The organism is Solibacillus sp. GQ1 (assembly GCF_059758555.1).
Map to the genome: position 1 here is coordinate 1 of NZ_JCAXEX010000008.1, position 53,949 is coordinate 53,949.

The window sequence follows — 53,949 nt, forward strand, 5'->3', positions numbered from 1 at the left end:
TGCGTTGTCGTTGTGACAACTTTTATATCTTACCATTTATGTGATATGAATGTCAACAACTTTTTTTCAAAAAGTTTTTAACCCATATTTCACTGTAAATTCAGTAACTCTTAAACTTTACCACTCTAAAGTCGAAAAGTAAAGAACTTTGTAATTTGTTGCGTCACGTTTTAGCGACAAGAAATAATATACCACCCCTATAACTATATTGCAATAGTTATTTTAAAAAATATTATACTTTTTATCAAAATCTATATAGCTTCACTTAATTCCCTTTCAATACATATAGAAAAGTACGCCTAATAGCTTCCTCATCTCCTTATATCCTTCTATAGTACTCTAACCACCAACACACTCTTATTGTTCACCAGAACAAATAAGTACACTTTTCTTTCTATAATAAAGAAAAGAGCCCTGCGAATAACGCAGGGCTCTAAATAAACTTATTTCGTTGTATGGCGCATTGTCGGGAATAATAAAACATCACGAATTGATGGTGAGTTCGTTAGCAACATTACTAAACGGTCGATACCGATACCTAAACCACCAGTTGGCGGCATACCGTATTCTAGTGCTTCGATGAAATCATTATCCATTTCATGTGCTTCGTCATTTCCAGCTTCTTTCTCAGCCATTTGAGCTTCAAAACGCTCACGTTGATCGATTGGATCATTTAATTCTGTGAAGGCATTTGCATGCTCACGTCGAACGATAAATAGCTCAAAACGGTCTGTGAAGCGTGGGTCTTCAGGGTTTTTCTTCGCTAATGGGGAAATTTCCACTGGGTGACCTGTTACGAAAGTAGGTTGTACTAATGTTTCTTCTACTTTTTGCTCAAAGAATTCATTGATGATGTGACCTACTTCATGTGCATCTTTAATTTCCACACCGTGTTCAGCAGCATGTTTGCGTGCTTCTTCTACAGTCATCGGTACCCAGAAGTCTACACCAGTTGCTTCTTTAACTGCATCTACCATATGCACGCGTTTCCAGCCAACACCTAATTCAATTGTATCTTCACCATATTGTACAGATGTTGTACCAAGAACGTCTTGAGCTACATGTGCAATAAGGTTTTCTGTTAAATCCATAATATCGTTATAGTCTGCATACGCTTCGTATAATTCAATCATTGTGAATTCCGGATTGTGACGAGTTGAAATACCTTCGTTACGGAATACACGGCCGATTTCATACACTTTTTCCAAGCCGCCAACAATTAAACGTTTTAAATGCAGCTCGATAGCGATACGCATATATAATTCCATATCCAATGCATTGTGGTGTGTAATGAACGGACGAGCCGCCGCACCACCTGCAATTGTATGCAACATTGGTGTTTCAACTTCCAAATAACCATTGTTATCTAAATAGTTGCGGATTGCACGGATAATTTTTGAACGTTGGATGAATGTTGTTTTTGATTCATCGTTTGTCATTAAGTCTACATAACGTTGACGGTAACGTTGTTCTACGTCTGTCAGGCCGTGGAATTTATCAGGTAACGGACGTAACGCTTTTGTCAGGAAAGTGAACTCTGTCGCTTTAACAGATAACTCTCCAACTTGCGTACGGAATACGTTTCCTTTTACCCCTACGATATCCCCAAGATCTGCTTTGTTGAATAATTCATATGCTTCTTCACCGATTGCATCTTTACGTACATAAATTTGGATTTGGCCAGCTAAGTCCTGGATATGCGCAAAACCAGCTTTACCTTTACCGCGCTTCGTCATAATACGTCCAGCGATTACAACTTCACGTGGATTTTCTTCTAATTGCTCTTTATCAAATTGCTCATTTTCTGCAATAATTTCGTTCGATAAATGTGTGCGTTCAAAACGGCTGCCGAATGGGTCCATACCGTTTTCGCGAATATCTGTCATCTTCTGGCGTCTCACCAAAAGTTGGTCGTTTAATTCTTCGATATTTGACACGTATTTCACTCCTTAATGTTTTTGCGCTCCAAAACGGCACAATAGTCCATAATGTTTCCATTGTACAGTATTTCTTTGGGTGATTCACCTGTTTCGAATTAATTTTAAATATCAGACAATTCCGTTAAGTGATTTCCCTTTACATAACAAAAAGGCATCATCAGCTGATGCCTTTCATTACTGTTTATACAATAACCGCTTCTTCTTCGTATTCATCTGCCACACTATTTAAAAGAATACGTAAATCTTGCTCAGTCTCTGTTAAATTAATGGCATTACGGATTTTCCCGTTTCCGCGAATTCCTTTTAAATACCATGATGCATGTTTACGCATTTCTCTTACCGCCACTTTTTCACCTTTAAGTGCTTTTAAACGTTCAAAATGAAGTAAACAAACGTCCATCTTTTCACGAATAGAAGGCTCTGGAATTTGAATACCTGATTCCAAGTATTTCACCGTTTGATAGATCATCCATGGATTTCCTAAAGCAGCACGACCAATCATAACCGCGTCTGCATTCGTATGTTCCAGAATGCGCTTTGCATCTTCCGGTGTTTCCACGTCCCCATTCGCGATAAACGGGATGCTAATATTTTTTTTCACTTCAGCTAAGACATCCCAGTTTGCCTTACCTTCATACATTTGCACACGTGTTCGACCATGCATTGCAATCGCGGCTGCACCTGCACGTTCTGCTGCTTGAGCATTTTCTACAGCGAATACACGCTCTTCATCCCATCCGATACGCATTTTTACCGAAACCGGCTTATCGACTGCATCGACAACAGCTGAAACCATTTCGTAAATTTTGTTCGGATCAAGAAGCCATTTTGCGCCAGCTTCACATTTAATAATTTTGTTTACAGGACAACCCATGTTGATATCGATAATGTCGGCTGTTGTATGTTTGTCTACAAATTTTGCCGCCTCTACTAAATTTTCTTTGTCTCCTCCGAAAATTTGCAGTGTCATCGGATTTTCTCGCTCATCGATATAAAGCATGTCCAATGTTTTTTTGTTGCGGGTATTCAACGCTTTATCACTGATCATTTCCGCATAGACTAACCCTGCACCAAATTCTTTTACCGTTAATCGGAAAGCCGAGTTGCAGATTCCAGCCATCGGAGCAAGAACGACACGGTTATCCATAATAATATCGCCTATTTGGAAAGGCTTTTGGTCGATGTTTGACACCTTTTTGTTCCCTCCACCAGGTTATTCACCTTTTAATTCGATTATATCTATTTGTAATACATCTGCAATTGTTTGAAGCTGTTCTTCAGAGGGTTGTTTCTCGCCTCGTTCAATCCGCCCTAAAATTGTTACAGATATACCAATATGTTTTGCAAATTCGGTTTGCTGAATTCGTTTCAGTTTTCGAAAGGCACGAATTCTGCGACCGTATTGATTTTCTTCCACAGATTGACGCCTTCTTTCTCTATATCAAGTGCATGTAACGATTTTTGCACGCCTACAAGCATATCATAATTTTGCGTCATAATCTCTTCTAACGGCACAAGAACGAATGCACGCTCATACATACGAGGATGTGGAATCGTTAAGGCTTCTGTTTCATATTGTTTTTGACCGTACAGCAAAATGTCCAAATCGATTATTCGCGGTCCCCAGCGGAATTCACGAACACGGCCAAGATCATTTTCGATTTTTTGACATTGCGCTAGAAGATTATGGGCATCAAGCTCCGTCTCAAGAGCAACGGCAATATTTAAAAAATCAGCCTGATCTGTAAAACCGACTGCTGCCGTTTCATAAATTGAAGAAATCGCTGTTACAGTTATCGCTTCATGTGCGATGAGCAGCTTTACCGCGTCTTGCAAGTTTTGCTCACGCTCACCAATATTCGTACCAATCGATAAATAGGCTGTCGTCATACGAATTGCCCTCTTGTAATTTCGACCGCGACTTCTTTGTAATGTCCCGGTATTGGAGGATCAGGCTTAATAATTTCGACGCGGCACCCAAAAATCTGACCTTCATATTGCGTTAAAATACTTGAAGCAACTTTTTCCGCAACTGCTTCAATCAATTTAAACGGCTTCCCTTCAATCACTTCTTTACAGATATCATAAACGCCAACATAACTTACCGTATGATCCAGCTCATCCGTCTCACCTGCACGTTTCATGTCCACAGCAAGCGATACATTAGCCCGAAAGCGTTGCCCTAATACGTTCTCTTCCGGTAATACACCGTGATAACCAAAAAACTGCATTTCTTTTAAATGAATGTAATCCATTGCAAACTCCTTAATGTCTCGGTGCCAATTCACCTTGTACTTCAAATTTCCCTACAAGCGCATCCATCATTCTTACTGTACGCGCCACTTCTTTAACATCATGAACACGCATCATATGGCAGCCCATTTGGACACCAAATGCACAAGTAGCGGCTGTCCCTTCCACTCGTTCCTCTACAGGTAATTCTAAAATTGACCCAATCATACGCTTGCGCGATGTCGCAAGCAATACCGGATATCCTAATGCAACAAGTTCATCAAGGCGTTGCATCGTTTCAATGCTTTCACTTAAGCTTTTCACAAAACCGATGCCCGGATCAAGGAAAATATGCTCGTCTCTTACTCCGGCTGCTTTTGCAATCGCAATACTTTCCTGCATATCGGCCATATATTCAGCAAAGTAGTTATCGTACTGATCTGACAGACGGTTATGCATTAATATAATCGGTACATCGAGTTCTGCCGCGACACTTGCCATTTCCGGATCCGCCTTTGCGCCCCAAATGTCATTAATAATATGTGCACCCGCTTCAATTGCGGCACGCGCAACATTTGATTTATACGTATCAATTGAAATAATCGCAGGTACTTCTTTTAAAAGCGCTCGAATTACCGGTACGACACGTGCAATTTCCTCCTCATCGGAAATTCGTATATAACCAGGGCGTGTTGATTCCCCGCCGACATCGATAATTTTCGCTCCATCTGCCACCATTTTTTTCGCCTGGGCAACGGCTTTTTCTATCGAATTGAACTTGCCGCCATCCGAAAATGAGTCCGGTGTTACATTTAAAATGCCCATCACGAATGTTTCTTTGCGGAAATCCAGCTCAATCCCATTTAATGTGAGTACTTTATAGTTTTCTAACATGACGGTCTCCTAAACGCGTATTGATTTTTTGTAAATATATTTGATGCAGCTTTTTATAAAGTCTGCCTTCACTGCCGGCAAACTGTACCTTCCCAATACGGGAAATCGGTACAAGCTCCTGTACAGCCGTTGTAATAAAACATTCATCCGCCTGTTCCAATTCCCATGCCATAAAGCGGCCTTCTCGGACCGGGATTTGAAGTTCGTCAGCGAGTTGAATGACTATTTTTCGGGTAATGCCCGGTAAAATACCTAAATTAGTAGAAGGCGTATACAGTATACCATCTTTTATCCAAAAGACATTTGACGTAATACCTTCTGCTACAACACCGTCCTGATCCGTAAAGAAACCTTCTTGTGTCGCTAAACTCGGCAATTCTAACCGCGCTCGAACATTATTGCCGTAATGATGGCTTTTATAGCGGATCTGCTGTTCAGGAGAATTACGTGCTGTTTTCAGCCAGACCGCCTCTTTTTCTGTACCGCGCACCATTTTCGGCAGTTCTTTACGAAACAGAATAACGGTTGGTTCGTTATATTCTGACGGAGCAAGTCCAATCGAATGCACACCAGCCGATACATTTAAACGAAAATACCCTTCTTTGCCATCCTGTGCATTGAGCTTTTCAATGACCTCTTCTATGTTCTGTAGCGTATACGGAAAATGAATACGGTACTCTTTTAACGCTTCCAGCAGGCGGCTGAAATGTTCATGCAAATAGACAGCCTTGCCCTCATATGTCCGAAACGTTTCAAAAAAACCGAGACCATATAAAAAACCGTGATCAAACGGGGAAATTTTCAAGTCCTGTTCATCGATATACTGGCCATTCATCCAACAAAGCATCGCCCATCCCTCCTAACAATACGTCTCAATAAATGTTCGTAACAGTTGCTTGCCGTCTTCAGTCATAATCGATTCAGGATGATATTGAACTCCTTCAATCGGATACTGTTTATGACGCAGACCCATAATTTCGCCTTCCTCTGTCCAAGCCGTTACTTCCAGACAGTCCGGTAATGTTGTAGGTTCTACGATCAGCGAGTGATAACGCGTTGCTAAAAACGGGTTCGCATTCTTATTATGCAGACCAACCCCATTATGAAGAACAGGTGAAGTTTTCCCGTGCATCAATCTCTCTGCACGGACTACATCGCCGCCAAACACTTGTGCAATTGCCTGATGACCTAAGCACACACCTAGAATCGGAAGCTTCCCTGTGAAATGTTCGATAATCCGAAGACTTTCCCCCGCATCGTTTGGTGTACAAGGCCCTGGTGAAATAACAAGCATCATCGGTCGGAGCTTTTCGATTTCTTCTACCGTAATTTCGTCATTGCGCTTTACGACCAGTTCATGACCGAATTCACCGAAGTATTGCACTAAGTTGTATGTAAACGAATCATAATTATCAATCATTAAAATCATTTGCTCACCTCTTCTGCCATTGCTTTTGCCTGCCACATTGCTTTCGCTTTATTCATTGATTCAATATACTCGTTTTCCGGAATCGAATCGATGACTATTCCGGCGCCCGCCTGAATGTATGCAATGCTATCTTGAATATACGCTGTACGGATAACGATATTTAATTCCAAATCGCCTGTATAGCCAATCCAGCCGATCGATCCTGTATAAAGACCACGGCGTACCGGCTCAAGCTCTTCAATAATTTCCATCGTACGGATTTTCGGTGCCCCTGTAATCGTTCCACCCGGGAACATCGCCCGAATCACATCCGCATTTGTTTTTCCATGCGCAATTTCTCCTCGAACATTCGAAACAATATGCATTACATGTGAGTAATGCTCAATCACCATGAACTCATTTACTTCTACCGTCCCGTATTTGCTCACCCGTCCTAAATCATTGCGTTCCAAATCAACTAGCATGACATGTTCTGCACGCTCTTTTTCATGTTCAATGAGTTCATTGGCCAACGCTAAATCCTGCTCCTCTGATGCTCCGCGCGGACGTGTCCCAGCAATCGGTCTTGTTGAAAGCTCATTTCCTTTACGTTTCACAAGCAATTCCGGAGAGCCACTAACAACGGCAAAATCTTCACTTTCAATATAAGCCATATACGGCGAAGGATTAAACGAACGAACTGCCTCATACATCGTAATCGGTGCAGCCGAAAGCTTTTTCGCCTGACGCACAGACAAGTTCACTTGGAACACATCACCTTGTCCAATATAGTGCTGAATTTTATGTATAGCAGCTTCAAATGCATCTCCACTGAAGGAGACTTGCAATTCCGCTTCATCCTGCTGCATATTTTTTGCTGTTTCCTGATTAAAATGACGCTTTTCCAATCCGGCTACCGCATGCTGTTGCCAATCCGTTTGCCATGAAAGTAAATCAACTTCACTAGTAGCAAATTTCATCAATGTCACTTCACCTGTTTGTACATTATGTACTGCCCAATGATCAAATAAATAAAAATAAAGATCCGGTACTTGCAAGTCATCTTCCGCCTCATTTGGAAGGAATTCTATCGTGCGCGCATAATCATATGAAATAAAACCAATTGCCCCACCTTGGAAATCAGGTAGTTTCGGATTCGCTTCAAGCTTGTACTTGGCGATCACTTTTTCCAGCTCCGCGAGTGCTTCACCTGTTTTCAGCTCTGTTTCTCCATTTTTCCAAGTTAGTTCAAGACCTTGTGCCACTGACTTTGCCTTTGCAATTGGCTGCCATGCGGCGATTGAATAATGCCCTCCACGACCGCTTTCCATAAACGTCCGCTGTTTTTCCGTTGCCGTCTGTTCTTGGAAACTATAATAAAATTCATCTTTTGTCATGTAAAAAGTATGTGTTTCTAGTTGTTGCATCAATTTACACCTGCTTTACCTTTTTCTTAATTAAACTCGATAACGCTGTAAAAATCCATTTTTAACTTAGCAGTTTCTAAGAAAAAAGCCATTCTACGAGAGTTGTTCTCGCAAAATGGCTTTTATAATTTCTTAGATAAATTTTAATTAGTCTTCAAATTGGTATAAAGGTGTTGATAAGTAGCGCTCACCGTTTGAGGGAATAATCGCTAATACGTTTTTGCCTTTACCTAAACGTTTTGCAGTTTCGATTGCTGCGTAAATCGCTGCACCTGAAGAAATACCAGCTAAAATACCTTCTTCGCGCGCTACTTTACGTGCATATTCGAATGCTGTTTCGTTTTCAACCGGTAATACAGAATCATATACTTCTGTGTTTAATACGTCCGGAATGAAACCTGCACCAATACCTTGAATTTTATGTGGGCCAGGGTTACCACCTGAAAGAATTGGAGAATCTTTAGGCTCAACAGCGATGATTTCGATTTCAGGGAATTTATTTTTCAATACTTCACCTGCACCAGTAATTGTACCGCCAGTACCTACACCTGCAACAAATGCATCTAATTTTAAGCCTTCTTGCTCGAATGCTTCCGCAATTTCAGGACCTGTTGTTAAACGGTGAATTTCTGCGTTTGCTTCGTTTTTGAATTGTTGTGGCAAGAAGTATCCTTCTGATTTAGATAATTCTTCTGCTTTTGCAATTGCACCTTTCATACCTTCTGGACCTGGTGTTAATACTAAGTCAGCACCATAAGCACGTAAAAGGTTGCGACGCTCTAATGACATTGTTTCAGGCATTACTAAAACTGCTTTATAGCCTTTAGCTGCTGCAATCATTGCTAAACCGATACCTGTGTTACCAGAAGTCGGTTCAATGATTGTGCCGCCTGGCTTTAATGTGCCATCTTTTTCTGCCGCTTCAACCATAGCTAAAGCTAAACGGTCTTTAACTGAAGAACCTGGGTTAAAGTATTCAAGTTTTACGTAAACTGTACCTTCATTTTCACTTGTTGCATTGTTTAATTTTACGATTGGTGTGCGACCTACTAAGTCCGCCACTGAATTTGCTAATTTACTCATTTTATCCATTCCTCTCCAAATCCCTACCAATTCAATAGGTTTTACTTAATTTGTATCTTATCAATTTTTAATACTACTTGTCAATTAATTGAAACGAAATTTTTGGAAAATTTCTGACTATTTAGGTTTACTTAATAAAAAGGCAGGGACAGCAAAATTGATTTCCATTCCAGGGGACGCTTTCCGCGGGCGTGGCCCCTCCATTCCAATCAATTTTATAAAGTAGCAGTTTCTCAATAAAAGTTTCTCTTTCACTAAAAACTTCAACTTCTGTCCTTGCCTGTCTAAAATCCTGCGTTAATTTTTGGATTCTCCGTAAATCCATGTGGCATTAAATTCTGCCCAGAAAGCTTCCGGTGTAATGGAAGGTGGCAGCTGTTCTAAAGCAAGCTGACGTTTTACATGGCCTTCTACTTCATCAAAGCTGAATGACTGCCCTTCCATGTTCTCTGTAACCTTGACGATCGCATAGCGCCCATCGCTTAATACAAATGGTTTGGAAGTTTCATCTTCCTTCAGTTTTTCCACTTCTGGTAAAATTGCAGGATCGACTGCCGATTGACTTGATGAAATAAAGCCAATATCGCCGCCTAAACTAGCCGAAGCTGTATCCAATGAATGTTCACGTGCCAGAACCGCAAAATCAGAGCCGTCCTTCAGCTCTTTTTCCACTCGTTCCGCGTCCTCTTTTGAGTTCACGATAATCATACTTGTTCGGTGTGTAGTTGGAATATTATAAATCGACTTATTGTCTTCATAATATTTTTTAGCCTCATCCTCTTCTACAACAATATCATTTGTTAATACTTTATCGAGGATGAGTTGAGCACGCATTTTTTGACGCAGTTGCTCCGGAGATAAGCTATGTAGAGTTGTATCATTTGAATCTTGTGCCGAGCGTAATAAGGCGATTTCTAAATCAATCTCTTCTTCTTTTACATCGAGTTTATATTTTTTCGCCGCTTTTTCCATAACAGCTTCATTTACTAAACTCTGCAATGTTTCTTTTCCATATCGGTTTTCCATTTCAGCAAGCCATTGTTGGCGTGTAATTGGATCTCCCTCGACGGCAGCAATGTTTTCGCCGCCGCCATCTTCTTTTTCTGACGTTTTTTCATCAGATGGGAGTAACCATAGCACAAACCAAAATAGATTTCCGATTAACAATAGTAACAATAACATCAACGTAGGTTTTGTTTTTAAGCGTCGTTGTGTGTACGGTAAATTATTTTGTGTTGGTTGTGGTGTTTGGTGTAAATTACGATTGGATTTCATTCACAAAGCCTTCAAGTTCACTTTTATCGAAGTGGTACTTTTCTAAACAGAAGTGACATTGTGCTTCTGCTTGACCATCTTCGTCAATCATTTCCTGAATCTCACCGACACCTAAACTGATAATTGCCGCACCAAAACGCTCTTTTGAACATTGACATTGGAACTGTACAGGCATTGATGAAAGAATTTGAACGTTTCCTTCTCCTAATACCGCCTCTAAAATTTGCTCTGGTGAATATCCCTTTTCAATCATTTTTGATACAGGCTCAATTGATGATAAACGTTTTTCAATTGCTTCGATCGTTTCTTCATCACAGCCAGGCATTAATTGAATGATAAAGCCACCTGCAGCTAAAATTGTATTATCCGGATTTACTAATACACCTAAGCCTACTGAAGAAGGTACCTGTTCAGATGAAGCGAAGTAGTATGTGAAGTCTTCAGCGATTTCTCCTGAGACAATCGGTGTTTGGCCTGAGAACATATCACGTAAACCTAAATCTTTAACAACTGTAAGTGCTCCCTGAGAACCGACACCTGCACGTACATCCAGTTTCCCCTGTTCATTTAATTCAAAGTGAACATGTGGGTTTGTAACGAAGCCACGCACATCTCCTTTGGCATCTGCATCGATAACCATTGGACCGATTGGACCGTTCCCTTCGATTTTTACCGTAATTTTGTCGTCCCCTTTTAACATCGCACCCATCATTACAGATGCTGTCATTGAACGGCCAAGCGCAGCAGATACTACAGGCCATGTATTATGGCGGCGTTGTGCTTCTCCTACAGTTTCAGTTGTATTTGTTGCAAATGCACGAACTTGTCCGTCATATGCAATTCCTCTTACTAAGTAGTCTTTCATGTTGAAATTCCTCTTTTCTATTGATTTCTTTTATAAATCGTCGCAAGTCCCTTGAGTGTCAAAAACGGATCGACAACATCAATCATCTGGGTTTCATTAGCGATTAATTTAGCCAGCCCGCCAGTTGCAATTACGAGGGGCTCTTCTTTACTTTGAGCTTTCATACGACTGACGATGCCTTCTACTTGTCCTAAAAAACCGTAAAAAACACCCGCCTGCATAGCAGCTACCGTATTCTTTGCCACAACTTGCGATGTATGGGCAATTTCTATGCGAGGTAATTTGGCAGCACGCGTATAGAGCGCCTCTGTTGATATAGCAATACCAGGTGCAATGGCTCCCCCTAAATAATCGCCTCGCTCATTAATAAAGCAATACGTAATCGCTGTACCAAAATCGATAATAATTAGTGGCCTGCCGCTATATTGCTGTAATGCGGCAACCGCATTCACGATACGGTCTGACCCAACTTCACGCGGGTTTTCATACTTTATATTCAAGCCTGTTTTTACACCAGGCCCTACAATTAAAGGCTGGATACTGAAATATTTTTTACACATTAATTCAAGTGCAAACATGATAGGTGGCACAACTGAGGATATAATAATCCCTTTTACTTGTTCAAATGAAATGCCTTCATGAGCAAAAAACGCCTTAAATTGCATCGCATATTCATCTTCAGTTTTTCGTATGTTTGTTTCTGTCCGCCAATGATGGATAAGTTTATCCTGATGATAAATTCCTAAAATGATATTGGAGTTACCTGCATTCATTACTAAATTCACAAGTGGCACCTACTTTTCCTGTACTGAAAAAAATCATACCATATTTGGCCATCTACTATACAGTATTCAGTATTTTTAGCCGGCAATCCTTCCCTTTCAACAACATCCGTTGATTTGCCAAGCGGACAGACGCTTTCCGCTAGAGTTTGCGTCCTCTATTTTAATCAACTTCTGTTATGTCAAAAGGAAATATATTAAGAAGAAAAAAACTGACTATCTCCTTTTCCCAGGAAATAGTCAGTTTCATTGTATTATTTTGGACGGTCTTCATCGATGCCTTGCGGGCGATCATCTGAAACGTCTTTCGGTAAATCTTCAACTGTTGGTGATTTCTTTTCACCTTGAACTTCTTTGTTGATCGAAACATTACCAGCAGTTTCAATTGTTGGTGTTGCTTCTTTTTGTTCTTTTGGAAGCTCAGATTCTACTACCGCCTCTTCAGGAGGTAATATACCGTGGTCGCGTAAATGTTCGATTTGCTGTGCATTTAACGTTTCTTTATCAATTAACGTATTTGCGATTAAATCTAGTAAATCACGACGCTCTGTTAAAATACGTTTCGTACGGGCATATTGCTCATCAACGATACGCTGAACTTCTTTATCAATTTCATATGCTACTGTATCAGAATAGTTTTGATCTGAACCGAAGTCACGACCTAAGAATGGGTTACCGCCTTGGTTTGAACCGTATTGAACAGCACCAAGACTATTGCTCATTCCGTATTCTGTTACCATTGCACGTGCAATGCTCGTTACTTTCTGGAAGTCATTATGTGCACCTGTTGATACTTCGCCAAGCACGATTTCCTCCGCAACACGTCCGCCAAGCAATCCGGCAATACGGTCAAGTAACTCTTGCTTCGTTGTGAAGAAACGCTCTTCTTTCGGTAACATGATGGCATAACCACCAGCTTGACCACGAGGGACAATCGTTACTTTATGAACAGTATCTGCTTCATCCAATTCAAGACCGACCACTACGTGACCAGCTTCATGGAATGCAACAAGCTTTTTCTCTTTTGGAGAGTATACACGGCTTGCTTTTGCAGGACCGGCAATTACGCGGTCAGAAGCTTCATCAATATCAGCCATGTTTATTGATTTTTTGTTTTTACGAGCTGCTACTAGTGCTGCTTCGTTTAACAAGTTTTCTAAATCTGCACCTGAGAATCCTGGTGTACGTTGTGCAACAGCTGCCAAATCAACTGTATCTGATAATGGCTTATTGCGTGCATGTACTTTAAGGATTGCTTCACGGCCTTTTACGTCTGGGTGACCAACTGTAATTTGACGGTCAAAACGACCAGGACGTAATAATGCTTTATCTAGAATATCCGGGCGGTTTGTTGCAGCGATGATAATAATACCTTCGTTTGCACCGAAACCATCCATTTCAACTAGTAATTGGTTTAATGTTTGCTCACGCTCATCGTGTCCACCACCAAGACCTGCACCACGTTGACGACCTACTGCATCAATCTCATCGATGAAAATGATACATGGGGCATTTTTCTTAGCGTTTTCAAATAAGTCACGAACACGAGATGCACCGACACCGACGAACATCTCTACGAAATCAGAACCTGAAATCGAGAAGAATGGTACGCCCGCTTCACCGGCAACAGCACGTGCAAGTAATGTTTTACCTGTACCTGGAGGACCTACTAATAGAATCCCTTTAGGAATACGTGCACCGATATCAGTGAATTTACGGTGATCTTTTAAGAAATCTACTACTTCAACTAGTTCTTGTTTCTCTTCGTCGGCACCTGCCACGTCATTGAAACGAACTTTTTTCTTCGTGTCATCAAATAGCTTAGCTTTTGACTTCCCGAAGTTCATCACCTTATTACCGCCACCTTGCGATTGGCTTAGTAAGAAGAAGAATAAAATAATAATGATGACAAATGGAATGATGCTCGTAAGGAATGTTACGAACCCACTTGTTTGTGGTTGTTCTAAAATTTCCACTCCTGGATATTCACCGTTTGCAACTTGTTCTTCAACTTGCAAAATACGGTCTACAGAAGTTTGGTCATTTTGTAAAACGTTCACTGTGAAAGTTTCGCCTTCTTCAGCGCCTCTCATCTGACCTACAATCTTATACACGCCTCTTTCAGGCTGTATGTCCATAGAAGCAATCTCATTGCTCTCTAAAGCCTCAAAAAACGCATAGTAATCAAGGTTTTCAGTTGTCTTTTTTCCACCATTAAATGTTCCAAAAATCCCGATAATCACGAGAAATATTAGTAAATAAAATATGGTGTATCGAAATATTCGATTCATCCCCAGCCTCCTCACAACGTTACAGAAAAACTATAAGTAAAATCTTAACATACGTTGAAATTTTCATACAATAAAAAGCACCGCACATTTTAAACGTTAAAACGAATTATGACAAAATGCGCTCATTTACTACTTATGTCCTGGATGCTTGCCTTAAAATTGAAGGTTTGTACAATCTAAAAAATATTAGAATGAGTATACTTCACGTTTTAAAATTCCAATGTAAGGTAAGTTACGATATTTCTCTGCATAATCTAGACCGTAGCCTACAACAAAACCGTCCGGAACTTCGAAGCCAACAACATCTGCATTCAATTCCACTTTACGACCAGATGGCTTATCCAGTAACGTTACGATTTTAATCGATTTTGCTTTACGGTATTTAAATAAATCCACTAAATAGCTTAAAGTTAAACCACTGTCGATAATGTCTTCAATAATAATGACATCGCGACCTTCAACACTTGTATTTAAGTCTTTAAGAATTTTTACTTCTCCAGATGAAACAGTTGCATTCCCATATGAAGTAACATCCATAAAGTCCAGCTCGACATAAGAATCGAAACGTTTCATCAGATCCGTCATAAATGGCATTGCACCTTTTAGCACCCCGACAGCTAATGGGAACATGTCTTTGTATTCCTCTGTCAATTGAGCGCCAAGCTCTTTAATACGTTCCTGGATTTGTTCTTCTGTAATCATAATTTTTTCGATGTCATTTTGAATCATGAGTAGATTCCTCCTTTTATTGTTCAAACTTTCTAAAGACGTTCATTGCTATCGACAAGAAGCACCATTTCATGCAATGCCGACTTTACATTAGAAAATTTATTGTTAACGCGTACAGCTACTATCGCTAAAAGGTCATCATTAGCATCGACTAACAATGGCCAGCTAGCTCTTTTTGTTAAAGGAATCTTGTCATCAATAAAAATGCGAGATACTTTTTTCTGATGCGGCATACCTTGTAGCAAAATACGATCCCCTTGTTTGGGAGCCCTTACGAATAAGGGAAACGATACAGTTGATGCGGTGAAAAAGTGATGCGGATACTTTTGCAGTAAGTCCTCATCACATCGTGCAAGTTCCCCAATATATATGCGCATCGTTCCAAGCACACACCACTCATTCAAAGCGATTTGTTGATTTGATGTCGGCAAGTCCTGCTGCTTATATTCAAATACAACTTCATCGTATTGTTGACGCGCAATAAAATTCTCCGGTAAATCAAGTGTACGACTTCCATCCGACGTTGAGAATAACGTCAAAATCGTCGTACAAAGTGCGTAGCTTTGAATCGTATTTGAATCGTTATAAAGATAACTTAATAGTATTAAAATGAGCCTTCTTTGTAAAGCAAGTGGCTCTTTTTGCAGTTCCGAAACCTTCACTTTATAACAATTTTTGTCGACTTTCTGAAAAAGCTTCGAAAAACGCTCTTCTGCAAGCTCCATTAAATACGAATCATCATCTAAAAGCTGCTGTGCAATGTGGACTGCGTGCCGGGAAACAAGGGGGTTTTCTTCCTTCAAGACTGGGACGACATTGTGACGGAAACGATTGCGGGTATAGTTATTCTTTGCATTGCTTGGATCTTCACGGTATAAATGACCTTTACTATGTAAATATTCCCCAATTTCGTCTTTTGTAACCATCAAAAAAGGACGAATTACGGTAAATTGTTGAAATTTACGTGACGGTAAAATACCTTTCAATCCGTTTAGTGAACTCGCTTTCGTCAATGCCATTAACATTGATTCGAGCTGATCGTCCGCATGATGTGCCGTTACTAATTTTGAAAACTTATGTGTATGCATGACGGTTTCAAAGAAATGATAGCGTTCCTTCCGGCAAATCGCCTGAATGTTTCCGCCTTCTTTTTTGTGGATTTCCGCAATGGGTATCGCACAGCTATAGAAAGGTATCGCCCAGTCATTACATGCTTGCTCAACAAATTGGAGGTCTTGAGCAGATTGTTCGCCGCGCAGCATATGGTCAACATGCGCCACGGCGAGCTCAATTTGAAAATAGTTTCGGAAATGATAAAAAAAAGAAAGAAGCGCCATTGAATCAACGCCTCCTGAACAAGCAATTAATAGTTTTTCTCCACTTTTAATAAGCTGCTGCTCTTTTATATACGCTAATACTTGATGTTCTAAAGTGTGCATTTACTCACCTCATATTACATTTCAATGTGTGATTGCTGGTCTGAATACTTGCCACGGTTTTATTACATGCTGCAAACGGAATAGCATTACGGTGCAATCGTCTGCAATCGGGTATCTTTGTTTGAATTGCGTCATTACATCGAATAGTACAACCTGGATGGAAGCGCCATTTTCCAGCCCTTGACGAATCAGCCTGATAAATAATTGCTCCTGTGCATCCCATTGCGCAGATGGTGAAAATAATCCATCAGAAATCATTAAAATAACATCCTCTGACAATAATTGCGTCATTTCCGTATCAATTGCGAAATTAGGTAGAAAACCAATAGGGGCACTTGTACTTTCTATTTTGAATAGATCATTCCCTCTTAACACATATGTCGTCATGCCTCCCGCTTTCCAACACCATAAATGGCCGAACTGTAAATCGACAAGTGCAAAATCCATTGTTGCATACATGTCCGAATCGTTTTTCAGCGACATTACATAATGCATTGTGTGCATCGCTGTTTCAGGATCCATGTTATACGTAAGGCAATCCTGCATCATTTGAATTAAGCGTTCACTTTCACGATTTGCTCGCACATTCGTCCCCATTCCATCCGACAGCATAATCGCCATAAGTCCCGGATGAATCGGAAACACACGGTAAGAGTCACCGGAAATTGCATGATTTGCGTGGGAATACGTATATATATCATACTCCAACTGATAACGAATTGCTGAAGTAAACTTAATTTGACGGTAAAAAATAGGCGAGTGCTGCTCGTAAATCTGTTCACCTTTCAATGGTTCATGCAAAAATTCAAACAGTTGCTGCTCTAGTTGGTGGATAACGACATGTGCATCACGATGATCTGCGACATAACAAACGAACTCTCGATTCCCTATTTCATTTTTTATCCACTGAATATGCAAACAGTTAATATCATGTTCTTTTAAAAATTGCTGCATCTCCCCATCCATTTCCGATGTGCCGATTTCTAATCGCTGGCTGTTTAACAGCTTTTCAAAGTGACTGCTTAAATCCCGAAGCTGTAAGGCAATCATTTTTTTGCCATGATAGAACTGTCTCTCCATATGCTCTTTGTGTAAAGCAGACTCTAGTTCTTCCAGCAATTTAGAAGATTTAATGCATTTCCCTTTCAGCTGCTCTTCTACCCGAATCCAGCTAACCGGTTTCGTACTTCTTTTTGCTAATCTCCACGAATCAATAATTCCTTCCATCTCCCCGTTTCTCCCCCAGCACTCTTCATATTTGAAACAGCTGGAGCAAATTAGAAACGGTTCTGCAGTTGTCTTACTTTTGGTCTTATTTTGTGTGAAATGATCAAACACAAGCTCCTTCATAAAAGATACAAATTGCTGAAACTGCTTAAGCTGCACTTCCACCACTTCATTACGGTTCACTTGAATGATGCTGACTGTTGTTTGTTTATAGTACATTTTACAATACTCAAGTATATTTTTCGGCAAAAGCAGAAAAATGATGGCCCCTGTAAGCATCGATATAAAATAAACACTATCAATCGGTAATGTCGCATCATAAAAGAAGAAAAAGATACTTGGCAGAAAACTAAAGAGCGCAACGACATAACGTCCCTGATTTTGTACAAAAGCTGCGACCAGCCCCGTACAAGCATATAAAATCATCATACCTGTGAAAGATAAGTTTGCTAAGCCGATAAAAAAGCCAAGAGATAATGAAAAGATGACCGTAGCTCCAACCGTAGAGGCATAGGCTACAAGGCAAATGAGGAAGTGAAGAACGATCAGCGCCATTGAAAAGTAAAAAAGCGCTAAGTTTTCCATGCCGATCAACATACCGGCCAAAACGACAATAATTGCCGTTATTTTTTCTCTTGTCCACTCGATATTTCCATTTTCTTTACTCGGCAATGTCAAAATACGCATAAAAAACAAAATCGATACCGCAAAAAAGCATTCATATACGATATAAAATAATGTCATGACGGATGGCATACCGCTATGAAGCATCATCTGCCATGCTAGTTGAATAGCAATAATTGTACTGGCTAGTAAAAAGTAAGGGGATATTTTTATAAACTTAAACCGGACGAGACATTCCATGAAGAAAAGCTGCACTAAAACAACAGCTGCTTGTCCAAAGCCAAGAAAGAGCGTTCCTAGTATTCCCCCTAGTAAAGCACTCTTCTGAAATGAGACAAATCTCGTTCGAATAACAAGCCAAAAAGGTAAAAATAACGGAGTAACAGCTTCAAAGAAAACTGCCTGTGCAAAACAGAAAGCTGCAAACGCTATAACACTCGCTATTATCATTCTCGATTTTTCTTTATATAAGAATAAGCTTATGTTTAGTGTTTGAAACTCATTTTGATTATTTAATGTCACCATTTTTACTATCACCTTTTCTTTTTAACGCTATTATATAAAGCTGAAAAAGTGAAATTTGTCTGTTTGTAGGATTGGCGTCAAAAAATTGTTCGACGGTTTTTTTACGGTAATATGCGCGTTTTTACGCGTTTTTTAGTAGAAATTACAAAAAATAATACAAAGTAACTTTATGCGTATTATGATAGTGGAAATTACAAAAAAATAGTGTTGACACTAAATAGACTGCAATGTATTATTAGTTTTGTTGTTAATTTTGGCGGTGTAGCTCAGTTGGCTAGAGCACTCGGTTCATACCCGAAAGGTCGTGGGTTCGACTCCCTCTGCCGCCACCATTTATAGGCCCGTTGGTCAAGTGGTTAAGACACCGCCCTTTCACGGCGGTAACACGGGTTCGAATCCCGTACGGGTCATCTCAAAAGCTGTTTAGGAACTTAGTATTCCTAGGCGGCTTTTATTTTTGTCTCTATTCGTATTCTGTAATTTCGTGACACACACTCTCCCTTATACATTATACTTATTAAATAAGAGGAGGCGTTTTCTTTGGTGCAAAACTTTACATATTTAGCTTTTCTTTGCGGTATTAGCATGCTTCTAGTCGTTGGAGGCGTCATATTGACAAACTTGCCGCTCCCATTACAAATAATTATGATTGCAATCGGTTTAATTGGAGGCATTTTTTGCTTTGTTACCCTTATCCGTGTGCTCATCAAGCATAACTCTGAAAAAGAATGATCTAATTACGGACCCCTATATCTTCTTTACGAAAAAAAGCGATGGATTGTAAGTTTTGCACTTACAATCCATCGCTTTATCTATTTGACACTTTTTCTACGTTCAAACAGCCAGCAAAATTATCCTCTGCGAGCTCCACGGCCACCGCGCTTAGACTCAGTTGCACGCTTTAATGTAGTTAAACGCTCATCGCTATCTTTTAAGAAACGCGCCATCTTCTGTTCAAAGTTCTCTTTTGGTTGACGATCATTACGATCGTTAGAACGGTTGTTTTCGCGACGAGGACGCTGTGGACGCTCTGGTCGCTCAGCTTGAGGCTTTGCTTTACGAATTGAAAGACCAATCTTTCCATCCGCTTCAACATTCATCACTTTAACTTCGACTTCATCGCCTACTTTAAGATGCTCGTTAATATCTTTTACGTAGTTATCTGCCACTTCACTAATGTGAACTAAACCTGTTTTCCCATCTGGAAGCTCAACGAATGCACCGAAATTTGTGATTCCTGTTACTTTACCTTGTACTTTGCTGCCTACTTCAATTGACATAAAAAAAATGCTCCTCCTTAAATTTTAAGAGACTCTTCGATTGAAAAGCCATTTATCAATTATAATGAAACTTTTGTTCAATAGCTTCTTCTCTAATTATAGCTAACATAAAAAGAGTGTCAACAAGACACTCTACCTAAAGGCAATTAATACCAGAAATTTTATCACGAAATTACAATACTGACTGGTTTTTTATTAAATTTCAAAGTCACATTTTTCTTTATATAACGCGTTTTACAATATTATTTGTCATCTTCAGGCTTGTCTTTATTTTCTTTGTCCGATTTATTCGGTATTGTGAAAATAATTTCGCCTTCTTCAGAAAGGAAAAATTCTTTTCTTGCCAGCTTCGCAATATACTCATCATCTTCCAGCTTCGCAATCTGCAAATTCAATAGCTCTTGTCTGTGAAGCGCTTCTTCCAATCGTTCTTCAACCGCGGCTTTCGCTTCTTGTTTCGCGGCGAGGCGATCACTTTGGACCATGTTCGCTTTTACTAATACGGCTATTACTACAGTTGCTAAAATGAAAAATACTGCTAATCTTCTGCGACGACGTACAGCAATTTTTGCTTTAATTTGAGCTTTTGCTTGCGGATTTGAGCGGACATAATCGTTATTCAACGACTGGACATTATGGTTATGTAGCTCTTCTTGCACATTTCTTCTTCCCATTTCCGTCTCCTCCCTCACAATCAATAGTTGTTATCATTATACGAGTTCACTGCTGTGTTTTAAAGTTTTTTAACAAATATTTCTTGAAAAACTTAATAAAGGGACGGCAAATAAATAATACAATCCCTATTACTAGTTTTATAATATTTTTAACCAGTTTAAATACTACATGTCCAATAAAAATAACCGGCTTCACAAATAAATTTATACATACTCTTCCAACAAAGCGGATAAATTTTTGGAACAGCAATTCATAAGTTGCAATTCCGGCGATTTGGGCAAGTGGATCAACTACCCGCCATTGCCCTCCTTTTACTATAAATAACAAATAAAACGTAGTAACCCCTAGTATTAACCAGACTATCCATTCTAAAATCCAGGTAATACGTCGAATATTTTTTAGAGGGATACGATTTACATTAATGCGGATACAATCGATTATTGCACCTACAGCAACTCCGCTTATAAACATGACAAGAATGCTTATAAGCTGCGCACTCATCATCATCCAAACAATTTATGAAGGAAACTTTTCGATAAGCCACTCTCGCTTTCATCGTATTGGAATTGCTTCACTTCCCCTTCTAACGTCAGTAATCCCTTGTCCACATCTAAATGAACAATACGCAGTTCCTCACCACGAATCAATAAATGCCCTTGTGATGTATTCACATAAAATTCTTCCTGATCAAATCGTTCGATACTTTTAACAGATGTCATGTCCATCCGTTTACGATTACGTACCGTTACTAAGTGATCTCCTGACGAAATGGTATAACGTGCGCTTTCTTGATGAATAGTCAATGCAAGTCCCCCTTTGAGCTTATAGTTGTACACTATATGCACCAACGGAAAGAAGCATGACTCAAAAAGTTGGTCATGCCCTATTCTTATTCTTCATCATCAATAAATTCAGGTTCAACTTTCTCTAAACGCTCTTCTTTTATTATCGTGAACATTTTTAATGCATCTTCTTTTTTCACATTTTCGCGGATTTCTTCGACACGTGCCGTTACAATTTTTTGACCGAAACGAATTGCCAGCTCATCGCCTACTTTTACGGTACTGCTTGCCTTTGCTACTTTATCATTGATCGTAATACGGCCTTGCACCGCTACTTCCTTTGCTAATGTTCGACGTTTAATTAAACGTGATACTTTTAAAAATTTATCTAAGCGCATCCCATTACTCCCCTTTTTCCAGTTGTTTTGCTTCATTCCAAAATGCATCCAGCTGCTCTAATGTAAAATCACTGAACTTCTTGCCGCTCTTAGCTACACTTTGCTCAACGAAATGAAAGCGACGTGCAAATTTTTCGTTGGCATGTAGCATCGCTTCTTCAGGTGAAATTTTATAAAAGCGTGCGATGTTCACAAGTGTGAATAATACATCCCCGAATTCATCAGTACGGCTTATATCGTTACCTTGCGTTATTTCTTCGCGGAATTCTTGCCATTCTTCCGTAAACTTCTCCCATGCATCGTCAGCATTTGGCCAATCAAAACCAACTGTCGCCGCTTTTTTCTGATAGTTGTACGATGTTTGAAGTGATGAGTACGGACTATATTCGTTCTTTAATAATTGTTCGTCATCTACATGGCCTTTTTCCTGCTTTTTAATTTCTTCCCAATTGGCTACTACAGTTTCCGCATCTTCTGCAGTCACATTCCCAAAAACATGCGGGTGACGGCGAATCATTTTTTCGCTGATCGATGCAAGCACTTCTTCCAATGTGAAATACCCGTTATCTTCCCCTATTTGAGCATGTAAAAACACTTGTAAAAGGACATCGCCGAGCTCTTCAACCATAGCAAAGTCATCTTCGGCATCGACCGCTGCTAAAAACTCATGTGCTTCTTCCAATAAGTATTTTTTCAATGATTCATGCGTTTGCTTCTGATCCCAAGGACAGCCGTCAGGGCCACGCAACGTTGCAATGATTTGACGGAATGTTGTCCAGTCCCGTAAGGCCTCCTCATCAGATTGAACAGGCGGCACATATACCGTCGTTAAATTATTGATCTCTGCTGCCTGATCAAGCTCATAAAGCGGCACAGTACGCAATGACTCCTGTATAGACCCCGCTGCTGTAACAATTGTTACCGGGTAGTCATCACGATATTTTTCCATTAATGTGAGCTTTACTTCTGACGCACTGAACGAATCATACACTTGGGCAATCAAAATGTGCTGGCGCATGTTCATATCATGGATAGACATGCTCGTCCCGTCCAATAGCTGAAACCCTTCAATCGGATCAATTTTTAAAGCGCCGAAAATCGGGTCTAAAAAGCTTTGCCCTCCCTCGATTACAAGCTTGATCTGCCCGTTGCGGTCCGCTTCAATTAAGTGCTGGATGGTCTGTTCTGCTACGAGCGGATGTCCCGGAACAGCATACGTTATGTCCTCTTTTGCTACAGCCTCAATAAGACGCATTGCAATTTCTTCATAAACGGGACCGAACGAGCCATGTTTAATATACACATCATCAAAGCTCGTGAACTCGATTCCTTCCAGTTTTAAGTCCTGGATGACAGGATGGTCCTCTGTTCGGATATATATTTTTTTGGCTGCTTTAATTTTTTTATAAACACCCATTTGCATTTGTTCAAAATCGGCTGCTCCTAAGCCAATAACAGTTAATTGATTCAAGTTATACACCTACTTCTTTCGATTTAACAATAGTTGATATGCAGCCATTCTCCTGCCGAGCGGGATTAAAAACCAATCCTTTTCAGTTAATACACGCATTTTTGCGACTGCTGTAATAAAAGTCCCTGCGCCAAGCATGACAAGCACACCGCTGTAAATAAGTGCATCAAAGCGACTAAACAAGCCGGTAAACAAGCTGTTTAAGCTGTATACAGCACCTTGTACGACGACGATCATGATAAGGCAGGCAATGGCCAGTTTTCTATAAAACGAACGATTCGCCAGGCGGATCGCCGTCAGTTTTTTTAAATAAATTATAAGTGCAGCAGCTGTAAAAATCAGACCGATATTACTCGCTATTGCCGCGCCCAACACATCATAATGAGGGATTAAAATAATGTTCCCTATACATTTTAATACGATTCCGAATCCTAAAAAAACGGCAGGCCCCTTTAATTTGCTATAGCCCTGTAAAATCGCTGTAAACGTTAAAATAATCGATAACGGAATAATTTGAAACGAATAAAGTTTCAACACATTTGAATAGGCATCCGTCTTAAACAGCATTTGATTCACATAAGGCATAACAAGTATCAATCCGAGTGCCGCAGCAACTCCGAATATGAGGGAGCTCCGGAAAGTTAATTGGATAAACGGCTTTGCACCGCGACCATTAGGCTGATTTGCCTTTAATGCAACAAGCGGCACAATGGCCAGCGATAAAGATGTAGCAATAACGATTCCAAGCTGCACAAGCGGTTGCCCGCGGTCATAAATCCCCTTCACTTCCATCGCTTCTACTGTAGGCATTCCCGATTGGACAAGCATTTTATATATCGTAAAGGAATCTACAAGCTGGAAGCATAATAATAGCAGCGCACTCATACTGATCGCGATACTATATAATGTGACCTCTTTTAAAATCGGCCAAATTTTTACACGAACTATTTCCCCTGAAGGCTGATACTGCCGTTTCAAAAAGTAGAGCAGCAGAACAATACCTGCTATTTCCCCGACAACTGTACCGAGCATCGCCATTTTCCCTGCTGCGTAAACAGATTGTGTATACTGCAGCAACACAATTGTTCCGACTAATATAATTGATACCCGAATCATTTGTTCGAACACTTGAGCATAGGCAACGGGCTGCATTTTACTTTCCGATTGGAAGTTGCCCTTTAAAACAGCAAGCAGTGGCATACATAACGTAATAAATGAGCCAACTTGCAATAATCCTGCCAGCTGAGGATCTTCCATCAAATTAGCTAAAGGCTGCGCACCAAAAAATAACAGACAGAAGAAGATAATGGCCAATGCTGTTAAATAGTAAAAAATAATGCGCGATACAGATCGTCTTTCTTCGTATGTACCACCACGCCCTTCAATATCAGCGAGCATTTTGGAAATGGCAACAGCAAATCCGCTTGATGTCCATACGACAAAAAATGAGATAAACGGGTACACTTGCTGATACACATAAAACCCTTGGTCACCTACTAAGTTTTGATAAGGAACCCGGTAGATGGCGCTTAATATTTTTACTAATAGCGCCGCTACTGTCAGAAGAAGAGCGCCCTTCATATAATTTTTCATACCATAACTTTGCGAAGTCATTCTATTTCCTTCCTCTATTTCATACAATGTACTAATTATATCATGAAAACCATTTGCTAATTTTACGCGAGGAATTAAAAAAACGCCCATTAATATGGACGTTTTGAAGTGATTTTAGTTTTCCATTTGCTTTGCTAAAAAGTTGGCTGCTGTTTCAGCAGTTTTTTGTTCGACTTCACCGATAAAATGGGCCCGTGATATTAAATAAATAGCACCAATCGGATCTCCATTCGAAACTATCGGTACGATGCAATACGATTTCACTTGTTCATACTGTCCTGCTACAAGTTCAATCGACATCTCCAGCTTCTCACTTACAGGTGACCTGTTTTTGATAATATCTTCTGCAAATACTGTTAAACGTCTCGCCACATAATCTTTTTTCGAAACGCCTGCAACGGCTATTACTTCATCTCGGTCACTTATTAATGTCGGGGTACCTAATGTTTCAAATAATGATTCCGCATATTGTTGTGCGAATTCGCCTAAGTCATTAATTGGCGAATACTTCTTTAAAATCACTTCTCCTTCGCGGTCCGTATAAATTTCAAGGGGATCCCCTTCACGGATGCGAAGTGTTCTTCTGATTTCTTTTGGGATAACAACACGACCTAAATCATCGATGCGGCGAACTATTCCTGTTGCTTTCATCGTTCATGTTCCCTCACTTTCCATCAATTCACAGCATGATGCTCCTAGTATGGAAAGAAATACATGAAACTATGCATTGTTCGAAAAGGATAAAATAATATTTCGTATATGCTGATTCAAATATGATGAAGTACCTATTTTTTAAAATCTGTTATAGGAAATTACAACGTTTTCTTTCATTTTATGTTTTGTTTTTATGAAAAAGGCAATAGACAAAATAAAACAATCTTTTTGGAGGTGCAGTAATGGTAAGAGTCGATCGTATTACGTCAACACCGGATGCATATCGCCAGCATCAATATTATGCAGGCACACATTTAGCCTATTACCCGGATTTATCGAAGGAACGGTCTACAGCTGTTTCAAAATTTGAAAACGGCATTTTTAAACGTTACTTAGAAAAGCCTAATGGCCAGCGTGATTTAGTTTCTGCTTCCACGACAAGAGAAAAACAGTTATTAGAAATACGCGAAGAACACCGTAACCGCGAAGAATTGCTTCAACGCTTAAATTATTCGAACGGAGTACATTATAGTGTGCAACAAACTTTCTTATAATTCATTCTCTGTATCCAAACGAAAAGAGAGGAAATGTTAAAAGCAGCAAACTTTTAATATTCCCTCTCTTTTTTTATGAATTTTTTTTTGCAGACGCAATAATTTGCATCATTTTTTCTACTACATCAAATGGCAGGTGTTTCCCGCACTTATTGTAATCTACTGTAATTACTAGCTGTGTTCCTTCCATTCCAAAACCGACCGCACGACCAAACTCCATTGATTGCTCAACGATTTGCGCACCGTTTGTATTGGCTGTTCCTTCTTCTGAAAGAATAATAGATACAACCTGCTGCTTTTCTTTTATTGAAAGCACATCTGCCTCTTTCGCCCAAACTTTCATACGGGCCACGCGCATCAGACGCTCTGTTTCAACCGGTAAATCTCCAAAACGGTCTTGCAGTTCATCGATAATTTCCAAATAATCCTCGATGCGTTCCATCGCCTTAATCCGTTTATACATCTGGATTTTCTGGTAGCCATCCGGAATATACGCGTCTGGAATGTAAGCATCAATATGCAGCATAATCTCTACATCTTGCTTCTCTTCTCTCTTCACACCGGTACGACGTTCTTCAACTGCTTCTTCCAGCATTTGTGAATACAAATCAAAACCGATTGAATCGATAAAGCCATGCTGCTGAGCACCAAGTAAATTCCCGGCACCACGAATCGATAAGTCACGCATCGCAATTTTGAAGCCTGATCCTAATTCCGTAAATTCTTTTACTGCCTGCAAACGCTGCTCGGCCACTTCAGTAAGAACTTTATCACGTTCATACATAAAATACGCGTAGGCAATACGATTCGAACGCCCTACACGTCCTCGCAACTGATACAGCTGGGAAAGACCCATACGATCCGCATCATGAACAATTAAAGTATTTACATTTGGAATATCTACACCTGTTTCGATAATCGTTGTTGTGACAAGTACATCATACTCACCTTCTATAAACGATAAAATAACCGATTCAAGCTTTGCCTCTGTCATTTTGCCATGCGCAAAGGCAACTCGTGCATCTGGAACAAGCATCTGAATTTCTTCTACTCTTCTTGTAATATCCTCTACTCGATTATATAAATAAAACACTTGTCCACCGCGCGCCATTTCACGTTCAATCGCTTCACGTACAAGCGCTCCGTTATGTTCCATTACATACGTTTGGACAGGGAAGCGGTTTTGTGGCGGTGTTTCGATAACCGACAGGTCACGCACTCCTACCATTGACATGTGCAGTGTACGCGGAATTGGTGTTGCGGTTAACGTCAGTACATCGACATTAGTCCGGAGCTGCTTAATCTTCTCTTTATGTGTTACACCAAAACGCTGCTCCTCATCGACGATAAGCAGGCCTAAATCTTGATATACTACATCCTTCGATAGAATACGGTGTGTACCTATCACCATATCAACTGTACCTTCTTTTAGGCCTTTTAACGTGTCTGTCTGCTGCTTTTTCGTGCGGAAACGACTAAGCAGTCCTACATTGATTGCATAGTCTTCAAATCGCTTCGAGATCGTTTCATAGTGCTGTTGCGCCAAAATGGTAGTCGGCACTAAGAAGGCCACTTGCTTGCCATCTAAAATAGCTTTAAATGCAGCTCGAATGGCAACTTCTGTTTTTCCGTATCCTACATCCCCGCAAACAAGTCGATCCATTGGACGTTCCCGTTCCATATCTATTTTCACTTCAGCGATTGTGCGTAACTGATCTTCTGTCTCCTCGTATGGGAAAGCAGCCTCAAAGCTTCGTTGCTCATCGGAATCAGGAGAAAAGGCATAACCTTTTTCCGCTTCGCGCTTTGCATAAAGTTTGATTAGATCGTCCGCAATATCCTGTACTGCATTCGAAACTTTCTTATGTGTTTTCTTCCACTCCGTGCCGCCGAGTTTATGAAGTTTCGGTTCTTTTTCACCTGATGGCACATAACGCTGAATCAGTTCGATTTGATCTACAGGTACATATAACTTATCGTCCTCACGGTAGCGTACATGCAAATAATCTTGATGCGTACCATTCACAACAAGTGTTTCGATGCCAATATATTTCCCGATACCATGATGTACGTGTACAACATAATCGCCTGATTTAATTTCGGTATATGACTTTATTCGCTCAGCATTTGTCATCTGCTGTGGCCGTGATTTTTTCTTCGCCTGTTGTTTAAAAAGCTCATCATCCGTAACAACCGCTATTTTCTGTAACGGCAGCTCAAAACCTGACGACAATGCCGTATTGACTAAATAAATACCTGGTTCATCAGCATAACCGATTGTTGAAGCAATATGATAATCATCCAGTAAATTTTGCATCGCCTTTATCCGGCTTTCAGAATTGGCCGTAAATAACACGACGAACTTTTCATTTGACCAACGTTCAATTTCATTTTGCAGTAAAGCAATTTGTCCGTGGAACTGCTGCATCGGTTTACAGGAAATGTTGATTGTCTTTTTAAGAGTAATGCCTGCAAATGTTCTTGTGAATAATGCGAAATACATTTTCTGCTGTTTCAGCATTGAAAGCACTTCTTTTAATGAATGGGATGGCTTTACATCGTGAAGCATTTTGCCCCCTTCAATCAATGAAATAAACCATTCATTTTCTTCACGTTCCCAGGCTTCCATCACTTCCTGGATACGGCCCAATTCATCAAATAAAACAAGACCATCCTCTTTAAAGTAATCACCTAAAAAAAACGGCTGTTCAAATAAAAGCGAGCCATATTTTGCAATATGATCCGGCAGATGACCAAGACGCAGCAGCTCAATATCATGTTGAATATTTTGCATGAGCAATTCCTGGGTTTCCTTTTTGCGCACCTTTTTTAAACTAGCTGCCAATGACACTTCCAGGCGTTCTGCAAGTTTTATACGCTCTTCTTTCGTTAAAAGAAGCTCTGTGGCAGGGAAAATTTTAATTTCATTTAATTTTTCAATTGAACGCTGATTATCGGCGGAAAAGGTACGAATCGAATCCACTTCCGTATCAAATAACTCAATACGAATCGGATCTTGTGCATATGGCGGATAAATATCCAAAATTCCGCCGCGCATCGCAAACTCACCTGGTGTTGTAACCATTTCACTTCTCGTATAGCCCATTTCGACAAGCTTATCTAACCAAATATTGATGTGGACATCTTGGCCTAAAGAAGTGTAAAGTTCGTATCCAAGCCATTTTTGAGGTGAGCTTAGCATACTGCGCATACCTGCAACCGGAATAATATAGATTCCGCGTTCCTGATTGACTAAACGCCCTAATGTAGCAATACGCTGTGCACGCAGCTCATGGGAAGAAGTCGTCATATTGGCTGCGATAAACTCCTCAGCAGGGTAATAATGAACATGCCCTTCACCAACTAATGCAGTCAAATCATCTACTAACTTTTGCGCCTGCAATAGGTTTGAGGACACGATATAAATCGATTTATTTGTCTCTTGATAGATTGTATGAATCAATGCGGGTCTTGCACTTCCCGTTAACCCCGTAATAAGGTGATCGTTTGCTTGATTCTTTTGAATTTGCTCTATCATATTATCAATCTGTTTATCTTTTTTAAATATTTGATGAATCGTATCCACGTCTAGTCCCCCTTCTCTTTTTCGATAAATGAAAACGGAAATGGAAAAAGCCTTGGCGCAGTTTATGCGACCAAAGCAACTCCTCTACTGTAACCATCTTTTTAACGCATAGTAATCGGGAAACTGACGCAATGAATCTTCACAATGTTCACAAATGCTGTAAACGGTCGTTTCTCCCCGCTCATTTTTTTTAATAAATTCATCGATTTCACCTATTTCAAACAAATGAAGCTTTTGAACCGTTTCTTCTGCATCGAAAGGCAAAGTACCAATCTCTACCTCACAATGTCTACAGCGGTAGCGTACAGGCATCTCCCATGGCCTCCTTTAAACACTTATGTATATTAAAGTCTAACCATATTTTGATTAATTTATGCGCCGTTAAATTTGTTCATCACTTCTAAAAACGGCTTTGTTAAAGCTGTCTCCACAGCATCACAGCTCTTTTCGACAGCTTCTTTTACAATTGGCTGATCCTCTTTTGAAAATTTGGCCAATACGTAATCCGCCACTTTCATACCTGCCGGCGGGCGGCTAACTCCGACACGAATTCGGTTAAATTCCTGTGTCCCTAAGTGCTGAATTAATGACTTAATCCCGTTATGTCCACCAGCACTTCCTTTGCCGCGTAATCTTAACTTACCCGTTTCCAGATCTAAATCATCATAAATAACAATAATATCTTCAATTTCTATATCAAAATAATCCATTAGAGGTCTAACACATTCTCCTGATAAGTTCATATATGTTAGCGGCTTCAATAAAATGACTTTTCCTTCAGGACGATGAACCGTTGCATACATACCATTAAATTTAGTTTGATTTAATGGTGCGTTCCACCGATTGGCTAATTCATCAATCACATCAAAACCTATATTATGGCGTGTATGTTCATATGGTTTTCCCGGATTTCCTAAACCAATAATTAATTTCACTAGTAATCGCATCCTTTTTCTCTAATCGCCTTTATTTTATCATATATGCTCCTGAAAAGTATGTATCGTCCTCTAGTATTGTGCCAATGATTTCTCGCGCATTTTCCTTACAATGAAGAGCACTAAGAAGCCTACTGCTGCGAAAAAGCGAACTGCTGTCGATAAATACATCGCTGTTTCCATCGAGTATGTTTCGAGCAGCCAAATTCCGATCTGTGGAGAAGAAAATGCGATGACTGCCAGCAGCACATTATAAGTTGTAATACAATATGTACGGACTTCCTGCGGTGAATTTTCCAGCAATAAATTAAATAATATTAAAACCGTTCCTGAAACAAACAAACCGGAAAGAAAGGACATCGCGACTAAATAATACAGGTTAGTCGATAAAACCATCAGTAATGGTGCTGTCGACATACCAAAAGCAACCCAGACGAATACACTCATATTGCCATATTTTTGCGACCATTTACGCCAAAGAGAAAACGAAATAATTTGGGCAATCATATTTGCCACATTGAACATACTAATCCAGAAGATTGTTGCTTCTGCATAACGAACATTATAAATATTAAAAACACCCCATGCCATTTGCCAGCCAAAGTTAAAAACGAGCGCAACAATTAAAAACAGGACATATTTATTGTTTTTAAAAATTGACCAATCCATTGCACGTTTCTTTTCTACATTCAGTTCACGTGCCGGTTCATCATGCTTTAATAAAAAATACAGTTCAACAACCCCGACAACGAACGTAAACATAAATAGTATTTGATAAGCTATCCGATTAGCGGTCATGTCTTTCATAACAATGCCAATCGTTAATGTAACAAATAGGCCTACAACTGTCAGCAAGCGATTACGGTCACTGAAAAACTGCGCTCGACGCGTTTCCTCAATAATATTGCCGATAAAAGACTGCCAGCCCATATTAGCCATCGTATTCGGTACACTCATCGCAGCAATCAGGCCAAGCAGCAACCATGAACCAAAACTGCCTGGTACATAACTAATAAAGGCAATTAGCAGGAAAACAAAGCGTGCTGCCAATACGGAGAAAGCAACGAGCCTTTTTTGTTCGAATGCACGGTTTAGTAAAATGGCAGCCGGCAACGTCATTAGCAATGTAATTAAAGGTGGCAAAGAACTGATCAACCCGACCTGATAATTTGTCGCACCAAGAATCGTCATTGCAAAAATCGGAATGTAGCTGTTTGAAGTATTTTGTGCAACAGCAGATGCCATCCCATGGTAAATACTCATTTTTTCATTATGTGTTCTCATAAAGTCCTCTAATTTTTCTTAATATTTACTCATCTCCATATTATTATACTTATTTTCTTTCGTATGTCGAAGTATTTTTTTACATTAAAAAACCGCTCTATATAATAGAGCGGCCTGTCCAATTGCTTAATTTTCTCTACCTGGTTTTTCAGGCGATAATTTTTCTCCCGTTGCATCAAGATCATCGGCTGTTACATTATCTGCATCTGCATCAACATCTTCAACTGGTGCTGCTGGCGGTGTTACCGTTGCTAATGTATAGTCATCATTATCTACAATTGTAAAGGCTGTAAATTGATCACGAACATTACCCACAGATAACGATTCACCAACTGCTAATTCGGATACATCGATTTCAATTGTGTCTGGAATTTCACTTGGCTTCACTTTAATTTTCAATGTATGGTTAGGTTGAGTAATTACTCCACCTTCTTTTACACCAACTGAAGTTCCGATAAATGCGATTGGAACATCCACTTCGAGTTCTTCTTTCATATTGATAGCAAGGAAGTCAACGTGCTTCACATGTCCTTTTAGTGCATCACGCTGGATATCAGTAAGTACTGCATTTACTCTTTTCCCGCCTACTTCAATTTTAAACACGCTTGTTGAACCATATGTTTGAACTGCTTTAGCAGTGTCTCTATAATCCAACGAAATTGGTGTTGTTTCAGTTTCATAGCCATACAGCACACCTGCCAGTTGGCCTTCTTTTCTAAGTTGGGTTAATAACGAACGTTTCCCAGTTTCTCGCTTCGTTGCTTGTAATACTGTAGTCATATTCCATCGTCCCCCTTAAATAATTATACAAAGATACATTTACCCTATCTTTGTCCACCCTAAACATAATAAATTGTCAGATTTTTTGCAAATATTTGCATATAAAGCTACTATGAAATAAAAAAACAGCCTAGGAAATAAAATTCCCAAGCTGTTTTGCTATTGATTAGTCGAATAACGTACTAACAGATTTATTTTCATAAATACGAGAGATTGCATCTGCCATTAATTTCGCAACTGATAATTGCTGAATTTTTGGAGAAAGTTTTTCTTCAGATAATTGAATTGTGTTTGTTACAACTAATTCTTTAATTGGAGAATTTTCAATACGCTCAATTGCTGGACCTGATAATACAGGGTGTGAACAACATGCGTAAACTTCTTTAGCACCGCTCTTAATTAATGCCTCTGCACCAATCGTAATCGTACCGGCCGTATCGATAATATCATCGATTAAAATACATACTTTACCATCTACATTACCAACAATGTTCATTACTTCTGCCACGTTTGGTTTTGGACGACGCTTATCAATAATAGCAATCGGAGCTTTTAAGCGCTCTGCCAATTTACGCGCACGTGTTACACCACCATGGTCTGGAGAAACAATAACTAATTCCTCTTCATTAAATCCTTTTGTTCCGAAATGTTCGGCAAGTAGCGGTACAGCCACTAAATGGTCGATTAAAATATCAAAGAAACCTTGAATTTGAGGTGCGTGTAGATCCAATACAATTACACGAGTTGCACCGGCAGTTTCAAGTAAGTTTGCTACTAATTTAGCAGTGATTGGTTCACGCGCTTTTGCTTTACGGTCTTGACGTGCATAGCCATAGTAAGGCATAACAACGTTTACTGTACGAGCAGAAGCACGTTTAACAGCATCAATCATAATTAAAAGTTCCATTAAATGCTCGTTAACAGGTGCAGAAGTAGATTGAACGATAAATACATCCATTCCTCGAATACTTTCTTCAATGCTAATTTGGACTTCTCCATCACTGAAGTGTTTAACAGATGATTTCCCTAGTTCTAGACCCATTTCATCGGCAATCTCTTTGGCAAGTGGATTGTTAGAATTTAATGAGAAGATTTTTAATTTTGAGTCAGCGTATTGATACGGCATGATGGCCTCCTGTATTTTAGTTAATTTTATTTTGAATTTAATTTACTCACATAGCCTAATTTATTTTCCTGACGAGCACGTGCAATCGCCAATGCATCTTCCGGAACTTCTTTAGTAATTGTTGATCCTGCAGCAATGAAAGAACCTTTTTTCAATGTTACCGGAGCAACTAAGTTCGAATTACATCCAATGAATACATCGTCTTCAATAGTTGTTTTATATTTGTTTTTACCGTCATAGTTAACAGTAATTGAACCGCAGCCAATATTTACGTTACTGCCGACTTCTGCATCGCCAATATAGCTTAAATGAGACACTTTCGTATCATCACCTAACGTACTCTTCTTCACTTCAACGAAATTACCAATTTTCACATGGTTTCCTAATGAAGATTCCGGACGTAAATGTGCAAACGGACCTACTGCTGTTTCGTTGCCGACTTGGCTGTTTAGCACAACTGAACTATGAATCGTTGTTGCACTACCAATTTGACTGTCCACAATATGACTATTCGGACCAATTTTACAATCTTCACCAATAACCGTTTTTCCTTCAATGATCACTCCAGGTAAAAGAACCGTATCACTTCCGATTACTGCGTCTGCACTAATATGTGTAGAAATCGGATTAATAATCGTTACACCGTTGCGCATATGACGTTCGTTAATACGTGCACGCATAAGCTCCTCTGCTTGAGACAGTGCAAAGCGGTCATTTACGCCTAGCGTTTCATCAAAGTTTTCTGTTACATATGCTGCAACTGTTTCACCTTGCTTTTGTAAAATTTCAATAACATCCGGTAAATAGAATTCACCTTGTGCATTTTCATTTTTAACGAGCTTAAGTGCTTCAAACAATGCTTCATTATCAAAGCAGTATGTGCCTGTATTAATTTCTTTCACAAGCTGCTGTTCAGATGTAGCATCTTTTTGTTCAACAATTTGCGACACTTGTCCATGTTCGTTACGTAAAATACGACCATAGCCAGTCGGGTCATCTGTAACCGCTGTCAAAATAGTTGCTTTTGCATTTTGAGATACATGTTGATCAAGCAGTGCCTGCATTGTTTCAGGGCGAATTAAAGGAGTATCACCACATACGACAAGTGTAGTTCCGCTAAGACCGCTTAAAATCGGCTCAGCTTGCTGAACTGCATGCGCTGTACCTAGTTGTTCTTCTTGTAAAACATACTCACTCTTATTTCCAAGTGTTTCTTTTACCAGCTCTGCACCATGTCCTACAACAGTTACGACACGCTCAACATTTAATGAACTGATATGATCGATTACATGTTCCACCATTGGCTTTCCGCATACTGGGTGAAGCACTTTATATAATTTGGACTTCATTCGTGTACCTTGACCAGCCGCTAGCACGACCGCAAAAATATTCGTCATATTACAAGTCCTCCATTTTAGCTCTTTTTCTCTTATGACTATAAAGCAATTTCATAATCTTTTCAAGGTATTCAGACTTGACAAATGTTTGAATTTAAAATATCTATAATAGTTTGACACATTTTCTTTTGTGTACTAATTCAGCAAAATTTTACGTTAAAAAGTAAATAATCAGTATATTTTCGACCTTATTGTTCTTTTTACTTTTCTGTTATAGAACATTTCTGCGTAGAAAATAATTCATAAAAAAAAGAGCCCCCTCATATGAGTGACCCTAATTAATATTAAACATTCACTTCTTCAAGCTCCAAGGTTTCCTCTGTATTTTCCTCAGCAGATGCATGGAAAGCTTCCAAAACGATTTCTTGAATTTTATTGCGCGTATTCGAATTAATCGGATGTGCAATATCGCGGAATTCGCCATCTGGTGTTCTTTTGCTAGGCATAGCTACAAATAAACCAGTATTTCCATCAATTACACGAATATCATGGATGACAAATTCATCATCTAGCGTAATTGAGGCAATTGCACGCATACGTCCTTCTGTTTGAACACGTCGTAGTCTTACGTCAGTTACTTCCATTATTTATACCCCCTGTAGTTTGATGCGTAATCTTTAGTATTCGGGATGAAAGAATATAATCCTTCTATCATCCAGTAAATTTCTAAAAATACATCATTTATCAATAGAATACAATATAATGTAATTTTTTTCTATCTACAATTTTTATAATTATTAAAATAAACTAAATATTCTACTTATTTATGAGATTTTTCTTAATAACTGCTGTAAATAGAGTCAAAATATTTTTTTAGCAAAAAAAATCCACGTCTTTTCTATAATTAGAAAGCCGTGGATTTAAGCTATAAACAAGTTTATTCAAAATTAGAACTAAGAAATTATTATTTTACTAAGGCAATTACTTCAATTTCAACTTTTACATCTTTTGGTAAACGTGCAACTTCTACTGCCGAACGAGCTGGCTTGTGCTCACCAAAATGACTAGCATACACTTCATTCATTATAGCGAAATCATTCATATCTTTCATAAATACTGTTGTTTTAACAACTTGGTTTAAAGAAGAACCGGCTGCTGCTAAAACAGCTTTTAAGTTTTCGAATACTTGGTTTGTCTGTACTTCGATATCCCCTTCTACAAGTTCCCCTGAAGCTGTCAGTGGAATTTGGCCAGAAGAATAAAACATGTTATTTACTACAATACCTTGTGCATATGGACCGATTGCTGCTGGTGCATTTGTTGTTGAAACTGTTTTCATTTTAATTTCTCTCCTTTTGAAAAAAATTACCTTCACTTAATGCAATTGTGCGATCTTTCTCACTTACTTCCTGTAGTTTTACTAAAGAATAGTAATCATCTACTAATGTAACATCAGCATGCTGTGCTTCTACTAATACAGCGATACCTGCCAACTCACATTCGAATTCTTCCAGTAAGTTCTTCATACCATTCATCGTGCCTCCGACTTTCATGAAATCGTCGGTAATTAATACACGCTGCCCACTTTTCATACTACGTTTTGATAAAACCATCGTTTGAATACGACGAGATGATCCTGATACATAATTAATACTCACCGTTGAACCTTCAGTCACTTTGCTGTCACGACGTACAACAACAACCGGGACATTTAAATGTCTTGCAATCGCATGTGCAATTGAAATTCCCTTTGTCGCTACGGTCATAATGACATCAATTTGACGATCTGCAAACACGCTCGCAAATACTTTACCAACGCGATTCATCAATTCCGGATTTCCTAAAAGGTCCGTCATAAATAAATAGCCGCCAGGTAATAAGCGATCGGATTGACAAAGTTCCCCCATAAATTCCCCAATTATATCACGAACTTCTTGTTCCGCCATTTTAGGGATATATTTAACACCGCCCGCTGCACCAGGTACGGTAATTAAAAGCCCAATTCCTTTTTCTTCGAATGTTTCCTTTACAATTGTTAAATCTTCACTGATTGAAGACTTTGCAGAACTGTAAAGCTCAGAAAAATAAGTTAGCGGGATCAACTGATGTGGATGCTCAAGTAGATAATAAGTCATATCCACAAGGCGTTCACTGCGCTTCCATTTCATGCGACCCTCTCCTAAACATTAATTAATAAAATACGAATATTTAATAGTCAAATTACCATAATTATACGTATTTATGCAAGTGGATTTCGTTCCCCCAACATACGTACTACATAAACTTCCTCACAAAAACCACGTAATCCATTATAAATACGGCTGACACGTGCTTCATTTTCCACTAGCCCAAATACTGTCGGACCACTGCCGCTCATTAGTACCGCATCGGCACCAAAGCGCTGCATTTGTTCTTTAATTGTTATAACTTCAGGATGAAGCTCAAATGTTACAGTTTCCAAAACATTTCCAAGTGAATGGCACATTAGCTCATAATCATCCGTTTCAATTGCCTTAATCATTTCTTTCGTGTTTGGATGCTGTAGTCCTTCAATATTCAGTCCACCGTATACATCCGCAGTCGATACGCCAATTTTCGGCTTGGCCAAAACGACCCAGCAAGTTGGAGGTGCGGATAGTTCTTTAATCTTTTCCCCGCGCCCTGTTGCCAAAGCTGTACCGCCATAGACGCAGAATGATACGTCAGAACCGATTTCCGCTCCATGCTCCGCAAGCTCGTCCAACGTTAAATTTAGATCCCAAAGCTCATTTAAACCGCGCAATGTAGCCGCTGCATCGCTGCTTCCACCCGCTAGACCCGCAGCTATAGGAATTTGCTTCTCAATTGAAATGGTTACGCCTTCTTTAATACCGTATGTATTTTTTAAAAGCTCTGCTGCCTGGTAAGCAAAATTCCGCTGATCATCCGGGACAAAATTATCTGTCGAAATAATTTTAATTTGACCGTCTGCTCGTGATTCCAGTCCAATTCGATCGGCCAAATCGACCGTTGTCATAATCATTTCCACTTCATGATAATGATCCGGACGTTTATAAAGCACATCAAGTGTTAAGTTAATTTTTGCGGGTGCTTTTACGTATAACATTGAAAATTCCTCCTACTGTATAAGGCACGCATAATATGTAATACGCGATTAAAATTCTATTGCCCCTATTTTACCATACGGAAGCCTTGTATTATGCACGAAAACATTCACTTTTCTTCGCAAATTATCGTAAAAAAATGCATGCCAGACAATTCAGTAGTAAGACATTCTAAGTATTAAGAAAATCGCTTTCCTGCAATCAAAATAACACCACCGTAAGCGAGAACCTACGATGGTGCCATCTTTGTGTCAACTTACTTTTGGTTGTTCTGCGATTGTTTAGCTAAGTTTTCCTGAGCCATTTCAACCGCGCGTCTTACCATGTTTCCTGCATCACGGGCTTTAATACCGCCCCAACCCTCACGTTGAACTACGTCGTAAAATCCAAGTTCTTTTGCAATCTCTTCCTTTAGACGACTCGACATGATTTTTTGTCTTGCCATGCAAAAAACCTCCTTTTCGTTGACGCTTTTAGCATGTGCAAAAAAGAAAAAAACACTCACTTTAAATGAGCGCTTTTTTAAAAATATTAAAATAAGTACTAGAAAAACTATTTGATGGTAGCTACAGCATCATCTAAAAAAGTAATCTCTACTGCTTCGGTAAGTATATCTGTGTAACTGTAAGACACGCGCTTGCACGCATTATCTTCCTGCTTTAGTTCAATAACGAACACTGCATGGTAAGTGTCACTTAAGACGCCTTCACATTCAATTGTTTTCTTGCGACCACCATTTGCTTTTAATTGCAAACGTTTACCCAAATGACTATCCAATGATTTTTTAATGTCTGCTAACGTTTTTGGCATTTTTGCATACACCTCACTATAAAATAGTATACCATGATGCAATTAAAATGTCAATAAAATATAATATTTTATCACCGTGATACAAAGTCGTCAACTTTTTTCTTAAGATTTCTTAAAATTTTTTAATGTGAAATTCATTTTATTGTCTTACACAAAAGTTAGGATATAAGCAGTCCGCTAATTTTCCAAATTCTTGGATTGACAATGTTTCACCACGACGTGATGGTTCAATTCCGGCTTCTTCTAATGCTTGAAGGATAAGCTCTTTATTTTGCTTACCATTAACAAGTCCATTTTGTAAATTATTTAAAATTGTTTTACGACGTTGTGCAAACGAAGCACGGGATACTTCAAATAAGAAGTCCTCGTCAATTACTTTCACTGGAGGATTTTCATGTTTAATTAAACGAATTACTGCCGAATCTACATTTGGCTGTGGCATAAATACCGTTTTTGGCACAACCATCGCGATTTCCGCTGTTACGTAATACTGAATTGCAATTGATAAAGAGCCATATGCCTTCGTACCCGGTTTTGCGGTAATACGATCCGCTACTTCCTTCTGCATCATCACGACAAAGCCGCGAATCGGTAAACGATCATTTAAAAGCTTCATTAAGATTGGTGTTGTCACATAGTAAGGTAAATTAGCCACGACCATAATATCATCAATACCTGGCATTTCTTCTTCGATTACTTGTGCAACATCGGCCTTTAAAATATCCGAATGGACTATCTTTACATTGTCATAAGGGCTTAATGTATCCTCGAGTACAGGTAAAAGCCTTTGATCAATTTCAAACGATACGACTTTTTTTGCCTCGCGGGCTAAATGCTCTGTCAATGCACCAATCCCAGGTCCAACTTCAATCGCTCCACTATTTTCCGTTAAATTAGCGTGACTGACGATATTACGTAAAATATTCGGGTCGATTAAAAAGTTTTGCCCTAAGCTCTTTTTAAATGAAAATCCGTATTTTTCTAAAATTTCTTTTGTACGTACCGGTGTAGCAATGTCTTTATGCATGCGTATCCTCCTGATCTAATTGCGAAATTGCTTCTGCAAACTGCTCGATTGTTATTTGAAACATCATCAATCGTTTATGAAGCTGTTTACCATTTGTCATTCCTATATTTAAAATTTCCCCTAACTGATCCCGACGTTTTTTTGATTGCGGGTGTCCTATCAGTTTGGCTATCATTAAATCTTCCAGTGTAATTCTTTCCTCAATTTGAGAATCTGCCAATGTATACACATTGCTTAATGCTTCACGGATATCCTCATCGTTTGCGTGTTCAATCCCTAAACCTTTGCCGTTTTTGGCAATTGTTTTCGCCTTTGCTAAAAACGCATGCTTCACACCTGGTATCCGCTCTTCTATAATCGCGCGAATACGACGGCCAGGGTAATCAGGGTCCGTAAATACAATGACGCCTCTTTTTTTCTGGGCATGCTCAATACGGCGCAGGACTTCATCTGAAATTGCAGAACCGTTTGTTTCTATAGTATCTGCTCCTGTCGCACGCTTAATCGCTGTTGTATCGTCTTTTCCTTCAACAACAATAATCTCTTGTATATCCAAGAAACGTTCCTCATTTCTAACTTAGTCTTTCGCTATTTTACCATAGATTGCACTTTGTTACCGCTGTGCTAACTTCAATGAAAAAAGCTCCCTCGCCATCAGTCAAAAAGCGAGAAAGCCGATATACATTTTGGAATGTTAATTTAATATCATACAACTGAATAATCAATTACACCTCGGTGTAATTGCATCCAGGCTTTTTTAGGCATACATAATGTGGGTAAGTCAGCATTTGCCACAACATAGGACAAATGAAGGCTGGGTCCCTTTAAAAAGTTCTATGACATCCACCAAGGAGCTCCTCTTCATTCAGCGAGCGTTTGAAACACAGCTGAAACGAACAAAACAAGCATTCATCACCCAACTAAAAAGGTAAATGTTTTCTGTACTTGCCGCTACTCTTTCAGTATAAAGGGAATTTAATGAATGGCGATAAAATTTAGTTCAGTACTTTAATACGTACCTTTTTGCGCCCCCAGTTTTTTGCTTTGGACGTTGTCGGTACTAAGACATCGATTTTTTTACCTTTTATTGCACCGCCTGTATCAGCAGCTACAGCATTCCCGTAGCCTTCAACCCATACTTTTGTTCCTAAAGGAATAATTTTAGGGTCTACTGCAATGACCTTCATATCCGGATTTGCGCGCAGGTTAAGACCTGCTGCCGAAATACCTGAGCAGCCTGCACAATTTGGTGTATATGCTGTTGCTGTTACATAAAATTCTTTCCCTGAACTTGGTTCACTAGATCGGGAAACATTTGCAGTGACAACTTTTGTCCCTACAGATACAACTTTTGTTTTTGGTTTTTTAACTACTTTTTCAGAAGCAAGTTTTTTCGAAACGACTTTACCATTCTCTTTAACAATAGAGTATGTACGTTCTACCTTACCTTTTTCACCTTCTGAAACAACCTTTTCTTTGCCCTTTAATAAAGAAGAATCATTTTTCTTTTCAATTGCGAAATCTACTGATTCTTCCACTACATCGGTAACCTTTTCTACGCGAACAACTGCGATTTTATCATTTGGAGCGATAACTTCCTCCAAACCTCTCTCGACACGATCCGATTCACCTAATTGAACCTCTTGTTGTTTTAAAAAGTTAGCGACCGTAGTCGAAGTGGACCATACTTGTCTCTCTTTTTTGCCATCGACAAGCGTTAACTGAAACGCTTTTTGAATATCGATTTTGTTATCGGCTCCTACTTCTGTATCTAAGCTTTGTGATACAAGATCATGCTCTGTTACTTCAATATTTGCTTCTTCCAAAATGTTCTTCACTACATTTTCAGTTGTCCAAACTTTAGACTGATTTCCATCAACTGAAATTACTACTTCTTTTGCCTGTTCCCATTCTATTGACATTCCACTATCAATACTGGTACTCAGTGAGGGTGATACTTTATCATATTTTGTATAATCTATATTTTGAGCTGTCAATAGCTCATCAACCGTAGTTGCGTGTGTATAAATTTTTGTGGTCTCACCGTCAGCTGTTAACGTAACGGGAGTTTTAGTTCCGTGGTATAGAACAAATGCAATTACAGATACAAACAGGACTACAGAAAGAATTCGGACCCCTGTTTGCTTACTCCTCAATGATCCTAAGAACTGGCTTTTCATGGATTGATTTGACATGAAAATAACGCCTCCTTAATACAAAGTTGGATTATACGTACTAGTTTTCTTACTGTCAATAAAAAAGAATTTATCAAAAATTGGGCATTTTGCTTGAACTCGTACTGCAACTAGTATTGGAGGCGTCTTATCATCATGAACCTTTTGCACTTTGAAAAACAATCCTAACGTAAAAATCCGTAATTAATTTCTACCGTTATTTTGATGTATTTAGCATTAAATTTTAAAAAAGCGCTTTGCATTTTCCGTTGTTTTATTGGCAACTTCTTCCACAGGCAATTCTTTCAGACGAGCAATCTCCTCTGCCACCAATGTAACGAATGCCGGCTCATTTCGTTTTCCTCGAAATGGATGTGGGGCTAAATACGGCGCATCTGTTTCAATTAGCAAATGCTCCAGCGGAATTTCTGCCGCGACTTCTTTTGGCTGACGTGCATTTTTAAATGTTACCGGTCCTCCAAGACTAATCATGAAATTCATGTTTATGCATTCGCGAGCTGTTTCAACACTACCGCCAAAACAATGCATAATCCCGCCAACAGCTGCTGCGTCTTCCTCTTGTAGAATACGCACAACATCGCCTGTTGCATCGCGATTATGAATGATAATTGGTAATTCGAGTTTTTTTGCCAATTGGATCTGCTTACGGAACCAATACTGTTGGACATCTTTCGGAGATTTATCCCAGTAATAATCCAGTCCTGTCTCACCGATTCCGACAACTTTAGGATGCTTTGCCAGTTCTTCGATCCAGTTTAAATACTCGTCTGTACAATCAACTGCATCTACCGGGTGCCAACCAATTACTGCATAAATAAAATCGTAATCCTCTACTAGTCGCATCGCACGCTCTATCGTTTTTTTGTCAAAGCCGATGACAACCATCTTTTCTACGTTGGCTTCAATAGCACGGTCAATTACTTCCTGTAAATCTTCATCATACTGATCTGCGTTTAAATGGACATGTGTATCTATAAATGTGCTCATATTCATTTCTCCTATCGTGTATTGTACTCATAGATCATATTTCTTAGTTTTCAGTATTATTACATATAGGTTACAAAATACATATTTATTATTGTATAATCGCTAAAAATTGGGTGGTGAAGTGCCAAAAAACCACTAAACATCCTTTTTCAACCATATATAAATTATATTTAAATAGTTTTTTATAAAGTAATGAAAAAGTCTGCTGAACTTTTCGGTTCCAACAGACTTTTTTCAAATTACTTCACTTGTGCACCATTTGCTAATTTGGGATCAACAGTAGCCAATGTTAAAACTCCCTCATGTGAGCCTGCTAAAATCATTCCTTGAGATAATTCGCCGCGTAATGTAACAGGTTTTAAATTAGCAACGACAATTACCCTTTTACCGATAAGTTCTTCCGGTTTATAGTGCTCTGCAATCCCTGATACCACTTGACGTTGTTCATAACCTAAATCAACCTGCAGCTTTAATAATTTCTTGGCTTTTGCTACTGGTTCACATGCCAATACTGTCGCAACACGTAAATCTACTTTCATGAAATCATCAATTGTAATTTCTTCTGTATCCGGTGCTTCAACAGGTGTCGTTTCTTCTTCCTGTACTGTTTTTACAGAGCTTTGCATTTGTTCACGAATGTAAGCTACTTCCACTTCTGTATCAAGACGCGGGAAGATTGGTGTTCCTTTTTCAGCCACTTTTATGTTTTTCGGAATAACATTACCGAATGTTTCAATTGTGTCCCATTGTAATAATTTTTCATCAAGACCTAATTGATCGATAATTTGTTTGGGCGCATTTGTCATGAATGGCTGAATCATAACTGCAATATGACGTAAGCTTTCTGCCAAATTATTCATAACAGCAGCAAGTTTATTTTTATCGGCTTCCTCTTTTGCCAGTACCCAAGGAGATGTTTCATCGATATATTTATTCGTACGTGAAACTAATGACCATAATTCAGAAAGTACGACACTAAACTGCATTTTTTCCATACTTTCTTCATATCTAACACGTACATTCTCAGCATGTTCTTTTAATGCTGCATCAAATTGTGTCGCTTCCAAGTTTTCAGTAGGAATTACCCCATCGAAATACTTGTTCATCATGGAAACTGTTCTGTTTAAAAGGTTTCCTAAATCGTTTGCCAAATCGAAATTTGTCCGCTCGACGAATGATTCAGGTGAAAATACGCCATCTTGACCAAATGGCAGCTCACGCAATAGGAAATAACGTGTTGCATCCAAACCGTATCGTTCGATTAACATTTCCGGATACACAACATTACCTTTAGATTTCGACATTTTTCCGTCTTTCATCATAATGAAACCGTGTGCAAAAATTTTCTTTGGTAATGGTAAGTCTAATGCCATTAAGAAAATCGGCCAATAAATTGTATGGAAACGAACAATATCTTTCCCTACTACATGGACATCTGCCGGCCAATACTTATTGAATAGTTCTTCATTGTCAGAACCATATCCTAAAGAAGTAATATAGTTCGATAATGCATCTACCCATACGTAAATAACATGTTTCGGATTCCCTGGTACTTTTATTCCCCAGTCGAATGATGTACGGGAAACAGATAAATCTTCCAGACCTGGTTTAATGAAGTTATTGATCATTTCATTTTTGCGAGATTCCGGCTCGATAAACTCTAAATTATTTTCATAATAAGCAAGCAAGCGGTCTGAGTATTTCTTCATATTAAAGAAATATGACTCTTCCTTCACTTTTTGCACATCTCGCCCACAATCCGGGCACTTTCCATCGACTAATTGCGTCTCAGTATAATAAGACTCACAAGGCACACAATAAAGTCCTTCATACTCGCCTTTATAAATGTCACCGTTGTCTAAGAACTTCTGGAAAATTTTCTCTACAGAATCTTTATGACGTGATTCAGTGGTTTGAATAAAGTCATTATAGGAAATATCCATAGTATTCCATAATTTCTTGGCGCCTTCTGCAATTTCATTTACATAATCTTGCGGATGCATATTAGCTTCTTGTGCTTTTTCCTGAATTTTTTGTCCGTGCTCATCCATGCCTGTTAAAAAACGGACATCAAATCCTTTTAGACGCTTATATCGCGCTATTGCATCAGATGCAACTGTCGTATATGCAGTACCGATATGGAACTTTCCACTCGGGTAATAAATTGGGGTTGTTATATAGAATGTTTGTTGTTCACTCACGAAAGTGCCTCCATTTGTTTGTTAAGTATAAGTCTTATTCTAACGAAGTACGAAAATTGTTTCAATGAAAGTTTATTGGAATTGAGTTTTGTCGAATAATCGAAACTAAATCTTGGCAATTACTTAAATCTTTTCGACTATTCTAAATATTCTATGGTAAATATTTTTTATAATTTCCTTAAAAAGTACAAATATGACAAAAAAGTTTCCTAAACGAAGGAAATTTGAATGCTAAATTATTGACGTATATGGTATTAATTGTTATGATTTTAACTAGATCAGGATGAATGTCGAATTTTGACGAATTTAAATAACTTTTCTTATATTAGGAGGAAATATTAATATGAAATCAACAGGTATCGTACGTAAAGTAGACGAATTAGGACGTGTAGTAATTCCAATCGAATTACGCCGTACATTAGGTATTGCTGAAAAAGACGCTTTAGAAATCTATGTGGATGACGACAAAATCATCTTAAAAAAATACATGCCTAACATGACATGTGCAGTAACTGGTGAAGTTTCTGATGAAAACATGCGTTTAGTAGGCGGTAAATTAATCTTGTCTTCTGAAGGTGCAGAAGCATTAGTGAAAGAAATTCAAGAAAACTTAAAAAAATAATATCACTTATTTAAACAAATGAAGCGGTTAAGCGTTCACTAGTTTATGTAAAGTAAAGTATTATTTTACCAAATATGAAAAGCGTTGAAAAGTATGTTGACTTTTCAACGCTTTTTTATTGATGGTACGCCTGGTAAACATCACGTTTTGGTATGTTTCGTAATTTGGCTACTTCTTTAATGGCTTCTTTTGAAGATATTTGAGTTTCTTCTATTATATAAGTAACATGCTCATCCAATGACATGGTTGTCCAGTAAGCTTCTTCTTCATCGTCGATTTCACCTGAAGTATTGCCTTCCAGCACGATACAAAATTCACCGCGAATTTCATTTTCACTTGCCCAAATGATCGCTTCTTCTATTGTACCCCGCAAAAACTCTTCAAATTTCTTCGTTAATTCCCGTGCCAGTGTAATTTTGCGGTTACCTAATACGAGCTGTAAGTCTTTCAATGTTTCCTTCAAACGATGTGGTGCTTCATAAAAGATCAGCGTCTCTTCTCGCTTCGACAATTTTTCCAGCTGTTCTCTGCGTTCCTTTTTGCTTCGTTTTAAAAAGCCGAAGAAATAAAATGGCTGTGGAGAAAGACCGGATGCAATTAGAGCAGTTAAAGCGGCATTGGCTCCAGGGATTGGTACGACAGCAAATCCTTCTGCAATTGCTTTTACGACAATATCAGCCCCAGGATCCGAAATACAAGGTAAACCTGCATCACTTACTAATGCAATGGATTTTCCTTCTTGCAAATAGCCAAGCAGTTTCTCGCCACCTACTTCAATATTATGCTCATGATAACTAATAAGCGGTGTTTGAATATCGAAATAATTACATAGCTTTTTCGTATTACGTGTATCTTCTGCAGCAATAATATCGACTTCTTTTAAAATACGCAATGCACGCATCGTCATGTCTTCTAGATTGCCGATTGGTGTCGCTACTAAGTATAGACAGCTCCCTTGTTCATGCTGGCTACTTTTTTGTGAGTTCATCTGCAGCACTCCTTATATACTTTATTTTTTGGGGTCGCTTTAATTGTTTAAATGCATATTCAGCAGACATTGCCTGCTGTTTTGTTTCAAATGTTTCATAATAAATACACGTTACTGGTCCGCGTGCTCGTGTATATTTTGCCCCTTTACCTGCATTATGTGTTGCAATTCGCTTCTCTAAATTATTCGTATAGCCTGCATATAGTGTAGCATCACTACACTCTAGCACATAAAAGTAATGTTTAGTTTCCTTCTCCATACAAAAGTGCCCTCACTTCTGGCGTATACTCATTATTATCCTCATATACGTACAATGGTGGCAATACTTTTAAGTCCGGCTTGCCGTCTTTAATTGCTTCAATCAGTAATGTATTCGCTTCTTTCCCCCGTTTTGGATAAACAAACTGTATGCGCTTTGGCTCCAGCCGATTCGCTCGCATTGCACTAACAATATCCAAAAGTCTTCCTGGTCTGTGTACAAAGGCCGCCTTTCCGCCTTGTTTTAACAGACGGCTTGTTGCTATGATTGCGTCATCAAGCGTTAAATACAGCTCATGCCTAGCAATTGCATAATGCTCGCTCGTATTTTTTTCGCTCAACTCATGTGCCAAAAAATAAGGAGGATTACATGTCACAACATCATATTTTTCAATACCAAGTGTTCCAGGTGCATCTTTTACATCACCAAGCTGCATGTCGATCTGTTGTGCCAAGTTATTGTATGCAATACTGCGTGTTGCCATATCATGCAACCGCGGCTGTAATTCTACACCAGTAATTTTTGCATTTGTCCGCGCACTCATAAAGAGTGGGATTACCCCATTGCCTGAACATAAATCAATAATATGTCCTTTATTTTTCGGGACTTGTACAAATCGCGCCAGTAATACTGCATCCAATGAGAACGAAAAGACGGATGGGCTTTGAATAATTCGTAAATCTTCCGCCAGTAAATAATCTAATCGCTCATCATCCTTCAACCATTGTTCCACTATTAAATCCTCCACTTAACTGCTATTTTAATCAGCCTTTTCTAAACAAAAGACTGATATCTACTTTAGCAGATTCAGCCTTTTGTTTTTAACCATTTTGTTTATTTAAAAATGATAGACAGAACAAACAATCTTCACCTTTACGTGAGCTTCCAAAATGCACGTGACATACATGGAAACCTTCATTATAAAGCCTTGCTAAATTATCGTACCCTTCGCCAATATCTACTGGTTCTTTTTTTAGCTCTTCTACTCGTTTACTTGCAGTTGCTTCATTCGCTAATAGTTCTTCTAAGCGCGTACGTAGGTGAAGGTTTTCTGTTTGAAGCGTCTGATGCTCCTCCATCATATGCGCAACAAATTGCTTAAGTGCGCTAAATTGCTGTTGCATTGATTCAAGCTGTTGTTCGAACTCCATAACAGTATCCAAAAAATTACGGTCCTTCACTCAAGCCACCCCATTAATTCTATCTATATCAGATTTTTCTCATATTGCATAAGCTCTTCAAGCGTATATTCAACCATACGCTCCTGCTTCGTCAAATATACTTGGATGAGTCGCTCTAATACATTTAATCCGACGACTTTGCCTTCGCCTTCTGGTGTCATTGATAAATCACCGATGTCTGGCATACCTTCTTTTGCAATTTCATAATCATCATTTTCGTATTTTAGACAACACATTAAACGTCCACATAATCCGGAGATTTTTGTCGGATTCAGCGATAAATTTTGGTCCTTTGCCATTTTAATCGACACAGGCTCAAAATCACCTAAAAATGTCGAACAGCAAAGCATTCTTCCACATGGCCCAATTCCGCCAAGCAGCTTCGCTTCATCGCGAACACCAATTTGACGTAGTTCGATTCGAGTACGGAATACACTAGCTAAATCCTTTACTAATTCCCGGAAATCTACACGTCCTTCTGCTGTAAAATAAAAAATAATTTTATTGCGATCAAATGTATATTCAACGTCAACGAGCTTCATATCCAACGAATGCTCAACAATTTTCGTATTCGCTAATTCAAAGGCACGTTTTGACTCAATAGTATTTTCTTCTACCTGGAAACGATCACGTTCATCGGCTGGTCGAACTACTTGTTTTAATGGTAAAACAACGTCATTCTCCCCGACTTGTCGCATTGGTACTACGACTTTGCCATATTCAATTCCCCGTGCAGTTTCTACGATTACATATTCGCCAACTTCCAAAATATAAGCGGCTGGATCAAAATAATATATTTTACCCGCTTTTTTAAAGCGAACTCCGACTACATTATACAAATGTATACCCCTCCTGAAGATTCAGCATAAGCTGTTCCATCAATAACGTACGATTCATATTACGATTTAAATTTGTGCGGGCCTGCAAAATAGACTGCATTTGGCGTGACAGCTTTTCATATGTCAACACGAGTGCCAATTCATTAAATCGTTGATACATATCGGGATACGTGCACTTTGCTTGCTGGTTCGCTTTAATCGCTACAATATCACGGTACGCAAACAGCAACAAATCCAGTGCTAGCTCCATATCTTCTTTTTCTTTGAAGAGTGGAAGCCATTCTTCATGAATATATAATAGTGCTTCATGAACATTTTGATGAACAATCTCTACTAATTTTAACACTGTTTTTCGTGCAAGTACAAATTGCTCATCATTTGCAAGTGCAATAGCTGTTTCAACATCATTTGTCACCATGCTTGTTGTCGATGCCATTGAATTTGTAATTCCCTGTTCTACCAGCTGATCCATCAGCGTCGTACGGGGCGCTTTAGCAAATTTAATATGCTGACAACGCGAACGAATCGTCGGAATGATAGATTGGATTTGCTCAGTTAATAAAATCGCTACGACCTGTCCGTCCGGCTCTTCTAAAAACTTTAAAAGCATATTAGCAGACGCAATATTTAATTTATCTGCATGATGAAGCACATAAATCTTTTTGCCTTCTTCAACACCTGTCATCTTCATTTCAGCAACTAAATCTCTTATTTGATCAATTTTAATAAATTGTCCTTCAGGCTCTACTTGCCAAATATTCGGATGATTTCCCGAATCGACTCGTCTGCAATTTCGACATGTTTCACATGGAACATTTTCTGACAAATTTCCGCAAAGAAGAAGTTTCATAAAAAAAGAGACGACATCTCGTTTACCCGTACCTTTTTCACCTTCAAATATATAGGCATGTGCTAAACGATTTTTATCTACAATTGTTTGTAGTTGCTTCATCACTACAGGTTGCAGCTTCGTAAGCTCTTCAATAGTTCGTGTCAATTCCCTCACCTTTTTCATTTCCTGCTTCTATTTATTTGAATGCCCCTATGTACAATTCAAACAATATATATTCTGCTTGGAAAAATGCCCGTGTCTAGTGCACAACAAAGACACGGGCATTTTTTACATATACAGATTTATTAAAAGTCCCTTAATCTCGCCAATTTTCGCCAATAAATCAATAGACTCTTTTTCTTCATTTAAAATATCTTCTGCCAATTCGACAAGACGCTCATCAATTGTTTCAACAATTTTTAAGCGGCGTCCTTCTCCAAAACGGTTCCATGTATGTGATTGCTTTGTCTCAAGCCCATAATCTACTGCTTCCTGTAAAAAACGTTTCACAAGCATTTTAAAGCGTGCTAATTCACGTAGATTCCGTGATCTTGCTACTCGGTCACCCGCTGTAGAAATATCACCCATTAATCTTGTGAGCTGCTCTGACTGCATTTTGGACTCTTGCTTTACAATCATGTCACCAAAGCGATTGCCGTTTTGATTTGCCGGACGCAAATCATTGCGATTCGCATTTAAATTTGTTCGGAGATCTTGATTAATCTTCATTACCATTCGCCTCCAAGAAATAACGCCCCACTATACTTACTACCGAACTCGGATTTATAAACGCAATAATGATGGCTGCGCAAATTTACCAATACCGACAGGGGCTTCAATTTCTTTCAGTCTGTTGAAAGAAATTAAAAATGATGGAATTGTTCGATTGGTAATACAAATACAATCGCTCCTCCAACTTCAACTTCAACAGGGTACGGGATGTAAGAATCTGCGTTACCCCCCATTGGCGATACAGGAGCAACCATTTGCTCACGTGATCGACAGTTCTCACGAATAATATCTAATAACTTTGGAATTAAAGAATCATCCGTACCTATTAAAAATGTCGTATTCCCCGATCGTAAAAACCCACCTGTACTCGCTAACTTTGTCGCACGATAGTTGTTTTTTGTTAATGCATTCGATAAGCGGTTGCTATCTTGATCTTGCACTACTGCTACTACTAACTTCATCCGTACTCACCCCTTCATTGAATTGGTTCCTCTATTATATCATAAATAAAAGGTACACTTCATTTACTTTTACCCTAATAACGGATTTAAAATCCCCCATACCTCTTCTATCACCATTTCGATAGGCTGGTCGGCATTCACCATTTTAAAGCGCTCAGGGTATCGTCTCATTGCTTCCTCGTACCCTTCATATACTTTTTTATGAAATGCCAATCCTTCAGAATCTAATCGGTTAATTTCATCACTGCGCGTCGCATGAATGCGGGCTAATCCTTTTTCAGGTGCAATATTAAAGAAAACCGTTACATCCGGAAGTCGCTTTCCTATCGCAAATTCATTGATAGCAAGTACATCATTGACTCCGATTTCTCGTGCATAGCCCTGATATGCCAATGACGAGTCAATAAACCGATCGCATAATACATGCTTTCCTTCTTCCAATGCTGGTGTAATCTTTTCATAGAAATGCTGTGCCCGTGCTGCTGCATATAATAATGCCTCTGTCCGCTCATGCATTTCTGTATGGGCCGGGTCTAAAATAACCGCACGAATTTTCTCGGCGATTTCAATCCCGCCCGGCTCACGTGTAAGTAATGCCTCAATCTGTTTTTCTTTTAAACGCTCACCAATTGCTTTTAATACACTCGTTTTTCCGGCACCTTCCCCGCCTTCAAACGTAATAAATAAATTCCTTTGCATTTTTATATTCTCCCTGCATCTATATTATGACTTGTATTAATTTCTCCTGTAATCGGTGATCTCCTTGGAACAGTGCCCCGATAGCGAGTAGCCCCTCCAACTGACTAATTTGCGCTCCCGTAATTTTTTCACCTTGTACAAGTAATGGAATTCCAGGCGGATACGGAATAATTGTTGTAGCACAAATTCGTCCAACAGCTTGCATGTAAGGAATCCATTCTTTCTCTGCCTTTTCTATTTCCTCAAAGCTATACTCAGGTTGTGTAATCGTTATCGATTCGAAGCTTTCGATTTCATTTGTATTTTCAATGCATGGGAAGTTTTTTAAATGTGTATATGCCTCTTTAATACGGTTACATAAATCCTCCGTAGTTGAATAAGAGTCCTCCTGCTTTAATAACGGTAAAATTAAAAGCACTTGCTTTGCATCTGCCAACTCTACATATACATGTAATTTTTCCAGTGCTTCTTTTAATTGAAATCCTGTATAACCTGGAGCACGGACTAATAGTTTTAATGAATCATTCACTTCAACAACCTGTAAGTCCGTTGCCATTGTCAAAGACTCAATAAATTGCTGGCGTTTCTCTATAAAATATGCATAATCTGTTTCCGTATAGTTCGTCACATAACTTCTTGCATCGTCAAGGGAAGCTAATAATAAATACGATGGACTACTCGATTGTAACATACGTAAATAGCGGTTTACTTTCTGCTCGCTTACTAACGATGATTTCATATGTAAAAAGGAAGCCATTGTCATTGCGGGTAATGTTTTATGAGCTGACTGGACAACAATATCTGCACCTAGCTCCAATGCTGAAGGAGGCAGCTCCTCCGAAACGGTTAAATGTGCACCATGTGCCTCATCAACTAAAACTGGAATCTTATATGCGTGGCACAATTCAATTTGTTCCGCTAAATCATTTGCTGTCACCCCGTAATAAGTCGGATTCGTAAAAATAGCCGCTTTCGCATGGGGATAGCTTTCTATCGCTTGCTCTAATGTCTCCAAATCGATACAACTTGCTGTCTGACTTTTTATATCCCACTTTGGTGAAACATATACAGGATTTATTCCTACAAGTTCCAATGCATGAAAAATAGATTTATGTGCATTTCTTTGAACAAGTACTGTATCTCCTTTTTCACATGTTGCATAGATCATTGCCAAGTTTCCAACTGTTGAGCCATTCACTAAAAAGAAACTCCGACTTGCCCCATATGTAGATGCGAGGAGCTGCTCTGCCTGTTGAATGGCTTCTTCTGGATGATGGAAATCATCCAGCCCAGTCAGTTCGGTTACATCATATTTTAATGCCTGTTTAATTTCATTTGGCAAATTCGAAAGCAACCCATTTTTATGCCCAGGCACATGAAAAGATTGTGGATCATCCCCAACAAACTTTTCTAATGCTTGAACGATTGGTCGATCATTGTTCACCATGTTCACCTCATTTTCATTGTCCTTCTATTATAAGACGCATCTACCTTTCAGACCACCATTGGCATTAGAAATGAAAAACTAGCTAACACTGATTTGTTAGCTAATAATAAATCCGATATTGGTTACTTATAAATTGATAATTTAATTACTACTTTCATCACTATCCTTAACAACTGTACACGCCACTGCTTCCAGGTTTTTGTTTTCCAAACGTTCAACTATTAATACATCTTTTGCTGTTAGTCGTTGTAATTGCCCTTTACCTACACACTCAACCAACTTTTCTTGAAGAACTACAATTGTTACTGCCAGCATTGGAATAATATATAATAAAAGTTTTTAAACAAA

56 protein-coding genes and 2 tRNA genes are annotated in these 53,949 nt (G+C 39.0%); 5 read left to right on the top strand and 53 right to left on the bottom strand.

Features of this window, described 5'->3' with window-relative positions:
• Positions 1–443: 443 nt before the first annotated feature.
• From lysS to AC6CH1_RS18510, 17 genes are all read right to left on the bottom strand, one after another.
• Entirely contained in the window at positions 444–1,946 is a 1,503-nt protein-coding gene (gene lysS, locus AC6CH1_RS18430; protein ID WP_498318761.1) for a lysine--tRNA ligase, read from the bottom strand.
• Positions 1,947–2,121: 175 nt separating this feature from the next.
• Entirely contained in the window at positions 2,122–3,132 is a 1,011-nt protein-coding gene (gene dusB / locus AC6CH1_RS18435) for a tRNA dihydrouridine synthase DusB (RefSeq protein ID WP_427714165.1), read from the bottom strand.
• A gap of 21 nt (positions 3,133–3,153) precedes the next feature.
• Positions 3,154–3,357, bottom strand: a complete 204-nt coding sequence (locus tag AC6CH1_RS18440; protein WP_251691500.1) for a helix-turn-helix domain-containing protein — start codon at positions 3,355–3,357, stop codon at positions 3,154–3,156.
• Positions 3,309–3,830, bottom strand: coding sequence for a 2-amino-4-hydroxy-6-hydroxymethyldihydropteridine diphosphokinase (folK, locus tag AC6CH1_RS18445; protein WP_498318763.1), 522 nt, complete (start codon positions 3,828–3,830; stop codon positions 3,309–3,311). Before folK ends, AC6CH1_RS18440 begins: the two co-directional genes overlap by 49 nt.
• Complete coding sequence (folB, locus tag AC6CH1_RS18450) at positions 3,827–4,195, bottom strand: dihydroneopterin aldolase (protein ID WP_340716911.1); 369 nt, start codon at positions 4,193–4,195, stop codon at positions 3,827–3,829. The genes folK and folB overlap by 4 nt, the downstream gene beginning before the upstream one ends.
• A gap of 10 nt (positions 4,196–4,205) precedes the next feature.
• The gene (folP, locus tag AC6CH1_RS18455) at positions 4,206–5,066 is read right to left on the bottom strand and encodes a dihydropteroate synthase (RefSeq protein ID WP_498318765.1); all 861 of its coding nucleotides are present in this window, start codon (positions 5,064–5,066) and stop codon (positions 4,206–4,208) included.
• Positions 5,050–5,913: an aminodeoxychorismate lyase gene (pabC, locus tag AC6CH1_RS18460; RefSeq protein ID WP_498318766.1), complete on the bottom strand. Its 864-nt coding sequence runs from the start codon at positions 5,911–5,913 to the stop codon at positions 5,050–5,052. The genes folP and pabC overlap by 17 nt, the downstream gene beginning before the upstream one ends.
• Before the next feature lie 12 nt (positions 5,914–5,925).
• Positions 5,926–6,495 carry an aminodeoxychorismate/anthranilate synthase component II gene (gene pabA, locus AC6CH1_RS18465; protein ID WP_498318767.1) on the bottom strand — a complete coding sequence of 190 codons (570 nt, stop codon included), beginning with the start codon at positions 6,493–6,495 and terminating at the stop codon, positions 5,926–5,928.
• The gene (locus AC6CH1_RS18470) at positions 6,492–7,901 is read right to left on the bottom strand and encodes an anthranilate synthase component I family protein (RefSeq protein ID WP_498318768.1); all 1,410 of its coding nucleotides are present in this window, start codon (positions 7,899–7,901) and stop codon (positions 6,492–6,494) included. Before AC6CH1_RS18470 ends, pabA begins: the two co-directional genes overlap by 4 nt.
• 147 nt (positions 7,902–8,048) lie before the next feature.
• Positions 8,049–8,984, bottom strand: a complete 936-nt coding sequence (gene cysK / locus AC6CH1_RS18475; protein ID WP_251691514.1) for a cysteine synthase A — start codon at positions 8,982–8,984, stop codon at positions 8,049–8,051.
• 297 nt (positions 8,985–9,281) lie between these two features.
• Positions 9,282–10,259, bottom strand: a complete 978-nt coding sequence (locus tag AC6CH1_RS18480; protein WP_251691516.1) for a peptidyl-prolyl cis-trans isomerase — start codon at positions 10,257–10,259, stop codon at positions 9,282–9,284.
• The gene (gene hslO, locus AC6CH1_RS18485; RefSeq protein ID WP_251691518.1) at positions 10,243–11,124 is read right to left on the bottom strand and encodes an Hsp33 family molecular chaperone HslO; all 882 of its coding nucleotides are present in this window, start codon (positions 11,122–11,124) and stop codon (positions 10,243–10,245) included. The genes AC6CH1_RS18480 and hslO overlap by 17 nt, the downstream gene beginning before the upstream one ends.
• Positions 11,125–11,141: 17 nt before the next feature.
• The gene (locus tag AC6CH1_RS18490) at positions 11,142–11,909 is read right to left on the bottom strand and encodes a type III pantothenate kinase (RefSeq protein WP_498318771.1); all 768 of its coding nucleotides are present in this window, start codon (positions 11,907–11,909) and stop codon (positions 11,142–11,144) included.
• Between the two features lie 251 nt (positions 11,910–12,160).
• On the bottom strand, positions 12,161–14,197 hold the full coding sequence (ftsH, locus tag AC6CH1_RS18495; RefSeq protein WP_251691523.1) for an ATP-dependent zinc metalloprotease FtsH: 2,037 nt from the start codon (positions 14,195–14,197) through the stop codon (positions 12,161–12,163).
• A 186-nt stretch (positions 14,198–14,383) separates the two neighbouring features.
• On the bottom strand, positions 14,384–14,926 hold the full coding sequence (gene hpt / locus AC6CH1_RS18500; RefSeq protein ID WP_251691524.1) for a hypoxanthine phosphoribosyltransferase: 543 nt from the start codon (positions 14,924–14,926) through the stop codon (positions 14,384–14,386).
• A gap of 32 nt (positions 14,927–14,958) precedes the next feature.
• Positions 14,959–16,365 (bottom strand): tRNA lysidine(34) synthetase TilS, encoded by a 1,407-nt coding sequence (gene tilS, locus AC6CH1_RS18505; protein ID WP_498318773.1) that lies wholly within the window; start codon positions 16,363–16,365, stop codon positions 14,959–14,961.
• A 21-nt stretch (positions 16,366–16,386) separates the two neighbouring features.
• Complete coding sequence (locus tag AC6CH1_RS18510) at positions 16,387–18,741, bottom strand: SpoIIE family protein phosphatase (protein WP_498318775.1); 2,355 nt, start codon at positions 18,739–18,741, stop codon at positions 16,387–16,389.
• A 255-nt stretch (positions 18,742–18,996) separates the two neighbouring features.
• Between AC6CH1_RS18510 and AC6CH1_RS18515 the strand changes: the two genes are divergently transcribed.
• From AC6CH1_RS18515 to AC6CH1_RS18525, 3 genes are all read left to right on the top strand, one after another.
• Positions 18,997–19,073, top strand: a tRNA-Met gene (locus AC6CH1_RS18515).
• 6 nt (positions 19,074–19,079) lie between these two features.
• A tRNA-Glu gene (locus tag AC6CH1_RS18520) sits at positions 19,080–19,151 on the top strand.
• Between the two features lie 133 nt (positions 19,152–19,284).
• On the top strand, positions 19,285–19,473 hold the full coding sequence (locus tag AC6CH1_RS18525; RefSeq protein WP_251691527.1) for a sodium:potassium antiporter: 189 nt from the start codon (positions 19,285–19,287) through the stop codon (positions 19,471–19,473).
• 119 nt (positions 19,474–19,592) lie between these two features.
• Here AC6CH1_RS18525 and AC6CH1_RS18530 read toward each other — a convergent pair whose 3' ends face one another.
• The 8 genes from AC6CH1_RS18530 to spoVT all read right to left on the bottom strand — a co-directional run bounded on the left by AC6CH1_RS18530 (position 19,593) and on the right by spoVT (position 25,612).
• Positions 19,593–20,021, bottom strand: a complete 429-nt coding sequence (locus tag AC6CH1_RS18530) for a S1 domain-containing RNA-binding protein (protein WP_008408265.1) — start codon at positions 20,019–20,021, stop codon at positions 19,593–19,595.
• A gap of 242 nt (positions 20,022–20,263) precedes the next feature.
• Positions 20,264–20,695 carry an FtsB family cell division protein gene (locus AC6CH1_RS18535; protein WP_251691529.1) on the bottom strand — a complete coding sequence of 144 codons (432 nt, stop codon included), beginning with the start codon at positions 20,693–20,695 and terminating at the stop codon, positions 20,264–20,266.
• Between the two features lie 46 nt (positions 20,696–20,741).
• Positions 20,742–21,197 (bottom strand): spore cortex biosynthesis protein YabQ, encoded by a 456-nt coding sequence (yabQ, locus tag AC6CH1_RS18540; protein WP_498318777.1) that lies wholly within the window; start codon positions 21,195–21,197, stop codon positions 20,742–20,744.
• A 2-nt stretch (positions 21,198–21,199) separates the two neighbouring features.
• Positions 21,200–21,499 carry a sporulation protein YabP gene (gene yabP / locus AC6CH1_RS18545; protein ID WP_008408271.1) on the bottom strand — a complete coding sequence of 100 codons (300 nt, stop codon included), beginning with the start codon at positions 21,497–21,499 and terminating at the stop codon, positions 21,200–21,202.
• An 86-nt stretch (positions 21,500–21,585) separates the two neighbouring features.
• Positions 21,586–21,876: an RNA-binding S4 domain-containing protein gene (locus AC6CH1_RS18550; RefSeq protein ID WP_079523123.1), complete on the bottom strand. Its 291-nt coding sequence runs from the start codon at positions 21,874–21,876 to the stop codon at positions 21,586–21,588.
• Between the two features lie 4 nt (positions 21,877–21,880).
• Positions 21,881–23,347 (bottom strand): bifunctional methyltransferase/pyrophosphohydrolase YabN, encoded by a 1,467-nt coding sequence (gene yabN, locus AC6CH1_RS18555; protein WP_498318779.1) that lies wholly within the window; start codon positions 23,345–23,347, stop codon positions 21,881–21,883.
• Positions 23,348–23,356: 9 nt separating this feature from the next.
• Positions 23,357–24,961 carry a putative polysaccharide biosynthesis protein gene (locus tag AC6CH1_RS18560; protein WP_498318781.1) on the bottom strand — a complete coding sequence of 535 codons (1,605 nt, stop codon included), beginning with the start codon at positions 24,959–24,961 and terminating at the stop codon, positions 23,357–23,359.
• Positions 24,962–25,075: 114 nt separating this feature from the next.
• A complete protein-coding gene (gene spoVT, locus AC6CH1_RS18565; protein WP_251691537.1) occupies positions 25,076–25,612 on the bottom strand; it encodes a stage V sporulation protein T in 537 nt (178 codons plus the stop codon).
• 245 nt (positions 25,613–25,857) lie between these two features.
• Between spoVT and AC6CH1_RS18570 the strand changes: the two genes are divergently transcribed.
• Positions 25,858–26,169 carry a hypothetical protein gene (locus AC6CH1_RS18570; protein WP_251691539.1) on the top strand — a complete coding sequence of 104 codons (312 nt, stop codon included), beginning with the start codon at positions 25,858–25,860 and terminating at the stop codon, positions 26,167–26,169.
• Between the two features lie 73 nt (positions 26,170–26,242).
• On the opposite strand, the gene mfd is transcribed toward AC6CH1_RS18570, so the two are convergent.
• The 18 genes from mfd to metG form a co-directional block, all read right to left on the bottom strand.
• A complete protein-coding gene (mfd, locus tag AC6CH1_RS18575; protein WP_498318783.1) occupies positions 26,243–29,755 on the bottom strand; it encodes a transcription-repair coupling factor in 3,513 nt (1,170 codons plus the stop codon).
• Between the two features lie 84 nt (positions 29,756–29,839).
• Positions 29,840–30,067, bottom strand: coding sequence for an anti-sigma-F factor Fin family protein (locus AC6CH1_RS18580; protein ID WP_079523129.1), 228 nt, complete (start codon positions 30,065–30,067; stop codon positions 29,840–29,842).
• Between the two features lie 59 nt (positions 30,068–30,126).
• Positions 30,127–30,690, bottom strand: a complete 564-nt coding sequence (gene pth, locus AC6CH1_RS18585) for an aminoacyl-tRNA hydrolase (protein WP_039967424.1) — start codon at positions 30,688–30,690, stop codon at positions 30,127–30,129.
• 72 nt (positions 30,691–30,762) lie between these two features.
• The gene (locus AC6CH1_RS18590; protein ID WP_251691543.1) at positions 30,763–31,974 is read right to left on the bottom strand and encodes an MFS transporter; all 1,212 of its coding nucleotides are present in this window, start codon (positions 31,972–31,974) and stop codon (positions 30,763–30,765) included.
• A gap of 126 nt (positions 31,975–32,100) precedes the next feature.
• Positions 32,101–32,754: a 50S ribosomal protein L25/general stress protein Ctc gene (locus AC6CH1_RS18595; protein ID WP_251691545.1), complete on the bottom strand. Its 654-nt coding sequence runs from the start codon at positions 32,752–32,754 to the stop codon at positions 32,101–32,103.
• Between the two features lie 166 nt (positions 32,755–32,920).
• On the bottom strand, positions 32,921–33,880 hold the full coding sequence (locus AC6CH1_RS18600; RefSeq protein ID WP_079523132.1) for a ribose-phosphate diphosphokinase: 960 nt from the start codon (positions 33,878–33,880) through the stop codon (positions 32,921–32,923).
• Between the two features lie 26 nt (positions 33,881–33,906).
• Entirely contained in the window at positions 33,907–35,277 is a 1,371-nt protein-coding gene (gene glmU / locus AC6CH1_RS18605; protein WP_251691547.1) for a bifunctional UDP-N-acetylglucosamine diphosphorylase/glucosamine-1-phosphate N-acetyltransferase GlmU, read from the bottom strand.
• 284 nt (positions 35,278–35,561) lie between these two features.
• On the bottom strand, positions 35,562–35,861 hold the full coding sequence (gene spoVG / locus AC6CH1_RS18610) for a septation regulator SpoVG (protein ID WP_008408289.1): 300 nt from the start codon (positions 35,859–35,861) through the stop codon (positions 35,562–35,564).
• A gap of 320 nt (positions 35,862–36,181) precedes the next feature.
• Positions 36,182–36,556: a RidA family protein gene (locus tag AC6CH1_RS18615; protein ID WP_251691549.1), complete on the bottom strand. Its 375-nt coding sequence runs from the start codon at positions 36,554–36,556 to the stop codon at positions 36,182–36,184.
• A gap of 1 nt (position 36,557) precedes the next feature.
• Entirely contained in the window at positions 36,558–37,385 is an 828-nt protein-coding gene (purR, locus tag AC6CH1_RS18620) for a pur operon repressor (protein WP_251691551.1), read from the bottom strand.
• Positions 37,386–37,456: 71 nt separating this feature from the next.
• Positions 37,457–38,323 carry a 4-(cytidine 5'-diphospho)-2-C-methyl-D-erythritol kinase gene (gene ispE / locus AC6CH1_RS18625; protein ID WP_251691553.1) on the bottom strand — a complete coding sequence of 289 codons (867 nt, stop codon included), beginning with the start codon at positions 38,321–38,323 and terminating at the stop codon, positions 37,457–37,459.
• A 254-nt stretch (positions 38,324–38,577) separates the two neighbouring features.
• A complete protein-coding gene (locus tag AC6CH1_RS18630) occupies positions 38,578–38,766 on the bottom strand; it encodes a small, acid-soluble spore protein, alpha/beta type (RefSeq protein WP_008408295.1) in 189 nt (62 codons plus the stop codon).
• Positions 38,767–38,873: 107 nt separating this feature from the next.
• On the bottom strand, positions 38,874–39,131 hold the full coding sequence (gene veg / locus AC6CH1_RS18635; RefSeq protein ID WP_008408296.1) for a biofilm formation stimulator Veg: 258 nt from the start codon (positions 39,129–39,131) through the stop codon (positions 38,874–38,876).
• A gap of 139 nt (positions 39,132–39,270) precedes the next feature.
• Positions 39,271–40,158: a 16S rRNA (adenine(1518)-N(6)/adenine(1519)-N(6))-dimethyltransferase RsmA gene (gene rsmA, locus AC6CH1_RS18640; RefSeq protein ID WP_251691556.1), complete on the bottom strand. Its 888-nt coding sequence runs from the start codon at positions 40,156–40,158 to the stop codon at positions 39,271–39,273.
• Positions 40,151–40,714: a ribonuclease M5 gene (gene rnmV, locus AC6CH1_RS18645; protein ID WP_251691558.1), complete on the bottom strand. Its 564-nt coding sequence runs from the start codon at positions 40,712–40,714 to the stop codon at positions 40,151–40,153. Before rnmV ends, rsmA begins: the two co-directional genes overlap by 8 nt.
• 439 nt (positions 40,715–41,153) lie before the next feature.
• Positions 41,154–42,353 (bottom strand): ubiquitin-like domain-containing protein, encoded by a 1,200-nt coding sequence (locus tag AC6CH1_RS18650; protein WP_498318787.1) that lies wholly within the window; start codon positions 42,351–42,353, stop codon positions 41,154–41,156.
• Positions 42,354–42,569: 216 nt separating this feature from the next.
• Positions 42,570–43,340 carry a TatD family hydrolase gene (locus tag AC6CH1_RS18655; RefSeq protein WP_251691563.1) on the bottom strand — a complete coding sequence of 257 codons (771 nt, stop codon included), beginning with the start codon at positions 43,338–43,340 and terminating at the stop codon, positions 42,570–42,572.
• 239 nt (positions 43,341–43,579) lie between these two features.
• Complete coding sequence (metG, locus tag AC6CH1_RS18660) at positions 43,580–45,541, bottom strand: methionine--tRNA ligase (RefSeq protein ID WP_498318789.1); 1,962 nt, start codon at positions 45,539–45,541, stop codon at positions 43,580–43,582.
• Positions 45,542–45,884: 343 nt separating this feature from the next.
• Here metG and abrB point away from each other — a divergent pair, with 343 nt between their 5' ends.
• Positions 45,885–46,163 carry a transition state genes transcriptional regulator AbrB gene (gene abrB, locus AC6CH1_RS18665; protein WP_285848974.1) on the top strand — a complete coding sequence of 93 codons (279 nt, stop codon included), beginning with the start codon at positions 45,885–45,887 and terminating at the stop codon, positions 46,161–46,163.
• Positions 46,164–46,278: 115 nt separating this feature from the next.
• On the opposite strand, the gene rsmI is transcribed toward abrB, so the two are convergent.
• The 10 genes from rsmI to AC6CH1_RS18715 form a co-directional block, all read right to left on the bottom strand.
• Positions 46,279–47,151, bottom strand: coding sequence for a 16S rRNA (cytidine(1402)-2'-O)-methyltransferase (gene rsmI / locus AC6CH1_RS18670; protein WP_251691567.1), 873 nt, complete (start codon positions 47,149–47,151; stop codon positions 46,279–46,281).
• Complete coding sequence (locus tag AC6CH1_RS18675) at positions 47,132–47,410, bottom strand: GIY-YIG nuclease family protein (RefSeq protein ID WP_251691569.1); 279 nt, start codon at positions 47,408–47,410, stop codon at positions 47,132–47,134. Before AC6CH1_RS18675 ends, rsmI begins: the two co-directional genes overlap by 20 nt.
• Positions 47,394–48,143: a tRNA1(Val) (adenine(37)-N6)-methyltransferase gene (locus AC6CH1_RS18680; protein WP_498318791.1), complete on the bottom strand. Its 750-nt coding sequence runs from the start codon at positions 48,141–48,143 to the stop codon at positions 47,394–47,396. Before AC6CH1_RS18680 ends, AC6CH1_RS18675 begins: the two co-directional genes overlap by 17 nt.
• Positions 48,144–48,231: 88 nt before the next feature.
• Complete coding sequence (yabA, locus tag AC6CH1_RS18685) at positions 48,232–48,591, bottom strand: DNA replication initiation control protein YabA (protein ID WP_079523146.1); 360 nt, start codon at positions 48,589–48,591, stop codon at positions 48,232–48,234.
• Between the two features lie 23 nt (positions 48,592–48,614).
• Entirely contained in the window at positions 48,615–49,430 is an 816-nt protein-coding gene (locus tag AC6CH1_RS18690; RefSeq protein ID WP_008408311.1) for a PSP1 domain-containing protein, read from the bottom strand.
• Positions 49,423–50,445 (bottom strand): DNA polymerase III subunit delta', encoded by a 1,023-nt coding sequence (gene holB / locus AC6CH1_RS18695; protein ID WP_427714233.1) that lies wholly within the window; start codon positions 50,443–50,445, stop codon positions 49,423–49,425. The genes AC6CH1_RS18690 and holB overlap by 8 nt, the downstream gene beginning before the upstream one ends.
• A 105-nt stretch (positions 50,446–50,550) precedes the next feature.
• Positions 50,551–50,991 (bottom strand): YaaR family protein, encoded by a 441-nt coding sequence (locus AC6CH1_RS18700; protein ID WP_251691575.1) that lies wholly within the window; start codon positions 50,989–50,991, stop codon positions 50,551–50,553.
• Positions 50,992–51,125: 134 nt separating this feature from the next.
• Entirely contained in the window at positions 51,126–51,455 is a 330-nt protein-coding gene (gene darA / locus AC6CH1_RS18705) for a cyclic di-AMP receptor DarA (protein WP_079523149.1), read from the bottom strand.
• Positions 51,456–51,524: 69 nt separating this feature from the next.
• Positions 51,525–52,154 carry a dTMP kinase gene (gene tmk / locus AC6CH1_RS18710; protein WP_427714237.1) on the bottom strand — a complete coding sequence of 210 codons (630 nt, stop codon included), beginning with the start codon at positions 52,152–52,154 and terminating at the stop codon, positions 51,525–51,527.
• 19 nt (positions 52,155–52,173) lie between these two features.
• Positions 52,174–53,601: an aminotransferase class I/II-fold pyridoxal phosphate-dependent enzyme gene (locus tag AC6CH1_RS18715; RefSeq protein WP_498318795.1), complete on the bottom strand. Its 1,428-nt coding sequence runs from the start codon at positions 53,599–53,601 to the stop codon at positions 52,174–52,176.
• Positions 53,602–53,949 lie beyond the last annotated feature (348 nt).

Excerpts from the sequence above, each read along its gene's own strand:
- folK (WP_498318763.1), bottom strand. The coding sequence starts at position 3,830 with ATGACGACAGCCTATTTATCGATTGGTACGAATATTGGTGAGCGTGAG.
- folB (WP_340716911.1), bottom strand. The coding sequence starts at position 4,195 with ATGGATTACATTCATTTAAAAGAAATGCAGTTTTTTGGTTATCACGGT.
- folP (WP_498318765.1), bottom strand. The coding sequence starts at position 5,066 with ATGTTAGAAAACTATAAAGTACTCACATTAAATGGGATTGAGCTGGAT.
- pabC (WP_498318766.1), bottom strand. The coding sequence starts at position 5,913 with ATGCTTTGTTGGATGAATGGCCAGTATATCGATGAACAGGACTTGAAA.
- pabA (WP_498318767.1), bottom strand. The coding sequence starts at position 6,495 with ATGATTTTAATGATTGATAATTATGATTCGTTTACATACAACTTAGTG.
- AC6CH1_RS18470 (WP_498318768.1), bottom strand. The coding sequence starts at position 7,901 with ATGCAACAACTAGAAACACATACTTTTTACATGACAAAAGATGAATTT.
- cysK (WP_251691514.1), bottom strand. The coding sequence starts at position 8,984 with ATGAGTAAATTAGCAAATTCAGTGGCGGACTTAGTAGGTCGCACACCA.
- AC6CH1_RS18480 (WP_251691516.1), bottom strand. The coding sequence starts at position 10,259 with ATGAAATCCAATCGTAATTTACACCAAACACCACAACCAACACAAAAT.
- hslO (WP_251691518.1), bottom strand. The coding sequence starts at position 11,124 with ATGAAAGACTACTTAGTAAGAGGAATTGCATATGACGGACAAGTTCGT.
- ftsH (WP_251691523.1), bottom strand. The coding sequence starts at position 14,197 with ATGAATCGAATATTTCGATACACCATATTTTATTTACTAATATTTCTC.
- hpt (WP_251691524.1), bottom strand. The coding sequence starts at position 14,926 with ATGATTCAAAATGACATCGAAAAAATTATGATTACAGAAGAACAAATC.
- tilS (WP_498318773.1), bottom strand. The coding sequence starts at position 16,365 with ATGCACACTTTAGAACATCAAGTATTAGCGTATATAAAAGAGCAGCAG.
- AC6CH1_RS18510 (WP_498318775.1), bottom strand. The coding sequence starts at position 18,741 with ATGGTGACATTAAATAATCAAAATGAGTTTCAAACACTAAACATAAGC.
- AC6CH1_RS18530 (WP_008408265.1), bottom strand. The coding sequence starts at position 20,021 with ATGTCAATTGAAGTAGGCAGCAAAGTACAAGGTAAAGTAACAGGAATC.
- AC6CH1_RS18535 (WP_251691529.1), bottom strand. The coding sequence starts at position 20,695 with ATGGGAAGAAGAAATGTGCAAGAAGAGCTACATAACCATAATGTCCAG.
- yabQ (WP_498318777.1), bottom strand. The coding sequence starts at position 21,197 with ATGAGTGCGCAGCTTATAAGCATTCTTGTCATGTTTATAAGCGGAGTT.
- AC6CH1_RS18550 (WP_079523123.1), bottom strand. The coding sequence starts at position 21,876 with ATGCGCTTAGATAAATTTTTAAAAGTATCACGTTTAATTAAACGTCGA.
- AC6CH1_RS18560 (WP_498318781.1), bottom strand. The coding sequence starts at position 24,961 with ATGACTTCGCAAAGTTATGGTATGAAAAATTATATGAAGGGCGCTCTT.
- spoVT (WP_251691537.1), bottom strand. The coding sequence starts at position 25,612 with ATGAAAGCAACAGGAATAGTTCGCCGCATCGATGATTTAGGTCGTGTT.
- AC6CH1_RS18570 (WP_251691539.1), top strand. The coding sequence starts at position 25,858 with ATGGTAAGAGTCGATCGTATTACGTCAACACCGGATGCATATCGCCAG.
- AC6CH1_RS18580 (WP_079523129.1), bottom strand. The coding sequence starts at position 30,067 with ATGCCTGTACGCTACCGCTGTAGACATTGTGAGGTAGAGATTGGTACT.
- AC6CH1_RS18590 (WP_251691543.1), bottom strand. The coding sequence starts at position 31,974 with ATGAGAACACATAATGAAAAAATGAGTATTTACCATGGGATGGCATCT.
- AC6CH1_RS18595 (WP_251691545.1), bottom strand. The coding sequence starts at position 32,754 with ATGACTACAGTATTACAAGCAACGAAGCGAGAAACTGGGAAACGTTCG.
- AC6CH1_RS18600 (WP_079523132.1), bottom strand. The coding sequence starts at position 33,880 with ATGCCGTATCAATACGCTGACTCAAAATTAAAAATCTTCTCATTAAAT.
- glmU (WP_251691547.1), bottom strand. The coding sequence starts at position 35,277 with ATGACGAATATTTTTGCGGTCGTGCTAGCGGCTGGTCAAGGTACACGA.
- spoVG (WP_008408289.1), bottom strand. The coding sequence starts at position 35,861 with ATGGAAGTAACTGACGTAAGACTACGACGTGTTCAAACAGAAGGACGT.
- AC6CH1_RS18615 (WP_251691549.1), bottom strand. The coding sequence starts at position 36,556 with ATGAAAACAGTTTCAACAACAAATGCACCAGCAGCAATCGGTCCATAT.
- purR (WP_251691551.1), bottom strand. The coding sequence starts at position 37,385 with ATGAAATGGAAGCGCAGTGAACGCCTTGTGGATATGACTTATTATCTA.
- ispE (WP_251691553.1), bottom strand. The coding sequence starts at position 38,323 with ATGTTATACGTAAAAGCACCCGCAAAAATTAACTTAACACTTGATGTG.
- AC6CH1_RS18630 (WP_008408295.1), bottom strand. The coding sequence starts at position 38,766 with ATGGCAAGACAAAAAATCATGTCGAGTCGTCTAAAGGAAGAGATTGCA.
- veg (WP_008408296.1), bottom strand. The coding sequence starts at position 39,131 with ATGCCAAAAACGTTAGCAGACATTAAAAAATCATTGGATAGTCATTTG.
- rsmA (WP_251691556.1), bottom strand. The coding sequence starts at position 40,158 with ATGCATAAAGACATTGCTACACCGGTACGTACAAAAGAAATTTTAGAA.
- AC6CH1_RS18650 (WP_498318787.1), bottom strand. The coding sequence starts at position 42,353 with ATGTCAAATCAATCCATGAAAAGCCAGTTCTTAGGATCATTGAGGAGT.
- AC6CH1_RS18655 (WP_251691563.1), bottom strand. The coding sequence starts at position 43,340 with ATGAGCACATTTATAGATACACATGTCCATTTAAACGCAGATCAGTAT.
- abrB (WP_285848974.1), top strand. The coding sequence starts at position 45,885 with ATGAAATCAACAGGTATCGTACGTAAAGTAGACGAATTAGGACGTGTA.
- rsmI (WP_251691567.1), bottom strand. The coding sequence starts at position 47,151 with ATGAACTCACAAAAAAGTAGCCAGCATGAACAAGGGAGCTGTCTATAC.
- AC6CH1_RS18675 (WP_251691569.1), bottom strand. The coding sequence starts at position 47,410 with ATGGAGAAGGAAACTAAACATTACTTTTATGTGCTAGAGTGTAGTGAT.
- holB (WP_427714233.1), bottom strand. The coding sequence starts at position 50,445 with ATGAAAAAGGTGAGGGAATTGACACGAACTATTGAAGAGCTTACGAAG.
- AC6CH1_RS18700 (WP_251691575.1), bottom strand. The coding sequence starts at position 50,991 with ATGAAGATTAATCAAGATCTCCGAACAAATTTAAATGCGAATCGCAAT.
- darA (WP_079523149.1), bottom strand. The coding sequence starts at position 51,455 with ATGAAGTTAGTAGTAGCAGTAGTGCAAGATCAAGATAGCAACCGCTTA.
- tmk (WP_427714237.1), bottom strand. The coding sequence starts at position 52,154 with ATGCAAAGGAATTTATTTATTACGTTTGAAGGCGGGGAAGGTGCCGGA.
- AC6CH1_RS18715 (WP_498318795.1), bottom strand. The coding sequence starts at position 53,601 with ATGGTGAACAATGATCGACCAATCGTTCAAGCATTAGAAAAGTTTGTT.